We start from the raw sequence: 56,112 nt of genomic DNA, 5'->3' as shown, positions 1-56,112 counted from the left end.
CTCCCGACCACGCCGCCTCCCCGCCACCGGGCCACGCCGTCTCCCGACCACGCCGCCTCCCCGCCACCGGGCCACGCCGTCTCCCGACCACGCCGTCTCCCCGCCTCCGGGCCACGCCGTCTCCGGGCCACGCCGTCACCTGGCCACGCCGTCTCGAGGCGCGCTACCGCAACGGCACCCTGCGACGCCACCGGACCCACGCGCGCAGCCCGACCTGCGCGCGGCAGGTGCGTAGCGCCCGTGCTGGAGGCCACCACGGGCGCCGGATGACTGGCAACCGCACGCCCACCTCGGCACATCCCGCCGATCACGGGTCTCGCACTAGGACGGTCGGCAGGCTCGAAGCGATGTCGAGCAGAAATCCGCTGACCGCACCGAACAGCTGGCGTCGTCCTACAGAGCGGTGAACCGATGCCAAGTCCGTCGACGGCCGCTCGTGCGCGATCGCTCGCCGTGTACGACGCCGACGACCGGCTCACCCCACAGTCGTTGCCGACGGAGGGCCGGCCCTGCTGCCGGCTCTTGGGGCTCGGACAAGTCGCCGCGGCAACTCGAGGGGTTCGTCGGGTGGATCGTCGCCCCACACTGCGAATCGAGCGGCTTGCCGGCGGACGTGTTCGTCAGCTCGCCACTTCGAGCGGGTGGCCTCGGCTGCGGCTGCCGGCGCCGAGGTCGTCGCGGCTGGATCATCGCCCGCGGATGGCGGCGCAGGCACGGGCCGCGAACCACCCCGACTGAAAGCAAACTGCGCCTCATCCGGACTCTGCTCAGGACTCGACCCAACCGAGCCCTGAGTAGGACGCGACCCAACCGAGCCCTGAGTAGGACGGGAAGCAGTCGGGGGCTGGGTAGGGCAGGGATCTGCGGGGGCGCAGGCGGGTGGGCGGAGACCCGCGGGGGCAGAGGCGGGTGGGCGGGCTTCGGTGGTGGGGCGGGTCGAGTGAAGGTTGGGTGGTGGGTCGGCCCAGGTGGGGCGGCTTACGTGGACGGTGCCGTCGGTGATGGTGATGGTCCAGTGGCCGGCGTGGAGGTCGATGTGGTGCCGGCGGCAGAGCAGGACCAAGTTATTGGTCGCCGTGCGGCCACCGTCGATCCAGGATGTCAGGTGGTGGGCGTCGCAGTGGATGGGTGGGGCGCCACAGACTACGCAGCCCTTGTCGCGTGCGTTGAGGGCACGGCGCATCGCGCGAGTGACGAGGCGTTCGGAGCGGCCGACGTCGAGTGGCTCGGAGTTGGACCCCAACACCAGCGGGATGATCTTGGCATCGCAGGCCAGGCGGCGGATCGCGGCCGCTGACAGCGCGTCGCCGTACACCAGTCGACCGGTTGCGTTCGCGGTGGCGGCTTTCAGGTCGTTGAAGTCGATGGTCACGGTGATGTTCGCCTTTGCGCCGAACCCGGGCACCCAGCCACCGTCGGCACCCGCAGTGCCCGCGTCGGCGGTAGCACCGGGGCGAGCGGCCTCGGTGTCGGAGCGGGCGCTGGTGGCGTCGGAGTACACGGCGGTGGTGTCCGGGCCGGCGGTGGTGGTGCGGCTGGACGGGGTGGTGAGGTCCGGCGCGGTAGTCCGTCGTGGGTGGAAGGCGGTGTCGGTGGCGGCTGCGGCGATGATCAGCGCGGCGGTCAGGGCGTCGGCCTGGCGCTTGTCGCGGGGCCGTGGGTCCAGTTCGCCGTCGGCGCTCTTGTGGGGGCGGGCACCGGCGTGGGTGAGGGAGCGGAGGAGCTCGGCATTCTCATTGGCCAGGTAGCCACGGAATTTCACCCCGTTGTCGACGTTGCTCAGTGTCAGGGACTCGCGTGCATAGGCCTTGTGCTCGTCAGGTCCGGGACCGTCGGAGTCGAGAAGGTCGCCGATTTCCTTGCCGGCCTTGCGGAGCTCCGCAGGTGACAGATGGGCTGCCAATTCGACGAGCTGTCGCTCAGCCACCGAGAGGTCGTCCATCGGGACCCGCTTTGCGACGCGCTCGAGGGCACCGACGATCGCGTGGGCCTGGGCAGGACGCAGGGGACGCGCACCGATGTCGGCGGAGTCGCCCTTCGCACGCTCATCGGCGTCAGCTGGCTCGGAGCCGCCGGCACCGGTGTCGGAGGCGGCAGTGCCCGGAGCACCGGTGTCGGAGGCGGCAGTGCCCGGAGCGCCGGCGTCGGAGGCGGTGGTGTCGGAGGCGGCGGTGTCGGGGGCGCTGGAGCTGGGTGTGGGGTTGGGGGTGGGGAGGGCGGCGGAGATCGTGGGGTACTTCGGGAGGGCGCGGGCCAGGCGGACGTCGCGGTGGGCCTCGGCGCTGTCGAGGCGGTAGCGGAAGGCGAGTAGGCGGGCGGTGTCGTGGGCGCCCAGCTCCTCGGCGTAGCCGATCTCCTCCAAGCCGGCGATCACGCGTAAGCGGTACGTCTGAAGGCGGACGAGCTCAGCTTCCAGCGTGTCGAGAGTTGACAGCATCTCGCTGCCGCTCATCGACCACACGGGCCGCTCACCCAGAAGCTCCATACAGCAACTCTAGGCAACCCAACCGACAGATTTCAAAGCCAGAAAACCCTTGTTTTCAAGGGATCTGCAGTGACTCAGGTTGTCCACAGCCGCGCACACCTGTGGACAACCGACAGGTCGGAGCGCGCTAGTTGCCCTCGGCACCGTAGTGCGCGCATGAGCCTGCGGGTTGGCCGGTCAACGTGAGGTTGTGGACTGGGGATTGGGGGGTGTCGCGGAGTTGCAGGGTGTTGGGGGCGTGGTGGATTTGTAGGCCGGAGATGGTGATGGTTTGGATGGTGGGGTGGTGGGCGCCTGTGACCTTCGGGTCGGCGTGGTGGGTGTCTATCAGGATGGCGGCGGCGGTGAGGGCGTCGGCTTGGGAGTCGCGGAGGGTGATGTCTTCGATGCGGCCGCCGCGGTGGGAGTTGGTTTTGAGGCGGAGGGCGTGGTCGAGGTTGGGGCCGGTGAAGTGCAGGTCGCGGGCCAGGACGTTGCGGATACCGCCGCTGGTTTCGCTGCCGATGGTGACGGCGCCGTGGCCGGTGCCGAAGCGGCAGTTCTCGACGACGATGTTCTCGCAGGGTACGGCGACGCGCCGGCCGTCGGCGTCGCGGCCGGACTTGATCGCGATGCAGTCGTCGCCGGTGTCGAACGAGCAGCCGCTGATCACCACGTCGCGGCAGGAGTCGGGGTTGCAGCCGTCGTTGTTCGGGCCACGGCTGTCGACGGTGATCCCGCGGACGACGATGTCGGAGCTCAGCACCGGGTGCACGACCCACATCGGGGCGTTGACGATCCGGACGTCCTCGATGCGGACCCGGCGGCAGTGGTACGGCTGGACGAAGCTGGGCCGGAAGCCGTGCCCTGGTTCGAAGTGACGCTTCTCGACGGGAACTTCGGCGGCGACCATCTCCAGCAGGCGGTTCCAGTCGGCGACCGGTTTCGTGTCACGCCACCAGTTGTCCGTGGAGGCGCCGCCGTCCAGGGTGCCGGGTCCGGTGACGGCGACGTTGACTTCGTCGTACGCGTAGATCAGCGGTGAGTGGCTGAGGCACTCGATCCCCTGCCAGCGCGTCCGGACGATCGGGTACGACGAGGGGTCGGTGCGGAACCGCAGGGTCGCGCCGGCCGCGAGATGCAGCTCGACGTTGCTGCGCAGCCGAATCGGCCCGGTGACGAACGTCCCGGCAGGAACCACGACCCGACCACCGCTGAGTTCACACGCCCGAACGGCAAGGTCGATCGCATCCGAGCAGTCGGAGTCCGTCCGGGCGCCGTACTTGGTGATGAGGTGGTCGGTCATCCGGTGGGCTCGCGGAGCCGGAGGGCGTTGGCCAGCGGGACGGCGATGACCCAGGAGGGGTTCCAGGTGTTGGCGTGGCCGCGGCGTTGCCAGTGGGTCTGGAACACGGCTTCGCCTTGTTCGCCGGGGATCTGGAAGCCCCAGTCGCCGGGGGTGGCGGCGATGGTTTGGGAGAGGGCGTGGAGGGTGGTTTCGGCTGCTTGGGTGTAGTGCGGGTTGTCGGTGAGGTGGCCGAAGGTGTGGAGCTCCGCAGTGGGGAAGAAGACGTCCAGGTGGTGGTTCTGGACGCTGACTGTGGGCCAGCCGACGGCGTTGAAGTTGCGGGCGCGGAGCGGGGCGTCGAGGTCTTGTTCGGGGGACCAGACATAGACCCAGGTGAGGAGCCAGTCCGCGGCGACCTCGGCCCAGGAGGCGTAGAGGTCGTCGCCGGTCAGGCGGTAGAGCTCGTACGCGGCGAGGAAGTAGTACATCCCCGCTTCCTTGTCCTCGCAGGCCGCGTCCAAGGTGGAGCGGGCGAACGGCCGGTCGAAGGTCCGCGCGTGCTGCCCGTGGTAGCGCGTCAACCACGTCGTTGCCTCCGACAACAGCCACGAGTCGTCCAGTACGGCGGACGCCTTCAACGCAGCCAGGACACACGGGATGCCGGCCGCCGAGAGCGCGGTCGACGACGGAGTGCCGTCCAGGCGCCAGCCGATCGGGAACGTGCCGTCCGGGAGCAACGCCGTCCGGAGGAACTTCAAGGAGGCGACCAGCGCGTCCGGCCAGGACGGCGGCACCGGTTCGCCGCGGGAGCGGAACAGCGCGATGATCTCGGCCAGGTCGGCGATCGTCTCGCCGTACGCGCGGCTGGACACCATCGCGCGGCCGCCGGAGCGGAAGCTGGTCCAGCGGCGGCTGCCGACCTGGTAGGCGTTGTGCCGCAGGCCGGGGGTGCGCGTCGAGCTGCCGGCCAGGTAGAACTCGACGGCCGCGCGGCAGCGGTCGATCCGGGTCCGGTCGCCCGACTCGAAGCCGAGCCGGGCGTCGCACCAGGCGAGCTTCAGCGCTTGGCCGGTCCAGCCGTACAGGAAGTGCCGGGCTTTGACGGGTCCGTTGCCGGCGACGTCGCTGAACTTGGTGTAGCCCGCGACCGTCCCGTCGCGGTACCACCGGTTGTCGAGCGCAACGGTCTTCCGCGCGATGATCTCGTCCAGGTCGAGCGGTGCCGCGCCCGGTGAGTCGAACAGCGATCGGCCAGTCCGGACGAGGTTCCGGAACGCGTGCCCGCGGAACTCCTGCGGACCCCAGTCGAACACCAACTGCTGGGTGTACACCTCACCGGGCAGCAACGTGAGGTAGCCGTCGTCGGTCGACTCGGTCTCGGCCTTGCTGACGTAGCGCACGTCCTGCTTGCCGTCGAACATCAGTGCGCCGCTCAACGCCGCGACCACTGGACCATCGCGGCGGATCAGGCCGAGCGAGCCATAGCGCACGAGTCCGTCGCCCGAACGGCGTGCGGCCGGACGGGAGAAGACGCTCAGCCAGCGACGTTCACGGCCGGCGCGCCACTCGAGGTTGACGCCGGGGATCGGCAGTCGGTCCTCCTCGGCGATGAAACCCCCGCCCGGCGCTGGGCCGATCCGCGGGATGGCGCGGGCCGGGTCCGCGGACGGGTTGTCGTTGTAGATCAGGCCGGGCAGCGTGATCTGGCAGTCGGTGAGCCGGCCGATGTCGAGCAGCAGGCCGACGGCGAGGTCACCCAGCCGGCGCTGCCCGGTGTTGCGCCAGCGCAGCTCGAGGTTCAAGCGGTCGGCGTCGTCGAAGGACAGGCGGACCTCGACGGCGACCGGGCCGGTGCGGCAGCCGGCTCGGTGCTCGCCGGGGCGGCGGGAGATCCACCAGCCCTCGGGCTGCATGGCGTTCGGCTGCCACGGGCGGCCCGCCGAGCAGGTCAGCAGTTCGGCAATCGGCCGCTCGACGTACGTGCTTGTGGTGGCGTGGCCTAGGTGGAGGACTACTCCAGCGGGGGTTCTGCGGAGTTCCGCGGTGCGGATGCCGGAGACGAGAGGGGGCATCAGGCGGTCCGCCGGATCTGGATGGCCTGGTACTGCGTGCCAGGCAGGCGCACAGTCAGCGACTCCTCGACATTCTCGACTGTCCGGCGGACGCTGTGGTTCCAGACGTCCAGGACCTCCACCTGATAGGTCCCGGCCGGCAGGCTGAACGTGCGGTCCGGGAACTGGTGCTCACCGAGGTACTGCAGGTAGTAGCTCCCCGGTACGGCGAGCGTCGGAGCGTCCCGGTGGTCGTCGATCGGCTCCACGCCGTCAGGCAACTCGTCCAGCACCTCACGCAGCAACCGCAGTCGTTGTGCGGCCACACCGGTCGGCCGCACTCCCCCGTCGGACCACGGTCCGCTCGCGTGGTCGACGTACCACTCGCCGTGGGTCACATAGGCGCCCCGGACTGTCCCTTCCCAGATGCGGGTGAGCATCTCCTGGGCGGTCAGACTGGTGTCGGGAGTGGAGCCGTTGCCCTCGTAGCCGCAAGCATCCACGTGGACAGGCTTGTCGTAGTCGCGTCGTAGGGCGGACACGCCACGCAGGTTCTCCAGCGAGACGCTGAGGTGGGTGAGCCAGGGCACTCCGGGGTCGGCTGCCGCGTGGGCGGAGATGAGGTGCCGGCCGGAGTCGTACTCCGCGATCTGCTCGGCCACAGCACGTACGTCGGCAGTGTTCTCGATGCACCACGTGATGTTGCGGTACGCCGCGAGCCGACTGACCACCTCGGGAACGAACGAGTCGACCACGATCTCGGCGACCATGTCGACGGCCGAGAGATCCCGCACCTGCGCATCGACGGAGTCCGCCGAGGCGCACAAGCGGACGCGGTTGAAGGGTGACGCGGCCAGCGCACGGCACGCTTCAGGCCAGTTGTCTGGTGTCCCGAACCACGTGGTCGTCAGCGGGTGGTACGGCGTCCCGTCAGCAGACCGCAACGTGGTCCCGGAGCGACGAACCGGACCGCGTGTCGTCGCAGGGGTGCAAGTGAACACGCCCGACACAGCACCTGTGTAGCGCCAGGTGCCTTCCAGGCTTGGCATGAAGCGGATGAGCCACTGGTCCCCGTCGCGGAACGACTCGACATACGCGGAGTCGTCTTCATGATGGAACTCCATGGCGACTGGGCCGTCGACCTGAAGTTCCAGCAGCCCCCAGCGCTCTACATCTGTCATCGGGTGCCTCGCAGGGCTAGGTACGGGCGTGCCGGCAGCGGGATGCGGCAGCGGCCGGAGTAGGAATCAAGGGGTGTGATGGTCATGTCGAGGATGTCGATGAGCTCGAAGTTGTACGACGCATCCGGCAGCTCGAGCTCGACGTACGACGGCTGCCGGTCGCCCAGGTAGTGCAGCACGCAATGCTCCAGATCGACGTCACCGTTCGGCAACCGTGGAACACCGGCCATCACGTCCCGCAGGAAGGCGATCCGCGCACTGCTCTCGCCGTACAGCCGACCGCCGATCGAGATCCACGCGCGGGTCTCGCGGTCGACGAAGGACTCGCCGTGGCCGACGTACCCGCCGAGCGTCATGCCCTGCCAGAACCGATGCACGAGCTCGGCCGCAGTGAGGTTGCCCCAGCGGCGCCCGGCGTTGCCCTCGTAGCCGATCTCGTCGATCACCACCGGCTTCGGACAGGACCGCCAGGCGGCGACCTCGGCGCCGTCCCAGTGCTGCACGCTCTGGTGCGTGATCCACGGCTTGCCGAAGTCGTACGGCGTGAAGACCTCGTACATCTTGGTCCCGTTGTGGATCGATCGCAGCCGCTGGTACGGGTCGAATCGCTGCACCAGCTGCAGCAGCCGGTCCCAGTCCGCGATCGTCTTCTCGTGGTTGAAGTCGTACTCGTTCGACAGCGACCACCAGACGTTCCGGTACGCCGCCAGCCGGGCGACCACGTAGCGCAGGAACGCCTCGTCCTGCGCCGGCGTCATCCGGTCGAAGCCCCACACACCCCGGTCGTAGGGGTGGAACAGGATCAGGTCCGCCTGGATCCCCAGCGCGAGCAGATCCGCGACTCGGCCCTCGAAGTGCTGGAACCACTCCGGATCGAAACGCCCGACGTCGACCGAGCCAGGCGTCGTCCCGGCGAACGGCAGCCGCTCCGGACGCATCCCCTCGGTCGGCAGCAGGCACATCCGCACCTTGTCGAAAGGTGCCGACCGCAACGAGGCGAGCGTGAGCTCCTGGATCTCCTTGGACTCGTACGTCCAGTGGTAGCAGGTCGTCCCGATGCAGTCGTAGCGCGTGCCGTCGGCGTACGCGAAGTGGTGCGCGCCGTGCGCCCCGACCGGCCCGTGGTTGCCGGGGCCGGGCGGGACGCACTCGAACGAACCACGCTGTCCGTCGAGCGCGGGGGCTGAGCTGGAGGTGACGTAGTCCCACCGGCCGACCCGGTCCGGCGAGAAGCGGGCCTTGTAGACCCCGTCCCCGTCGTAGAAGCCGTCGACGGTCACCACCCGGTTCCGGTAGCGGTACGACACCCGCAGTACGACGTCCGCGAACGGGTTGCCGTCCGACGGTCCGGAGTAGGTGACCTCGTGCAGCCCCCACTGCTCGACAGAACTCATGGAAGTCGGTCTCCCGCCTCGATCCACTCCGGGGAGAGGATCACGTGCTTGATGGTCTTGCGCAGGTAGGAGTACGCGACGTGCAGCCGCCCGTCGCGGGTCTGCAGCAGCGTCGGGTACGAGTACCCGAACTCGTTGTCTCGGTACTCCTCGTCCTGCACCTGCAGGTTCCGCCAGTACGGCCAGGTCGCGCCGTCGTCCTCGGACAGTGCCAGCGTGAGCGGAGTCCGCAGCGTCTTCCGCCGTACGCCGCCCTTGCCGTCCGGGACCCACCGGAACTGGTCCCGCTCGGCCGACGAGTCGTTGAAGACCAGGACCAGCCGGCCGTCGCCCAGCCGGAGCAGCTGGATCGCGGAGTTGTTGTTCGGCAGCGCGGTCCGCTCCGGCGCCGACCACGTCCGGCCATAATCCTTCGAGACCGACCGGTGGATCCGGTCCGCCGCTCGGCTGCGGAAGTAGCCGAGCAGCTCGCCCGGCGCGATCTCGACCGCGCTCAGCTGGACCTGTCCCAACCCTTCCGGCAGGTCGCCCGGCGTCCAGGTGCGGCCGCCGTCCGAGCTGAGCTGGACGACCGTGGTCTCACCGTTTTTGTCGCAGTCGTACGCCGGAAGCAGCCACTCACCGTTGCTGAGCACGACAATCGGGTTCCGGATGAAACTGCCGAGCCGGTCGAACATCACCTCACCCGGATCCCACGTGAGACCGCCGTCGTGCGAGATCCGGCGGATCACCCGCGACGTGCTCTGGTCGTGCGGCTCGTTGGAGGTGTGCAGCAACCACACCTCACCCGAAGGCAGCACGAACAGCAGCGGGTTTTGCTCGGACCGTTCCGGGTCCGCGGACAGCTGCTCGGGCGCGAGCCACTGAGAAGAGCCCGCGGGGAGGCGGGACAGCACGATGTTCGTGTCCGGCTCGCCCTCCCCGGGACCGTTGAACCAGGCACACAGCAGATCGCCCGCCGGTGTCTCCACGAGCGTGGCGGCGTGACTGTCGCCCGGATGCAGCGTCGGCAGCAGCGCTGAGTCTTCCCTCAGCACTCCGTCGAAGCGGGGATCGGTCACCATGTGAGTCCTGCGGCGGCCTGGGCCTTGATGTAGTTGGGGATGTCGAGCTGTTCGGCGACCTGCAGCGACGAGTCGACGTCCATGCCGTCGATCAGCACATGCTGGCGGAACACCTTGTACAGCGGGATGTCCCAGTACTCGGTGTTCTGGTAGTTCTTGACCACCGCGTTGTCGCCCCAGTACACGGCCGACGTGTCGATCCCGCGCAACTCCGGCAGCGCCGTACCGAACGCGTTGACGACCGCATCGGTCTGCAGCACCGCCTTGACGCCGTACGACGAGATCCGGGTCTGGATCTCCTCCGACACCAGGTATTTGACGATCTCGAGCGAATTCTCCTTGTGCGCCGACTGCGGCGGGATGAAGGCGGCCCGGGCGTTCGGCTGGTAGATCGCGGTGGAGCCGCGGGACAGCACCGGCATCGAGGTGACGCCGATCTGCACGCTCTTGGCCCACTCGGCGTAGTCCTCGGCGTCGTCCTCCTCGACGTACAGCGGGTTCAGCGCGTAGGCGTTCAGCTTCGACAGCGTGTGCACCGCCATCGCCAGGTGACCCGGGAAGCTCATGTCGCCCTTGAAGAAGTCGTCCACCGTGGTGAACGTGTTCCCCGGCAACTGCAGGAACCGGTTCATGTTGTGGGCGACTTGCTTCCACTCAGCCGTGGTCAGGCTGACCTTGACGTCCTCCGGCGCCGGCTGCTCGCTGCTGCCGGGCACGAACGGGTACAGGCCGAGCTGGTTCAGCGCCAGGTAGTTGTCCGGGTGCTGCATGAAGCCCTTGTAGTGGTCGATCCCGTCCTGCCGGGTCAGCGACTTCGCGGTCTTGTAGATGTCGTCGTACGTCGACCCGACCCGGGGGTAGCGGATCCCGAACTTGTCGAAGATCAGCTTGTTGTAGAGCAGCACGTGCTCGTCGATGAAGACCGGGACGCCGTACAGGCCGCCGTCGGAGCGGGACTTGACCAGCTCGACCGAGCCCAGGTTCAGCGCGGACAGGTCGATCCCGGCCTGCTGCACCAGCGGGGTCATGTCCTGGACCCAGCCGAGCGGCTCGAGGTCGCGGTCGATCCGGGTCCGCGGGTCCTCGATGATCAGGTCCGGCACCCGGCCGGCCTTGGCGATGTCCTCGTACCGGATCGGGTAGTCCCAGGTCGCGTACTTGATCTTCACGGCCGGGAACTTCGCCCGGATCGCGTCGCCGAACACGGTGTCGAAGTACCGGGTCGCCTCCCGGCCGGCGTCGTCGCCGCCGAGCTCGAACGGCTTGAAGTTCACCGCGAAGATGAACAGCTCGTCGTCGGCCACCGAGAACGGCTTGCCGTAGCGGTTCGGGATGTCGACCACACCGGCCGCCGAGCGGGCGCCCGCGCGCGGGACGGCGGACGTGGAGCTGGTCGCCGCCGCGGTGGTGGCGGGCAGCGCGCCGCCGAGGGCGGCGAGGCCGCCGATCAGCGCGCTGTTGCGCACGAACCCGCGCCGGGACATACCTTGCTTGTCGGACATGCTGGGCCTTTCGTAAGGGGCGGTGGCATCAGGCCGAGACGGCGGCGCTGACACCCTTCAGGTCGAGCTGCTCGGCGAAGTGGCAGGCGACACGGCGGCCGCCGACCTCGCGCAGCTGAGGGACTTCGGTGCGGCAGCGGTCCTCGGCGTAGCCGCAGCGCGGGCTGAACGGGCAGCCCGGCGGCACCTTGGACGGGTCCGCGATCTCGCCGCGCAGCATGATGCGGGAGCGCTTGCCACGCGACGCGGGATCAGGATCGGGTACGGCGCTCAGCAGCGCCTCGGTGTACGGGTGCAGCGGCTTGCTGTAGAGCTCGTCCGTCGACGCGCTCTCCACCAGCTTGCCGACGTACATCACCGCGACGTCGTCGGCGACGTGCTCGACGATGCCGAGGTCGTGGGACACGAACAGGTAGGTGAGGCCGGACTCCTCCTGCAGGTCCTTCAGCAGGTTCAGGATCTGTGCCCGGACGGACACGTCGAGCGCGCTGACCGCCTCGTCCGCGACCACCAGCCGCGGATCGGTCGCGAGCGCCCGCGCGATGACCACGCGCTGCCGCTCACCACCGCTGAAGGCGTGCGGGTAGCGATGCGCGTACTCGGCTCGCAGCCCGACCCGCTTCAGCAGCTCGGCGACCTTGTCGTCGATCTCGTCACGCGTTCCTGCCTCCTGCACCCGCAGCGGCTCGGCGATGATGTCGCGCAGCGTCTTGCGCGGGTCGAGTGAGGAGTGCGGGTCCTGGAAGATCAGCCGGACCTCGGCGCGGTACGGCTTCAGCTCCTTCTCGGACAGCTTCGCCAGGTCCACGCCGTCGTACCGGATGCTGCCCGCCGTCGGCTCGTAGGCGCGCACGATGCAGCGGCCGAGCGTCGTCTTGCCGCAGCCCGACTCCCCCACCAGCCCGAGCGTCCGGCCGGCCTTGATCGACAGGTCGACCCCGTCGACGGCCTTCACCACACCACGGTTGCGGGCGAAGAACCCGCTGTGCAGCGGGAAGTGCATGGTCAGGCCTTCAGTGGTCAGCAGGTCGGTCATCGTTCCCCCTCGCCGTACAGCAGACAGGCGACGTCGGTGTCGTCGGCGCGCACCCGCGCCGGCACGGTCAGATCGCACTTGCCGGCCATGAACGCGTCGCACCTCGGGTGGAACCGGCACCCCGACGGGCGTTCGTACGGCGGCGGCACAGTCCCGCGTACGGCGGCCAACCGGCCCTGACCGCGTTGGCCGAGCCGAGGGACCGAGCGGACCAGCGCCTGCGTGTACGGGTGCTTCGGATCGCTCAGCACCGAGAGGGCCGGCCCGTGCTCGACCACTTCGCCGAGGTACATCACGGCCACCTCGTCGGCCACCTGCGCGGCGACGCCGAGGTCGTGGGTGATCAGCATGATCGCCATCCCCAGCTCCTGCTGGAGATCCTGCAGCAGGTCCAGGATCTGCGCCTGCGTGGTGACGTCCAGCGCGGTCGTCGGCTCGTCCGCGATCAGCAGCCGCGGCCGGCAGGCCAGCGCCATCGCGATCATCGCTCGTTGCCGCATGCCACCACTGAGCTCGAACGGGTACGAGTCGACCCGGCGCTTCGCGTCCGGGATGCCGACCCGGCCGAGCATCTCGATCGCCCGCTCCCGGGCCTCGGCCTTGCCGAGGTTCTCGTGCAGCCGGACCGCCTCGATGATCTGGTTGCCGACCGTGTGCACCAGGCTGAGCGAGGCCATCGGCTCCTGGAACACCATCGCGATGTCCGACCACCGCACCTCGCGCAACCGCTTGTCCTTCGCGGCCAGCAGGTCCAGCGGGTCGTCCGACGGCTCGTCGCCGTACAGCAGGATCTCGCCGCCGACGATCCGGGCCGGGCGCTCGACCAGGCGCAGGATGGACCGCGCGGTGACGCTCTTGCCGCAGCCCGACTCGCCGACCACGGCCAGCGTGCGGCCGCGCCGTACGGTCAGGCTGACGCCGTCGACGGCCTTGACCACGCCGTCGTCGAGCTCGAAGTGCGTCCGGAGGTCTCGGACTTCCAGGAGAGGTTGCACGAGGTCCTCCTACTTGTAGGGATCCGCGGCGTCGCGGAGGCCGTCGCCGACGAAGTTCATGGCCAGTACGACGACCACGACCGCGAGACCTGGTGTCAGCAGCCAGGGAGCGGTGGCGACCGCGCGGATGTTCTGCGCGCCTTCGAGCAGCACACCCCAGCTCACGGCCGGCGCCTGCAGGCCGAGGCCGAGGAAGCTCAGGCTGGTCTCGCCGAGGATCATCCGCGGCACCGCCATCGACACCGACGCGATGATGTGGCTGGCGAACGACGGCACCATGTGGCCGACGATGATCCCGCGCTGGCCGACGCCGTCCAGCCGCGCGGCCATCACGAGGTCCTCCTCGCGCAGGCTGAGGAACCGGCCCCGGACGTCGCGGGCCAGCCCGGTCCAGCCGATCAGCGACAGGATCACGGTGATCGCGAAGTACCTGGTCAGTGGTCCCCAGCTGTCCGGCAGCGCCGCCGACAACGCCATCCACAGCGGCAGTGTCGGGATCGACATGATGAACTCGATGACCCGCTGGATCGCGTTGTCGATCGGCCCGCCGAAGTACCCGGAGATGCCGCCGATCAGGATGCCGAGCACGAAACTCGCGGCCACCCCGACCAGGCCGATCGACAGCGACACCTTGGCGCCGTGGATCAACCGGGACAGCAGGTCGCGGCCGGACTGGTCGGCGCCGAGCAGGAAGAACGGGTCGCCCTTCGTGGTCGGGCCGATCAGGTGGATGTCGGACGGGATCACGCCGAGCACCTTGTACTCGTCCCCGCGGACGAACAGGCCGACGTCGACGATCTTGTTCTTGTCGACGGTGAAGGTCTGCTCGAACGTCTCCTGGTCCCGGGTGGACGAGTAGCCGTAGACGAACATGCCGTGCTCGGTGGAGAGGTGCACCCGCTGCGGCGGCGCGTACGGCAGGGACGTGTGCGCGGAGTCGCTCGCGGCCGGCGCGAAGAAGCCGGAGAAGACCGCGATGAAGTAGATCGGGAGCAGCACGATCGCCCCGATCAGCGCCAGCCGGTGCTTGCGGAACTGGCGCCACATCAGCCGCCACTGCGGCAGCGCGCCGTGGTCCCGCAGGCTCTTCACCACCTCGGGTTCGGCCTGCGGCGGCGGTGCGGGCTGCTCCTGGATTGTCTGAACCATCAGGCCCTATCCCTTCGACAGCCGGTGTCGGATCCGCGGGTCCCACCAGGCCAGCGCGAGGTCGCTGAGCATCGTGCCGATCACCGTCAGCGCGCTGAGGATCAGGACGAAACTGCCGACCAGGTACATGTCCTGGCTCTTCACCGCGCCGAGCAGCAGCGGGCCGCTGGTCGGCAGGCTCATCACGACCGACACGATCGTCTCGCCGCTGATCAGGCCGGGCAGCAGCCAGCCGACCGTGCTGAAGAACGGGCTGAGCGACATCCGGACCGGGTACTTGAGCAGCAGCTTCCACTCCGGCAACCCCTTGGCCCGCGCGGTCGCGACGTACGGCTTGTGCAGCTCGTCGAGCAGGTTGGCCCGGGTGATCCGGATCAGCCCGGCGGTGCCGGCAACGCCGACGACCACGATCGGCACCCAGAGGTGGGATATCAGGTCGATCAGCTTGCCCAGGTTCCAGGCGGCGTCGGCGTACTCGGGTGAGAACAGCCCGCCGACGCTCTGGCCGAAGTACCGGAACCCGATCCACATCATCACCAGCGCGAGCATGAACTCCGGCACCGCCATCCCGATGAAGCCGAGGAAGGAGGCGACGTAGTCACCGGGCGAGTACTGCCGCAGCGCGCTGTAGATGCCGATCGGGAACGCGATCGCCCAGACGAACAGCAGGCTGCCGATCGACAGGAAGATCGAGAGCATGACCCGGTTGCCGATCAGGCTGGACACCGACTGGTTCCAGGCGAACGACTGGCCGAGGTCGCCGTGCAGGACCACCCCGGAGATCCAGGTCCAGTACTGCACGATGAACGGCTTGTCGAGGCCGTAGTGCCGTTTCAGCTCGGCGATCTGCGAGTCCGGGATGTCCTGGCCGCGGGCCTCGGCGTTCGCGATGACGGTGGTGGTGTAGTCGCCCGGCGGCAGCTTGATGACGACGAAGGTGACGAACGAGATCGCCGCCAGCGTCACCACCATCCAGAGCAGCCGCCGGGCGAGGTAGCGCAGCATCTATTGGCCGATCGCGAACTGCTCGGGGTGGACGATGCCGGGGGCAACGGCCTCGATCATCTTGTCCGGCACGTTGTGGAAGTCGTTCTTCGCGATGCCGTAGGTGTTCGGGACGCTGCTCAGGCCGATGTAGTAGAACTGGTCGGCCGCGATCTGCAGGATCTGCTTGCCGAGGTCGAGCGTCTTCGCCGGGTCCGGCTCCTGCCGGCCCTGGGTGAACAGCTCGAGCTGCTTCTTGACCTCGGCCGGCGGCTCGACACCTTCTTCGCCGTCGGACTGGTACCACTGCGCCCAGCCGATGCCGTACCGCGCGCTGCCGTCGTTGGTCGGCACCCAGTAGTGGTCACCACCGGTTCCGGTCGGCAGCACGAAGGTGCCACCGGTCCAGGTGCCGGCGTCGTGGTCGTTGGCCTTGACCCGCTCCTTGGCGAGGTCCTCGCTGACCGCCTGGGTCCGCAGCTCGACGCCGACCGCACGCCAGCGCTTCTTCACGAACTCGATCGCCTCGACGTGGTCCGGGAAGGACTCGCTGACCAGCACGGTGACCGACACCGGCTTGCCGTCCGCGCCCAGCCGGCGGCCGTCGGCCGCCTTCTTCAGCCCGGCCTTGTCCAGGTGCTCGTTGGCCTTCGCCTCGTCGAACTCCAGGTACTGCGTGGCGAGCTGCTCGTTGTAGTACGGCGAGTCCTTCGGCGGAGCGCAGTTCCACGGCTCACCCTGGCCGGCGTACACCGCGTCGATGATCTCCTTGCGGTTGATCGCGTACGACAGGCCGATCCGGAAGTCCTTGTTCGCGAACAGCGCCCGCTTGACCGGGTTCTTGTGGGTCTGGTTGAGGCCGATGATCATCGTGTTCGTCAGCTGGGTCGGCACCTCGAAGATCCGGTAGCCGCCCTTGTCCCGGTTCTGCGCGACGACCGGCTTGTTCTGCGCGGTGCCGAAGTTGCGGTACTGCATGCCGAACTCGCCGTTCATCACCTTCAGCAGCTCGACCTGCGCGTCCTGCACGACCTCGACCCGGCAGGCGTCGATGTACGGCAGCTGCCGGCCCGCGTCGTCGACCTTCCAGTAGTACGGGTTCCGGGTCAGGGTGACCGCGGAGCCCTTGCCGAGCGGGGTGACGACCTTCCACGGCGCCAGCGTCGGCTGGTCCGGGTTCGTCCACGGGTTCTGCTTCTGCGAGAACAGGTCCGTCCAGCTGCCGACACCGGCCTTCTTCGCCAGCGCGTTCGCGTTCGGGTTGTACTTGAGGTGGAACTGCTGGAAGTAGTGCTTCGGCAGCAGCATCCCGTAGGCGCCCTCGCGCAGGAAGATGCCGTCGGCGATCTGGATGATGAGCGACGGCTGCGGCGCGGTGTAGGTGAGGGTGACGGTCCGCTCGTCGGTCTTCTCGATCTTCGCGATCTTGCCGGTGTCCGGCGAGGCGAAGGCGTCGTAGATGCCGTCCGGGTGCAGCCCGGCGTCGCACTGCACCTCGAGCAGCGTGAACAGCAGGTCGTCCGCGGTGCAGGGCTTGCCGTCGGACCACTTCAGGCCCTCGCGGAGCTTGAACGTGATCACCTTGCTCTCGGCATCGACCGTGAACTCGGCGACGTTGCCTTCCATCTCGTCGTACCCGGGCTTGCCGGTCTTGTCCGGCTTCCAGCGGACCAGGGGCTCGTACGCCAGGGCGTTCCACAGCCACTGGGTGTCCTCCTGGGTCAGCATCGCCGAGCGCCAGGTGCCGCCGAACACCGCCTTGCCGGCTAGCGGCTTGATCACCGGCGGGTTCTTCGGCAGCCGCTCGGCCAGCGGGGGCAGGGTGCCCTTGTCCACCAATGCCTTCAGCATCGGCGACTCCAGCTGATCGGCCGTCGCGGCCTGGGCGCCGGTGCCGGCGGGCTTGGTGTCGAAGAAGCTGCAGCCCGGCACAGTGGCCGCCACCAGCATCCCGAGCCCGCCCTGCAGCACCCGTCGCCGGTCGACCTTGCGTAGTTCCTGGGACATCGTCACTTTCCTCACTGCTCGACCGTGATGTTGCTGAACTGCGCGGTCCCGTAGTCCACGAGGCCGTTGTCCTCCTTGCCCCCGTCGACCGCGAAGCCGATGTAGAAGGTCCGGCTCGGCATCGCGATCCGCTCGTAGCCGAACCGGTCCCACTTGACCTTGTCGGTGGAGATGCCATCTGCAATAGCTATGAAGGCCTCGAACTCGACCTCCCTCGCCTGCGGGCGCTCCCGGCGGAGCAGCCGCAGCCAGTACTGCTTGGTGGGATCGAGGTACTCGTCCTCGGTCCACGGCCAGGGCCCGACACTCGGCGACGGGCCGTCGGTCTGGATCCGGATCGCCTGCGCCTTCATGCCGCCGTCGTCGGTGACCCCGGACACGCCGCCGTCGTCGCCGACCGTGCCGGTGCCGCCGGCCACGCCGAACCCGATGCCGCCGTACATGAACGGCGCCGCCTGGTCGAGACTGTCGCGGATCATCAGGCCGGCGGTGAGTCCGTTGGCCACCTTGGTGATCTTGTCCAGCCGGGCGGTGATCTGGGCGACCGAGCCGGCGCCGCCGACCTGGAGCCTGCGGTAGACGTAGTGGAAGTTGCTGCCGCGCCCGAGGATCCGGCCGGAGCCCTTGACCGTCAGGATCCCGCCGTCGAGGCTGCCCGAGCCCGGCACCGGCGGCTTGCCGATCGCGGCCGACGTCCAGCCCGGCGTGCCGGACTGCAGGTTGACGTGCACCGGCACCTGGGTCGACTGGGTCGCCGTGCCGTTGCGGTCGGTGGCCCGGGCGGTCAGCCAGTAGGAGCCGTCGGCAACGTTCTTCCACTCGATCCGGTACGGCGCCTCGGTCGCGGTGCCGATCAACTGGTCGCCGTTGAAGAACTCGACCATGGCCAGCTCGCCGCCCTTGTCCGCAGCGGCGGACGCCTCGACCGTGACGGTCGGCGCCGTCCGCGCCGCGACGACCTCGTTGAACGCCGGGCTGGTGATCCGCACCGTCGGGTTGCCGACCGGGTCGGGCACGATCGAGTTGAGGTAGTTCTCCAGGTAGGTGTAGCCGTTCGGCGCGATCTTCTGGGCGTCGGACGGGTCGTTGGGGTCGAGGCCATTCGCCTTCTCCCACCAGTCCGGGATGCCGTCGTGGTCGGAGTCGACCGGCGCCTCGGTCTGCGCCAGCACCGGGAAGCCGCCGACCTCCTTCTGCGAGTTGATCAGTCGGCCGGTGCCGTTGCGGGCGTCGTCGACGATCCGCGCGTCGGCGGCGTCGCGTCTCGGCAGGATGGCGCCGGCGTTCTTCAGCACGGCGTCGTACGCCTTGGCCGCGGACTGCGTCTCGAGCTCGTCGGCGAACGGCAGCGGGCGGGGCAGCTCGTTGATGCCGCCGATCGGGTACCGGATGCCGCGCCGGTTGTGCGCGGTGACGTCCGGGTGGCCTTCCACCTGGTTGCCGGAGACGTGCCACTGGCCACCGCGGTTCGCGCTCAGGATGACCGGGGCGACCTCGCCCAGCGTGCTCGGGCCGGGCTTGTAGTAGTTGCCGACGATGTTGATGCCGTTGGCCCACTCACCGCCGTACACCGAGGTGTAGCCGTGGTCGTAGACCACGTTGTTGCGGTGGTCGACCTCGAGGTTGATGTTCTCGGTGTAGCCGAACCGCGGCTGCCGGCCGCCCTGGTGGGCGATCAGGTTGTGGTGGTAGGTGTTCCGCTCGCCACCCCAGATGCCGCCGTACCCGTGCCGGTTCTTCGGGTGCGCCGACAGCGCGAGACCCTCGGCGATGATGCACCACTGGATGGTGACGTCGAAGTTCCCGTACGGCGACAGGCACTCGTCGACCGCCCAGCTGAACGAGCAGTGGTCGATGATCAGGTTCCGGATCTCCGGGCTGACCGAGCCGGGCACGTTGGTGTTGAAGGCGTCGTCGGCGGCCGCGTTGCGGTCGCCGAGCCGGAACCGCAGGTAGCGGATGACGATGTCGTGCGCACCGCCCTTGATGCTGGTGCCGCGGCCGGAGACGCAGATGCCGCCGCCGGGGGCGGTCTGGCCGGCGATCGTGAGGTTGTTGCCGGCGATCTCCAGGCCGGTCTCCAGCACGATCGTGCCGGACACCCGGAAGACCACGGTGCGGTTCGAGCCGGAGACGGCGTCCCGCAGCGAGCCGGGGCCGGAGTCGTTGAGGTTGGTGACCTCGTAGACGGTTCCGCCGCGGCCGCCGGTGGCCCACTTGCCGGCGCCCTCGGCGCCGGGGAAGGCCGGAACCTTGTCCTCCGTGGACACGGCCTTCGCGGCGTGCGCCGGAACCGTGATGCCCAGGGAGGCGGCGGCTCCGACGGCGGCGGAGGTGGCGACGAACCCGCGACGGGTCCAGCCGGTGGATGCTTCGGTCATCGTCCATGCCTCGCTTTCGGCAGGGGGGCGGCTGCTGACCGGGCCAGATTCTGAATATCTAGTCAGCTTCGAATGGAACGACGGCCTCATGGTCACGGAGGTTACGAGGCGATGTCAAGAGCATGACACCCGGTTTCCGCAATCGTTTGCAGCCGGAGACTTCCGTGGCGGCAATCGTTTGCACCGAACCCTTGCCTGCAACTCGTTTGCAGTGGTTGGCTGTCGGCCATGCCTCTTGAGTCACTCCCGCTTGGCGCTGTGCGGATCACCGGTGGGTTCTGGCGGGACCGCCAGGAGATCAACCGGAACTCGACGATCCCGGCTGCCGCGCGGCGGTTGGAAGAGGCCGGAACGTTGCGGAACCTGCGACGGGCCGCCGGGCAGGAGCCGATCGGTGACGGGTTCGCGGGGAAGCTGTTCGCCGACACCGACGTCTACAAGTGGCTCGAGGCGGTCGCGTGGGAACAGACCCGGCTCCCGTCGACCGAGCTCACCAACTGGCAGACCGCAGCGAGTGCGCTGGTCGCGTCGGCGCAGGAGCCGGACGGGTATCTCAACAGCTACGTGCGACTGGCCCTCGACGGTGAACGGTTCGGCGACCTGGAGAAGGGCCACGAGCTGTACTGCGCGGGCCATCTGCTGCAGGCGGCCGTCGCGCAGTCACGCGCGACCGGGGATCGCACGCTGCTGGAGGTCGCCACCCGGTTCGCCGATCTGCTCTGCAAGACCTTCGGGCCCGGGCGGCTCGAGGGGATCGACGGTCATCCGCTGATCGAGATGGCGTTGGTCGAGCTCTACCGGGAGACCGGCACGGCGTCGTACCTGGAGTTGGCGTCGTACTTCGTCGAGGCCCGAGGTCACGGGCTGTTGCAGCCGCCGGGACACCACGGGCCGGCGTACTTCCAGGATCACCTGCCGGTGCGGGAGGTGCGGACGCTCGCCGGTCATGCGGTGCGGGCGTTGTATCTCGCCGCCGGCGCCACCGATGTCGCGGTCGAGACCGGCGACGCCGAGTTGCTGGAGGCGCTGCAGGCATCGTGGGACACGATGGTCGAGAGTCAGCTGTACCTGACCGGCGGCGCCGGGTCGCGCTGGTACGGCGAGGCCTTCGGCGACCCGTTCGAGCTGCCGCCGGATGCGGCGTACTGCGAGACCTGCGCGGCGATCGCCAGCGTGCAGTGGAGCTGGCGGCTGCTGCTCGCGACGGGTGACAGCAAGTACGCCGACCTGATCGAGCGGACGCTCTACAACGCGGTGATCTCCGGCGTCTCGTTGAGCGGCGGCGAGTTCTTCTACGTGAACACGTTGAAGGTCCGTCAGCACGCGTTCGCCGACGACCAGCGGTCCGCGGTGGCAGGACGACAGCCCTGGTTCGGTACGGCGTGCTGCCCGCCGAACGTGATGCGGACACTCTCGTCACTCGACCAGCTCGTCGCGACGTCGGACGACGACGGGGTGCAGGTGCACCTGTACGCGCCGGCGTCGGTACGAGCGGAGTTGCCCGCCGGCAAGGTCGGGTTCGAGGTGGAGACGCAGTACCCGTGGCACGGCACAGTCACGGTCCGGGTGACCGAGTCACCTGATGAGCCGTGGACGCTGGGGCTGCGGATTCCGGCGTGGGCTGAAGGTGCAGTGATCACGGTGAATGGTGCTGAGGGACCGTTGCGGCGCCGGTGGTCTGTGGGCGACGAGGTGGTGCTGCGGCTGCCGGTGGAGGCACGTCGTACTGCGCCGGACGATCGGATCGACTCGGTGCGGGGTTGTGTGGCGATCGAGCGTGGGCCGTTGGTGTACTGCTTCGAGCAGCTCGACCAGGACGTCGTACTGGATGAGACGGCTGTGCTGGCTGGGGAGCTGGTCGAGCAGGAGCGGCCGGAGTTGCTCGGTGGGGTGACTACCGTCGAGGTGCCGGCGCGAGGCGGGACGTTGACAGCAATCCCCTACTACACGTGGGCGAATCGGGACGTCGGTCCGATGACCGTGTGGATCGATGCCCGTTAGGTTAGTCCGCGGCCAGGCGTTCGGCGACCGTGCGGTCGGTGATGAGGACGTCGACCCAGCGTCCGAGGAGCGCTGCGCGGATGGCGGCGTACTTGCGCATGCCGCCCGCGACGCCGACGCTGCGGACGTCGTCGCTGCGCACCTGAGCTGCCGACAGCCCGAGCACGCGCTGGTCGAACTCGGACCGGATCGGTTTGCCCTCGTCGTCGAAAAACCGCAGGCAGATGTCGCCGACCGCGCCCTGGTCCTGCAGCACCTTCTGCTCCTCGGGGGTCATTGCGTTACCGCTCTCCCGGAGCAGCGGCGACGGCTCCAGGCTGCCGATCCCGACCAGCAGCAGGGTCAGCCGGGACCAGGCCTCCATGACCTCGCTGACCACCGGGTCCTTGACCAGCGTCCGCTTCGCACTCACGCTGCCTACCAGACCCGGCACCGGCAGCAGCACCGGTGCGGCGCCGGTGAGGTCGGCCAGCCGGCCGATCAGCCGGGCGGCGCGTGCCTGGGCGGCCGGGTTGCCGACGCCGCCGAGCACCTGCACGACCTCCTCGGCGACCTGCGTCGGCCGCGGTGTCATCGACTCGACGGTCGCGAGCAGCGTGGAGCTCCACGACGAGATGCCGATCCGGTCACCGCCGGTGAGGGTGGTCTCCAGGTACACCGCGGCTGCCGCGCCCAGCGCCGGGATGATGTGCGCGTCGTCCTCACCGCTGGCGTCGACCACGATCACCTCGCGAAGTCCGTACCGCTGCTCGACCGCGTCCTCCAGCTCGGTGTGCACGCCGCCCGGCGGGATGACGACCGTACGCACGATGCCCGCCACCACGGCCTGCTTCAGCAACCGGGACACCCGCGGCTGCGAGATGTGCAGCTGCGCGGCGATCTGCGGCTGGCGGACACCCTGCTCGTGGTAGAGCTTCGCGACCTTGGTCAGCAGCCGCAGGTGATCCGCCGACGGCTGCCGCCGGCCGACCGGTCGCGGCCCCTGTCCCGCACTCGCCGTCGTCATGCTCAGCATGCTAACTGCATCGGAAGGATGTAATGACGTACTACGAAGACCCTGGGCCCGGGTACGGCGTGCTGCCGGCGCGGGCTGCTGTGCGTTCCGACGTACCGTCGATCTGCCTGAACGGGACCTGGCGGTTCCGCTACGCGGAGTCGGTGGGCGAGGCCGGGTTCGAGCGGCCGGACTTCGACGACTCGGGCTGGGACTCGATCCCGGTGCCGTCGAGCTGGCCGATGCACGGGTACGGGCGGCCGATCTACACCAACCAGCCGTACCCGTTCCCGGTCGATCCGCCGTACGTGCCGGACGAGAACGGGACCGGGGACTACCGGCTGGAGTTCGACGCGCCGTGGGACGGGCCTGCGGTACTGCGGTTCGAGGGGGTCGACTCGTGTGCGCGGGTATGGCTGAACGGCGTGGAGCTCGGGGTGACGCGCGGGAGCCGGCTGCCGAGTGAGTTCGATGTGAGTTCGGTACTGCGGGTCGGACCGAACGTGCTGGCGGTGCGGGTGCATCAGTGGTCGTCGGGGAGCTACCTCGAGGACCAGGACATGTGGTGGCTGCCGGGAATCTTCCGGGATGTGACACTGCTGGCGCGTCGGTCGGTGACCGACGTGTTCGTGCATGCGGACTACGACCACCGGACCGGCGCTGGGACGTTGCTGGTCGAGTCCGTGCCCGGTGCTGTGGTGCGGGTGCCGTCGCTGGGGCTCGAGTTCGCTGCTGGTGAGTCGGTGACGGTGGCTGACGTGGAGCCGTGGTCGGCGGAGATGCCGCGGTTGTACGACGCTGTGGTCGAGACGCCGGATGAGCGTGTCTCGCTGCGGATCGGGTTCCGGACGGTGGCGATCGTGGACGGGGTGCTGACGGTCAACGGGCGGCGCGTGCTGTTCCACGGGGTGAACCGGCACGAGCACGATCCCGTGCTGGGTCGCGTCGTACCGGAGCATCGGTTGCGGCAGGAGCTGCTGGTGATGAAGCAGCACAACCTCAACGCGATCCGGACGAGCCACTACCCGCCGGACACGCGGTTGCTGCAGTTGTGCGACGAGCTCGGGTTCTGGGTGATGGACGAGTGCGACTACGAGACGCACGGGTTCTTCCTGCTGGGGTGGCGGGGGAATCCGGCCGACGATCCGTCGTTCGAGGCCGCGTCGGTGGATCGGATGCGGCGGCTGGTGGAGCGGGACAAGAACCACCCGTCGGTGATCATGTGGTCGCTCGGGAACGAGGCAGGTGTCGGGCGGAACCTGACCGCGATGGCGGCGTGGACGCGGGACCGGGACCCGTCGCGGCCACTGCACTACGAGGGTGATCTCAGCTGTGCCGACGTCGATGTCTACAGCCGGATGTACGCCTCGCACGCGGAGGTGGAGGCGATCGGGAAGCGGGCCGAGAAGCCGCTGGATGATCCGCGGCTGGACGCGCGGCGGCGGGCGATGCCGTTCGTCCTGTGCGAGTACTCCCATGCCGGGGGCAACGGTCCCGGCGGGATACCGGAGTACGAGGAGCTCTTCCACCGCTACGAACGCTGCCAGGGCGGCTTCCTCTGGGAGTGGATGGACCACGGCATCCTGCGGCCCGACGGGAGTTATGCGTACGGCGGCGACTTCGGCGAAGAGCTGCACGACGGCAACTACGTCCTCGACGGCCTGGTCTTCCCCGACCTGACGCCCAAGCCGGCCCTCCTCGAGGCCCGCAAGGCTTTTGAACCTCTCCACTTGCGCGTCTCCGAGAACGTCCTCCACCTCACGAACCGGTACGACGTCGCAGACACCAGCCACCTGTCCCTGCACTGGGAACTGACCGACGAGGGCGAGCCAGTCGCCCGCGGGACGCTGGACATGCCGGTCATCGCCTCCGGAGCCGAGGCAACCGTGGCACTACCCGACCTCCCCACCCCCCTCCAGAACCGCGAACGCTGGCTGACAGTCCGAGCCGTACTACGTGACAACACCCCATGGGCTTCTGCAGGCCACGAAGTAGCCTCCACCCAGACCCAAGTCGCCCCCGCCAGTGCGCCGACCTCCTCTTCTACTCCCGCCGTTCGGCCGGGACGGCCGGACGGTGAGGGGATCTCGTTGGGGCCGGCGGTCTTCTGCGCGCGGAGTGGGCGGCTGGTTCGGTTGGAGGGTTGGGACGTGGAGCATGTGCCGTTGGAGTTGTGGCGGGCGCCTACCCAGCACGACGCGCGGACTTGGGATGCGACCACCTTGGACCGAAAGACCCGATGGGCGAACGCCGGGCTGCATCGGCTGCGGTATCGGACCGTGGCGGTGGAGGTCGAAGGGGACGAGTTGGTGGTGCGGACGATGGTCGGCGCGGCCGCGACCGATGCCCGGGTGCTGACGACCTACCGGTGGACCTCCGACGGCAAGCGGCTGGCAGCCGACGTCGAGGCCGAGCCAGTGGGTGAGTGGACAGTCCCGTGGGCTCGCGTCGGGCTGACGCTCGGGCTGCCGCCGGGGTTCAGAGAGATCACATGGTTCGGGTTGGGCCCGGGACAGGCCTATCCGGACGCACGGGCAGCGGCGAGGGTCGGGCGATACTCGGCGACCATCGAAGAGCTGCAGGTGCCGTTCATCTACCCACAGGAGAACGGCGCGCGGGCCGACGTGCGCTGGGCCGAGCTGTCGGGGACGGCAGGAAGACTCAGGCTGACCGGAGACCCGCACCTGGGTCTGACGGTACGACGCTGGACCATGACCGACCTGGCCGCCGCCAATCACCGAGAAGACCTCACGCCAAGCGACCGCGTCTGGGTGACTCTGGACGCGCTGCAGCACGGGCTAGGCAGTCCGACGAGCGGCGCACCGATCCTCCCGCCGCACGATCTCCAGCCCCGAGCCCACCGCTTCAGCTTCAGTTTGGGAACGTGAGCCAGGTGCCGGCCAGCGGCTGCTGGCCGATGCCCGGCTTCGAGTAGTCGCAGACACCACCCGGGAAGATCCGCACCAACCGGTTCCACTGGGCGTCGGTGAAGCCGGGGTACTCGCCGCGTTCCGGAGCACGCAGCCGGCACTTGATCACATCCGCGGCGACCCCGGCTCCCGCGACCTCCCGCGGGAACGACGCCGACGGGAACAACTGCTCACACCGGGACGCAGGATCCCGGTCCAACGGCTGCGCGATGAACCCGGACGGTCCCCTGCAGCCCTCCACCAGCAACGTCGGTCGCGCAGCCTCGATCTTCTCCAGCCGCGGCCGGGACGAGTCGTCGGCCGCCAGCGTGGTCAGCCACTCGTCCAGCGAGTCGACCGCGTGCTGCAGCAGCGGGCTCGCCGTACTGAACGGCCCGTACCGAGCGTCCTCCAGCAGGCTCACCTGGTTGGCCGACGTCCCGTTCGCCTTCTCCAGCCGCGCCCGCATCGAGAAGGTGTGGTAGCGGACGTGGATGTCTCCGTAGGCCTGGTCGTCGAAGTACGCGCGGTAGTCGATGATCGGCACGTCGGCCAGCCCTCCCCCGCCGCTGGTCAGCCGCCCGGTCCGGTACGCCGTACGCACCGCCTGCGGATCCGCCACCGTCCGGGCCGGCACCAGGTTGGCGTCGGCGTCGAACCCGCCGACGTACTCGTTCAGGTCGAGGAACTGCGCGGCCGTGATCACCCCGGACCGCAGCACCCCGAGCCCGTACTGCACGCCGACGTTGTCCAGCGGTCGCCGCGCGAAGCCGGTCGCCGGGTCGGCGCCGTACGCGTTGATCGCGTGGTCGAACACGTCGCACCGCACGCCGCGCGGGTGGGTCTCCGGGTCGTAGCGCTCGGCGGCCGGGACGATGTCGCAGTTTCGCCGCGGGTCGATCCGCCCGGCGCTGACCGCCATGCTCGGCAGCGTCGCGTACGTCGCGAACCCGGCCACCTGCCGCTTCTGCTCCTGCGTCCAGGCGGCGTTCGACCGCGAGGTGAAGTAGGAGTCCAGCAGCCACGCGTCGCTGATGAACGTCACAGTGCCGAACCCGACGTCCGGGAACGAGCAGCCGGCGATGATGCCGTCGAAGATGCCCGGGTAGTTGTCGGTGATCTGGTGCGCCTGGTACGAGCCGCCCGAGCAGCCGAAGCCGACGGTGTACTCCGGCCGCCCGTAGTGCTCGACAAAGAGCTCCTTCGTCATCATCGCGGACTCAGCAGCGGTCAGGTCGTTGCAGTTCTGGCCGAAGACGTTCAGCGACGACGACATCAGCGCGTACCCACGGCCGAGCAGGAAGGCGTCGGTCACCCCGCCGGTCGTGCTGCCCGAGCGGTACCACCCGCCCGCGCAGCCGCCGCCGAGGGTGAAGATCGCCCGCCCGTTCCAGCCCGCCGTACGCCTGGTCGGCCGCGGCTTCGGCTCGCGCAGCGGGTCGTGCAGCATACTGGTCTGGACCACCGCCCGGTTGGCGCTGCCGGTCTCCATCCGGACGATGAACGGCGCGTTCGCGTCCGTGCGCCCAAGATCGGCCGGGTACGACGTCGCGCCAGCCGGCCATGTGGCCCACGCACCCGCCGTCGTCCGGTAGAAGTAGTCCACCCGCGGCTTGATCGTGCAGTCGGCGTCGAGCGCCTCGCCGAGCGTGCCGCCGATCACCGGGACGGTGAACTTCGCGGTCTCGCAGACGAACGGTTGCTGGTGCGGACCGGAGAACACCGGCCCTTGCCGCGGGTGGTTGCGGACGTCGAGGGTGGTTCGCTCGTCGCCGGCCTGGGCCCGGAGGGTGTTCGCGCCCAGGCGCATGCCCCCGACCAGACCGGTCAGACCGTGCTCGTCGGCGGTGAACGCCGAGGTCACGTCGTTGCCGTTCAGCGTCACCTGCACCCGGTCGGCGCCGCGGGGCACGTCGACGTGCACGAGCGCGTCACCTCCGGTCACCTTGTCCGGGCGTCCGGAGAGCACCTCCAGCTTGAGCTGCCGGGTCGCGGTGGCCGGAACCGCGGGAATGAGCAGGAGGACAACGAGGACGCCGGCGAGCAGACCGACGGCTCGGGTGCGATCGACCTGGCTCACGGGCCAAACGTACCCAGCTTCGGCGTCAGAACCGGGGTCCTGCCGGAGTGCCGCGGGCAGACCGGTGCAAACGTCAGTGGTAGGTCTGGCTGCTGGGTGGCGCGGACTCCATCCAGGCGAGGACGCCGGTCAGGGCTTCCTCGGTCATCGCGAAGTGGACCGTGCGGTCGTGCAGCTTCGCATCGACGATGACGTGGCCGGCGTACGTCACGAGGGGCTCGTTGCCCATCGGGCGCCGGGTGGTGACACCTTCCAGCTGGCGGCGGTTGACGACGAGCTTCGGCCACCAGGCGAGGCTGAAGACGCGGAACCACTGCAGGTCGTCGCCGACGTACCGGGCCAGGCCGAGCGCCCAGCCGCGGCCGTGCTCCTTCTCGGCCAGCTGCAGGCTGCAATCGAACGTGCCGCCGTCCCTGGACAACCAGCGACGACGGCACGCGAAAGCGATGACCAGCAGTACGGCGGCAAGCAGACAGACCCCGACGACATCGAGGACTATCCGCATACCTTGCGACCCCATTTCCGGTGCCCGAACTCGGTACTGCCCCGGGCACCCCGGAGAACCGTACTGTCAGTGACGATATTCGATTTGTCCGATTATGGCAGGTACGTTCAATCCACCTTCTCGGCGGCCCGCACCCTTGCCTCGGCGAGGCGGAGGTCTTCCTGGGCGCCCTCGGTGTCGCTACCGGTGGCCAGGGCCCGCTCCAGGTCGCGGCGGGCCTCCTCCAGGTCGATGTCGTGCCCCATCTCGGCGTTCTCGGCCAGGATGGAGACCCGGTCGTTCGCCACCGAGATGAAGCCGTCCGGCGCGGCCGCGACGAAGTACTCGTCGTCTACGGTCCGCACCTGGACGGTGCCACCCTGCAGCAGGCCCAGCAGCGGCGCGTGGCCGGGCAGGATACCGACGTCGCCGTCCGTGGTCCGGGCGATGACGATCTTGGCCTGGCCCTGCCACACCGTCCGCTCGGCCGCGACCAGCGCGACCTCGAGGTGCTTGGCAGAATCGTCGGCCATCTCAGTTGTCCTTCTGCAGCTCGGCCCACTTGCGCTCGACGTCCTCGAGCGAACCGACGTTGAAGAACGCCTGCTCGGCGATGTGGTCGCACTCGCCTTCGGTGATCTTCTTGAAGGACTCGATGGTGTCCTTCAGCGGCACGGTGGAGCCCGCGATGTTGGTGAACTTCTCCGCCATGTAGGTGTTCTGGGAGAGGAACTGCTCGATCCGGCGCGCGCGGGCGACGGTGATCTTGTCCTCTTCCGAGAGCTCGTCCACACCGAGGATGGCGATGATGTCCTGCAGCTCCTTGTTCTTCTGCAGGATCTGCTTCACCCGGACGGCCACGTCGTAGTGCTCCTGGCCGATGTACTGCGGGTCGAGGATCCGCGACGTGGAGGTCAGCGGGTCGACGGCCGGGTACAGACCACGCGACGCGATGTCGCGGGAGAGCTCGGTGGTCGCGTCGAGGTGGGCGAAGGTGGTCGCCGGCGCCGGGTCGGTGTAGTCGTCCGCGGGCACGTAGATCGCCTGCATCGAGGTGATCGAGTGACCCCGGGTCGAGGTGATCCGCTCCTGCAGCACACCCATCTCGTCGGCCAGGTTCGGCTGGTAACCGACCGCGCTCGGCATCCGGCCGAGCAGCGTGGAGACCTCGGAACCGGCCTGGGTGAACCGGAAGATGTTGTCGATGAACAGCAGCACGTCCTGCTGCTTCACGTCGCGGAAGTACTCCGCCATCGTCAGCGCCGACAGCGCGACCCGCAGGCGCGTGCCCGGCGGCTCGTCCATCTGGCCGAACACCAGCGCGGTGTCCTTGAAGACGCCGGCCTCTTCCATCTCGTTGATGAGGTCGTTGCCCTCACGGGTCCGCTCCCCCACCCCGGCGAACACCGAGGTGCCACCGAAGTTGTGGGCGATCCGGTAGATCATCTCCTGGATCATGACGGTCTTGCCGACACCCGCACCGCCGAACAGGCCGATCTTGCCGCCCTGCACGTACGGCGTCAGCAGGTCGAGCACCTTGATGCCGGTCTCCAGCATCTCGGTCTTCGACTCGAGCTGGTCGAACGACGGCGCCTTGCGGTGGATCGGCCAGCGCTCGGTGATCTCGAACTCGGACTCGTCCTGGTTCAGGCACTTGCCGGTGACGTTCCAGACCCGGCCCTTGGTGACGTCGCCCACCGGGACCGAGATCGCGGAGCCGGTGTCGCGCACCTCGGCGCCGCGGACCAGGCCGTCGGTCGGCTTCATCGAGATGGCCCGGACGATGTTGTCACCGACGTGCAGGGCCACCTCGAGGGTGATGGTCTGGGTCGCGCCGCCGATGGTCAGGTCGACCTCGAGCGCGTTGTAGATGTCGGGCATCGCGTCAGCCGCGAACTCGACGTCGACGACCGGGCCGATCACCCGGGCGACGCGACCGACACCCGCGGCGCCGGCCTCGTTGTTCTTCTCGGTAACCGTGGCAGTCATCTCTCTCACTCGCTCCCGGCGGTCGCGTCGGCCAGCGCGCTGGCGCCACCGACGATCTCGCTGATTTCCTGGGTAATTTGGGCCTGGCGGGCCTGGTTCAGGTCCCGCGTCAGCTTCTCGATCAGGTCCTGCGCGTTGTCCGTCGCCGACTTCATCGCGCGCTGCCGGTTGGCCAGCTCGGAAGCGGCCGCCTGCAGCATGCAGTAGTGGATCCGGCTGGCGACGTACTTGGGCAGCAGCGCGTCCAGCACGTCCTCGGCGGACGGCTCGAACTCGTACAGCGGCAGGACGTCGTCGGCCGCGGGGGCCTCCTGGCCCTCCACGACCTCCAGCGGCAGCAGCCGGATCACGTCGGTGCGCTGGGTCAGCATGGACACGAACCGGGTGAAGACGATGTGGATCTCGTCCACGCCGCCCTCTTCGGTCGGGGTCAGGAAGGCCTCGATCAGCGCGTCGGCGATCTCCCGGGCCCGGGCGAAGCTCGGGTTGTCGGAGTCACCGGTCCACGACTGCGCGATCTCGCGCTGACGGAAGGTGTAGTACGCGAGGCCCTTGCGGCCGCTGATGTACGGGACGATCTCCTTCTCGTCCTCGCGCAGCAGCGTGTTCAGCCGCTCACCCTCGCGGATCACGTTGGACGAGTAGGCGCCGGCCTGGCCGCGGTCGGAGGTGATCAGCAGCACCGCCGCCCGCCGCGGGTTCGGCTTCTCGGTGGTCAGCGGGTGGTCGACGTTCGAGAACGTCGCCACCGCCGACACGGCACGGGTGAGCTCACGCGCGTACGGACCGGCCGCCTGGGCGCGCTGCTGCGCCTTGACGATCCGGGACGCCGCGATGAGCTCCATCGCGCGGGTGAGCTTCTTGATCGTCGAGACCGAGGCCTTACGCTCGCGAAGCTCCCGCAGACTGGCTGGCACGGTCGATCAGCCCCGCTTCTGCCGGACGATCTGCTCCTGCTCGACGTCCTCTTCGTCCATCGCCTCGGCCGGCGCCTCGCTGCCGACCAGCAGCTGGCCGTCGGAGGTCTGGAAGGTCGGCTTGAACGCGTCCAGCGCCTCGGTCACGGCCGCGGCCGCGTCGTCGTCGAACTGGCCGGACTCACGGACGGAGTCGAGCACCTTGCTCTCCCGCCGCAGGTAGTCGAGGAAGTCACGCTCGAAGCGGAGCACGTCGTTGGTCGGGACGTCGTCGAACTTGCCCGTCGTGCCGGCCCAGATGGAGACCGTCTGCTCCTCCACCGGGTACGGCGAGTACTGCGGCTGACGGAGCAGCTCCACCAGCCGCTGACCGCGGTCGAGCTGGCGGCGCGAGGTGGCGTCGAGGTCGGAGGCGAACATCGCGAACGCCTCCATCGCGCGGAACTGGGCCAGGTCCAGCTTCAGCGAGCCGGAGACCTTCTTCATGCCCTTGACCTGCGCGGCGCCGCCGACCCGGGACACCGAGATACCGACGTCGATGGCGGGGCGGATGTTGGCGTTGAACAGGTCCGACTGCAGGAAGATCTGGCCGTCGGTGATCGAGATGACGTTGGTCGGGATGAAGGCCGACACGTCGTTCGCCTTGGTCTCGATGACCGGCAGACCCGTCATCGAACCGCCGCCGAGCTCGTCGGACAGCTTCGCGCAACGCTCCAGCAGGCGGCTGTGCAGGTAGAAGACGTCACCCGGGTACGCCTCGCGGCCCGGCGGGCGGCGCAGCAGCAGCGACATCGCGCGGTACGCCTCGGCCTGCTTGCTCAGGTCGTCGAACACGATCAGCACGTGCTTGCCCTGGTACATCCAGTGCTGGCCGATGGCCGAGCCGGTGTACGGCGCGACGTACTTGAAGCCGGCCGGGTCGGAAGCCGGGGAGGCGACGATGGTGGTGTACTCCATCGCGCCGGCCTCTTCCAGCGCGCCGCGGACGGCGGCGATGGTCGAGCCCTTCTGGCCGATCGCGACGTAGATGCAGCGGACCTGCTTCGTCGGGTCGCCCGACTCCCAGTTCGACTTCTGGTTGATGATCGTGTCGATCGCGATCGCGGTCTTGCCGGTCTTGCGGTCGCCGATGATCAGCTGCCGCTGGCCGCGGCCGATCGGGATCATGCCGTCGATCGCCTTGATACCGGTCTGCAGCGGCTCGCGGACCTCCTGGCGGTCCATCACGCCGGCCGCCTGGAGCTCGAGCGCCCGGGAGCCCTCGAGGTCCTTGATCTCGCCCAGGCCGTCGATCGGCTTGCCCATCGGGTCGATGGTGCGGCCGAGGTAGCCCTCGCCGACCGGCACCGACAGGACCTGCCCGGTCCGGCGGACCTGCTGGCCCTCCTCGATCCCGTCGAACTCACCGAGCACGACGACACCGATGTCGCGGACGTCGAGGTTCAGCGCGATGCCCTGGGTGCCGTCCTCGAACTCGAGCAGCTCGTTCGTCATCGCCGAGGGCAGGCCCTCGACGTGCGCGATACCGTCACCGGCGTCGACAACCGTGCCGACCTCTTCCCGGCTGGTTTCGGCCGGTTGGTAGGTGTTGACGAACTGATCCAGGGCGTCCCGGATCTCCTCCGGCCTGATCGTGAGCTCAGCCATTGTGTTTCCTGCTTCCTTTGACCCTTGCTGGCCTGTTGTGGCTCTAAAGGCGTTCCGACCCCTAGCGCCGCTTATGTCGTTAAGAGCCGTCAGCCCGCGATGCGCCGTTGCGCCTCGTCGAGCCTGGCCGCGATGGTTCCGTCGATCACTTCGTCGCCGATGTCCACCCGGACGCCGCCGACCACGTCGGGGTCGACGATCACGTTCAGCTGGATCTCCCGGCCGTACTGCCGGCCGAGCGCCTCGGCCAGCCGGGTGCGGTCGGCCTCGGTCAGGTCGGTGGCGACCCGCACGGTGGCGATGCTGGCGTTGCGCCGGGCCGCCGCAGCGACCTGGAACGACCGCAGCGAGGCGGCGAAGCTGCGGCCCCGCCCGTCCACCGCGCGCTCGGCCAGCCGCACCGTGGTGGCGTCGGCCTTGCTCTGCAGCAGGCCGCGGATCAGCTCCTGCCGTGGCGCCAGCGGGATGTTGCGGTCGCTCAGCTTGTCGCTGAGGGCCCGCTCCACCGCGACCACGCGCTCCAGCCGGAACAGCTCGTCCTCGACGTCGTCCAGCTTGCGCCGGTTGTCGGCGGACGCCATCTCGGCCTCGACGCTGATCAGGTCGAGCGCGTCACCGAGGTCACGGCTGGAGACCCAGCGGCCGGCCACCGCGGCGGTCAGGATCTCCAGCGCCTGGGCGGAGATCTTGCCGCTGAACAGCTGCTGGACCAGGCCGGTCTTCGCGTCCGCCGGGCGGGCCGGGTCGGTCAGGGCGCGCCGGAGCGCGCCGTTGCCGTCCAGCACCTTGGCGACCGAGAACAGCTCGGTGCCCAGGTCGTCGGAGACGGTGACACCCGCCAGGGCCTCCTCGGCCCGGGCGAGTGATTCCTGCGACGCGCCGCGCATCAGCCGTCCGTTCCGACGGCCTGACGTGCGGACTCCGACGCCTCCAGGTCGGCCAGGAAGCGCTCGACCGTACGGCGCTGGCGCGCCTCGTCCTCGAGCGACTCACCGACGATCCGGCCGGCCAGGGTGGTGGCCATGTGGCCGACCTCGCTGCGCAGCGAGGCGACCGCCTGGGCCCGCTCGGCGTCGATCTGGGTCCGGGCGTGGGTCACGATGCGCTCGGCCTCGGCGTTGGCCTGCTCACGCATCTCCGCAATGATCTGCGCACCCTGCTCACGCGCGTCCTCACGGATCTTCGCAGCCTCCTGGCGGGCCCCCGCCAGCTGCTCGTTGTACTTCTCCAGGGCGGCCTTCGCCTCGGCCTGGGCCTGCTTGGCCTCGTTCATCCCGCCTTCGATCGCCTGCGTCCGCTCGGCGTAAGCCTTCTCGAACTTGGGAACGACGACCTTGGCGAAGGCGATGGCCAGCAGGACCAGGAAGACGAAGCCGAAGATGATCTCAGCGGTGTGCGGCATCAGCGGGCTGGGGCCCTCGGCCGCAGCCTCCGTGAGCGGGAGCACTAACGTCGTCATGTCTGGGTCCTGTCAGTCAGGGGAACGGGTCAGCCGCGGAAGACGAAGGCGAGGGCGATACCGATGATCGCCAGAACCTCGGTCACACCGAAGCCGATCCAGGCGATCGACTGCAGCTTGCTCTGAGCCTCGGGCTGCCGCGCCGTGCCGTTGATCACGGCGGCGAAGATCAGACCGACGCCAACGCCCGGGCCGATCGCGGCGAGGCCGTAGCCCAGAACAGCGATGTCACCGGTGATTTGCAGAGCGATGTTGCTCATTGCGGTGTGTTCCTTTCGGTACGGATAGGGGCTATCCGGGTTTCCGTTACTACGGGTCTATGGGTACTGCGTTCGGGTGGTGCGGATCAGTGCTCTTCGGCGATCGCACTGCCGATGTACTGCGCGGTCAGCACGACGAAGATGTAGGCCTGGATGCACTGGACGAACAGCTCCAGCCCGGCGATCGCCAAGCCCATCAGCAAGGTGATGACACCGACACCTGCCAGCGCGATGCTGCCCGAGTGCAGCAGCATGTACTCGCCGCCGAGCACGAACACCAGCAGCAGGATGTGGCCGGCGAACATGTTGGCGAACAACCGCAGGCTCAGCGAGATCGGCCGCACCAGGATGTTCGAGATGAACTCGATCGGGATCATGAGCGGCATCAGCCACATCGGGACACCGGCCGGCATCGTCTGCAGCTTGAAGTAGCCCAGCACACCGTGCTTGCGGATGCCGGCGCCGTTGTAGATCACCCAGGTCATGATCGCGGCGACGTACGCCCAGCCGACGTGGCTGAAGGTCGGGAACTGGACGCCGGGCACCGACGCGGCCACGTTGTTCAGCAGGATGAAGAAGAACAGGCCGCACAGGTACGGCACGTACTTCATGTACTCGGCGCTGCCGATGGCGTCGCGGGCGATCGAGTTGCGGACGAAGTTGTACCCGAGTTCACCGGCGAACTGCAGCTTGCTCGGCACCACCGCGGCCTTGCGTGACGCACCCCAGAAGAACCAGACGATGACGACCACCGTCAGCGCGGCGACCAGCACCGGCTTGGTGAACCACTCGACACCCGAGAAGATGGGCGGAAGGTTGAAGTCTTCTGGACCGGGTGGGTTGAACTCGGTCGAAACGCCGGCGATCACCGGGTCTCCTCTCGCGTCGTGCTCAAGTCGGACGCCTTGTGGCAAAGGGCAGGGCGGCTCAGGGCATGGCGGTCAACAACGTCAGACCCGGCAAGGATCAGGACCGCGACCCGTACCGGAAGTGCAGCATCAGGATGGTGAGCCCGGCACCGAGGACGATGCCCACCGGGAGTAAGAACTGGGTGCCGAGCAGGCGATCCAACCCGAACCCGATGCCGCCGTACACCACGACACCGCCGATCAAGTAGGACAGGACCCGCCAGCCGTCGCCCGCGTTCGGGGGTGATGGCTTCGGATCCTGATGCTCGCTCATTGGCACCCGAAAGGTACCAGGAGGCAACAGACCCGGTCACATCGGTACCCGTTACGTGCACCACAACCGGGCGGTGCTTGATGATGAACTCACTCCGCTCGTTCATGCCGCTACCCAGGGTGCTCATGCGGTCACTTCCCCGTCCAGGTCGTAGATCGGGATCCGCAGCCGGGACCAGGCCCAGATCTCGCCGGCCATCCAGCCCATCACCACGACCAGCGCGCTGATGCCGAGCACGGTCAGATTCACGTGCGTGGCAAGGCTTTCGGAGTTCAGGGCGAGGGCCAGCAGGCCGCCGAAGATCGCGATCCGGCCGGTGTACGACGCCATCGCGACCGCGAGCTGCGTCGTCGGGGAGGTGCGCCGGGACAGGTGCAGCGCGAGCAGGCCCGCGCCGGAGAAGAGGACCACCGTCAGCAGGCCCAGGAGTGCGCCCCACAGACCCTCGATGCCGGCGGCGACGGTGGAAACGGCCGCCGCGTTCACGCCGACGACGAGCGCGGCGACCAGCGCGCCACGCAGCATTGCCAGCGCCGGGTGCCTGGTTGCCTGGCCGGCGACTTTCGGACTCTGAGCCGAGGAAGCCATCTGGTGGTTCCGTCCTGCTGGCGACCGGGTCTCGCGGCCCGGTCGTCGGGTGGGCGGGGTCAGGGGTGTCGCTGTTCTTTGCTGGTGCTTGTGAAAACTAGCACAAAGTCTGCACGGTCAGCAAAACGAGTCCCCTGCCGCTGTACAGGCACACCCTATCGCCAGGCCACCTGACCGAGTGGTCTGGTCCCGCCAAGAGCGTGCTCAGACCTTGGCGAGCGGTTTGCGGGAGCGGCGGCGGGGGAGGCCGGTGGTGAGCAGGACCGCGGTGACGGCGACGGCCAGGACGATGAGGGCGGTCCACCAGAACAGGACGAGGCCCAGCACGACAACGCCGTACGCGATCAGGGCGGTCCAGAGGTACATCAGGAGGACGGCGCGGCGGTGCGAGTGGCCGCGTTGCATGAGGCGGTGGTGCAGGTGGAGCTTGTCGGCGGCGAAGGGCGAGCGGCCGGCTTTGGTACGGCGGACGTAGGCCATCGTCAGGTCGAGCGCCGGGATCGCCAGGACCGCGATCGGGAGGATGAGCGGGAGCAGTGCGGGCAGCAGGCTGGAGCCGCCGACCTCGTAGGGCACTGCGTTCGGGTCCATCTGGCCGGTCAGGCTGATCGTCGACGCGGCCAGCATCAGGCCGATCAGCAGCGCGCCGGAGTCGCCCATGAACACCCTGGCCGGGAAGAAGTTGTGCGGCAAAAAGCCGAGACAGGCGCCGGCCAGCGCGACCGTGATCAGGGTCGAGGTCGTCGCCCGGTCGAGGTTCTGCTCGACGTTCAGCAGGTAGGAGTAGGTGAAGAACGCGGTCGCGCCGATCGCGGTCACGCCGGCCGCGAGGCCGTCCAGGCCGTCGACGAAGTTCACCGCGTTGCAGGAGACGAGCAGGATGCCGGCGGTCAGTACGGCGAGTTGCGCGGGCGGCGGCGAGACGACGCCGCCGGGCAGCGGCAGCCAGTACAACTGGATGCCCTGGACAACCATCACTCCGACCGCGAGGACCTCCCCGGCCAGCTTGGTGATCGCGTCCAGCTCGTACAGGTCGTCGACCACGCCGACGGCGCAGATCACCACGCCGCCGATCAGGATCGCCCGGGCGTCGTGGGCGACCTGCAGGCTGTCGCCGAGGAACGGCAGGCTGGAGGCGACCGCGAAGGCGGCGATCAGGCCGCCGAGGATGGAGATCCCGCCGAAGTACGGGATCGGGACCTTGTGCACGTCCCGGGCCCGGACCTTCGCGACGGCGCCGTACCGCAGTGCGATCTGCCGGGCCACCCCGGTCAGCAGGAACGTCGTGGCCATCGCCACGAACAGGACCAGCAGGTACTCGCGCACTAGTCTGCAGGCCTCACATCAGGGTCGTCCGGCTTCTTCTTGTCATTGTCGTCTTTCGACGGCGCTGCGTCCTTGGGCGCTTCGTCGTCTTTCGACGGGGCTGCGTCCTTGGACGCTTCGTCGTCTTTCGACGGCTCTTCTTCCTTGGACGCTTCCAGCGGTTCTTCGGTTGGCTTCTCGCCGGAATCCTGGTCGGCTGTGACTTCAGGCACGACTGCTCGGAGCTGAGCAAGCGACAAAGCACCGAGGCGTACGACGTGGGGCGTGTCGCCGGTGATGTCGACGATGGTCGACGGCTGCCCGCCGGTCGCCGTACCGCCGTCAAGGTAGACCGCGACCGAGTCCTGCAACTGCTCCTCGGCGTCGTACACATCCAGCGCGGCCGGCTGGCCGCTGAGGTTGGCCGAGCTGACCGCGAGCGGCCCGGTCCGGGACAGCAGCTCACGGGTGTTCTCGTGGTCCGGCACCCGCAGCGCGACGGTGCCCTGGGTCTCCCCCAGGTCCCACATCAGCGACGTCTGCGCGTGGCAGATCACGGTCAGCGGCCCGGGCCAGAACTCCTGGCAGAGCTTGCGTCCCGATTCGGGGACGTCGGTGGCGAGCGCGTCCAGCGACTCGACCACCGAGATCAGCACCGGCGGTGGCATGTCGCGGCCCCGGCCCTTGGCGTCCAGCAGCCGCTGGACCGCGTCGGCCTTGAAGGCGTCCGCGGCGATCCCGTAGACGGTGTCGGTCGGAAGGACGACCAGGTCGCCGGCCTCGATGGCGTCCACGGCCGCGCGGTAGGCCGGTGCCAGCTCGTCGCCGGTGAAGTCGAAGCGCTCACTCACGCACCGAATCGTGCCACTCACCGCCCCGCCCACTCCACTCGGGCTCCCGCAGGCCCGAGTTGACAAATGATTGTCAGCTTCCCGGCACGGTCGCCCAAGACGTCCTTAGGATCCCCGACATGACTGTTTTGAATTGCCGGGCCTCCGGCGCCGGCGGGTCATGGGGCTGGAACTCCCGGCCTTCCCTCGTCCCTCCAGTCGCTTCGCTCCCTCCACTCCTCAGTCCAGGCCGGGAGGCCCCATGACCCTGTCGCGGGATTTCCTGACCGGCCTGCCGAAGGCCGAGCTCCATGTCCACCACGTCGGGTCCGCCTCGCCGCGGATCGTCGCCGAGCTCGCCGCCCGCCACCCCGAGTCGCCGGTGCCGCGGGACCCGGCCGCGCTGGCGGAGTACTTCGAGTTCGACGACTTCGCGAAGTTCATCGAGATCTACCTGACCGTCGTCGACCTGATCAAGACGCCCGACGACGTCCGGCTGCTGACCTACGAGATCGCCCGCGAGATGACCGCGCAGAACCTGCGGTACGCCGAGCTGACGGTGACGCCGTACACCTCGGTGACCCGGGGGATCGCGGCCGAGGCGTTCTGCGAGGCGATCGAGGACGCGCGGGTCGCGGCCGAGAAGGAGCTCGGCATCACGCTGCGCTGGATCTTCGACATCGCCGGTGAGGCCGGGCTGCCGGCCGCCGACGAGACGCTGCGGATCGCGACGAAGATCCGACCCGAAGGGCTGGTCGGGTTCGGTCTCGGCGGTCCGGAGATCGGCGTGCCGCGGCCGCAGTTCCAGCCGCACTTCGAGGCCGCCATCGCCGAAGGGCTGCGCAGCGTGCCGCACGCCGGCGAGACCACCGGGCCGGACACGATCTGGGACGCGGTCCGGGTGCTGAAGGCCGAGCGGATCGGCCACGGCACGTCGACCATGCAGGACCCGGCCCTGGTCGAGTACCTGGCCGAGCACCGGATCCCGCTCGAGGTCAGCCCGACGTCGAACATCGCCACCCGTGCGGTCGCGTCGTACGACGTCCACCCGCTGCGGGCGATGGTCGAGGCCGGCCTGGTCGTCACGATCAACTCCGACGACCCGCCGATGTTCGGCACCGACCTGACCAACGAGTACGCCGTCGCCGCGCAGCTGCTCGACCTGGACCAGGCCGGCGTCGGCGAGCTGGCCAAGACCGCGGTCCGCGAGTCCTTCGCCGAGGACTCGGTGAAGAGCGCGTTGATCACCGAGATCGAGGAGTACGTCGCCAAGTCATAAGCCAGGTCATAGGCCAAGGCGTAGACAATCGTTTGCCGGTGGCCCCGTCCGCACGCGAGACTGCGCAGTGTGACCGGATCGCTGCGGATCGAGCTGCTCGGGCCGCTCCGCGTCGAGGTGGACGGCCGGGTCGTGGAGGCGGGGCCGCTCCGGCAACAGGCTCTCCTCGCGGTGCTTGCGCTGCGAGCCAACCGGACCAGTACGGCGGAGGAGCTGTTCGACGCGGTCTGGGCGGACCGGCCGCCGGCGAGCGGTTTGAAGGTGTTGCCGCCGTACATCTACCGGATCCGCAAGGCGCTCGGAGTGGACGGGCTGCTGGAGCGGACACGCGACGGCTACCAACTGCGGCTCCCCGCGGGATCCGTCGACCTCGACGACTTCGAGGCAGCCGCGCAGCAGGCTGAGGCGTCGCGTGCCGCCGGTGATGTCGATACTGCTGCGGCCGCCTACGCGCGAGCGCTCGACCTCCACCGCGGTGAACCGCTCAGCGGCCTGCCGGGCCAGTACCTGGCGGCGCAGCGCGTCCGGCTGACCGAGCGCCGCTACAAGGTGCTGAGTGATCGGATCGACCTAGACCTCGAATGCGGTCGCCACACTGCGGTTGTGGCCGAACTGGTGGCCGCAGTAGCCGACCGGCCCCTCGACGAACGGCTTGCCGGCCAGCTGATGCTCGCCCTGTACGCCGGTGGCCGCCAAGCCGAGGCGTTGAACGTCTATGCCCGGACGCGCGACACCTTGGTCGAGCAACTCGGAGTCGAACCGGCCCCGGAGCTCCGTGCCACGCACCAACGGGTCCTCCGCAACGAGCCGCAACCGCAGCAGACGCGTGACGAGCTCCCGTACCAAGACGCCGCCTTCGTCGGCCGGGAAGCAGAGCTGGCCGCATTGGTCGCAGCACTGACTCCCACTGTCCGGTCCGCTCCCCCGGTCGTCGCCATCGACGGCATGGGTGGCACCGGCAAGACCGCCCTGGCTGTCCGCGCCGCCCGCGAGCTGGCCGACGCTTACCCCGACGGTCTGCTCTACCTGCAGCTCCACGGACACACACCAGGCAGACAGCCGCTCGCTGTCGCGGCTGCGCTGGACCATCTGCTCGGCAGTCTCGGCATCCGACCAGATCGCATCCCGCGCGATCCGGACGGGCAGGCGGCGATGTGGCGGTCGGAGGTCGCCGGAAGACGAGTGCTCGTCGTACTGGACGATGCACTGAGTAGCGAGGTGCTGCAGCCGCTGCTGCCGGGCACGCCCAGCTGCGGTGTCATCGTGACGAGTCGGCGCCAGCTCACCGGGATCGACGCCGGCACTCGACTGCCCCTCGCCGTACTGGATGAGGTGGACGCGGCAGCGCTCCTCACGGAGATCATCGGCGCCGACAGGGCACAGGCCAGGCAGCAGGCGACACATGAGCTGGTGCAGCGGTGCGGTCACCTGCCGCTGGCCATCCGGATCGCGGCCGCGCGGCTGCGGCACCGCCCGGCCTGGACAGTCGAGCACCTCAACCAGCGTCTGTCCGCGCAGGAACGGCGGCTCAGCGAGCTGGCCGTCGACGGCCGGCGGCTGGAGTCGGCCTTCGCCTTGTCCTACGAGTACCTGAGCGACGAGCAGCAGCGGATGTTCCGCTACCTCAGCCTGATGCCCGGCCGCGACGTCGACCAGTACGGCGCCGCCGCGCTGGCCGGGGTCACTCCGGAGGCCGCCGAGCCAGTCCTCGAAGAGCTGGTCGACGCCAACCTGCTGCTGCAGCCGGCCGCCGGCCGCTTCCAGTTCCACGACCTCCTGCGCGCCTACGCAAGCCAGCTGAGCAAGCAGTACGACGAGGACGCCGTACGACGAGCCGCCAGCGGCCGCCTGCTCGAGTACTACCTCAGCACGGGCCACCGAGCCGTCTCCCAGATCACCAAGCTCCGCTACATCGACATCAGCGACCGGCAGCCCATCCCCGGGCCGGAGCTGGCTTCGTCACAGCAAGGACTCGCGTGGGGTGACGTGGAGGGTGGCAACGTGCTGGCTGCCGTCCAGCAGGCGGCCGACGGCGGCTGGGACGAGCGGAGCTGGCTGATCGCCGCCGGCTTCGCGCGGTACTTCCATGAACGCGGCCGGGTCAGCGAACGCGAGACTCTGCTCGCGCTCGGTCTCCAGGCCGCGCGCCGACTGGGCGATCCCATGGCGCAGGCGTCCGTGCTGCACGTGCTCGGGATCTTCAGCAAGGTGCAGTCCGGTCCGAAGGTCAGCCTGGAGTACCTGCGCGCCGCCGTCGAGCTGTTGCCCGACGACGCCGACCCGGTGCTGCGCATCCAGGTATTGATTGCCTTCGGCAACACCATCGGGATGATCGATCCCGGTACCGAGTCGACCGCGGCGCTGACCACCGCGCTGGAGCTGGCGCGGTCGATCGGCGACGACCGGATCGCCGGTCACGCCCTGACCGAGCGTGCCATCAAGGAGGCCGCCCGGCACGACTACCGGCAGGCGTACGAGTCGTACAAGCTGGCGATGGCCATCGCCAGGGCGCAGGACGACCAGACCCTGCAGCCGCACATCCACAACGGGACGGCCGAGGTGCTCAACGCGCTCGGCCGCCATGACGAGGCCATCGAGAGCGTCCGGCAGGGACAGGACATCGCCGATCGGGTCGGCATGCGGCACAGCCGGTCGGACGCGCTGATCCAGCTCGGCATCGCGCACCGTGCGCTCGGCCGCCTGGACGAGGCGCTGGAACTGCATGAGCAGGCGCTGAAGGTCGCGCTGGAGGTCGGCTCCCGATTCTCCATCGACGAGTCACGCATCGAGCTCGGCTACAGCCTGCTGGCCGTCGGCAGGCCGGACGAGAGCCGTGCGATGTTCGATGCGGTTCTGCAGGACTCGCAGGCCGAGCATCAAGCTCTCACCGCTGCGCGGGTTCTCGAAGGACTTGCAGCGGTCGCGGAGGCCGCCGGCTCCTACGAGCAGGCAGCGGCCTTGCTGGACGAGGCCCTGCGACGGCTGGGGTCGCTGACGCCGCTGTACGCCGCCGAGCTGCGACAACGCCGCACATCGATCATGCGGTCGGCCTAGTTCGGGTTCTGGCGGTCGGCGTGGTTCTCTAGGTGGGGTGCGCACAGTTCCACGGGTGGTGGCCGTGCTCGGGCTGTTGCTGGGCGTGGCTGCCTGCAGCGATGAGCCGGGAGCCATAGCACCCCCTGCTACCTCACCCACACCGTCGGACAGTCCATCGACGAGCACTCTCCCTCCCCCGCCGGCTCATGGTGACCTGCCGCGCGGTGGGCGCACGATCTTCCCGAAGCACCAGCTCGTCGGGTACGTCGGCCTGCCCGGCTCTCCCGCGCTCGGCCCACTCGACAAGGACCTGGACACCAAGGCGGCCCGGCTGGAGAAGCTGTCCCGTGCGTATGCCGCCGGCCGCACACCGCTGCCGGTGATGGAGCTGATCACCGTGGTCGCGAAGGCGGCGCCCGGTAAGGACGGGATGTACCGCGGCCGGCTGCCGGACGCGAAGATCCAGGAGTACCTGACGGTCGCCCGCAAGCACCGGATGCTGCTGCTGCTCGACGTCCAGCCCGGCCGGGCCAAGATCCTGCCCGAGGTGAAGCGGCTCGAGCGCTGGCTGAAGGAGCCGGATGTCGGGCTGGCCTTCGACCCGGAGTGGGCGGTCGGGCCCAACCAGGTGCCCGGCCGCGTCTTCGGCCGTACGACGGGCGCCGAGCTCGACGGCATCGCGTCGTACCTGTCGGGGCTGGTGCAGACGCACAAGCTGCCGGAGAAGGTGTTCGTGTTCCACCAGCTGTCGCCCCGGATCGTGACCGGCGAGCAGGCGCTGAAGAAGCATCCGGGCGTGGTGACGATCAAGTCGGTGGACGGGATCGGGGCCGCCGAGGACAAGCTGGAGACGTGGGGCAAGCTCACCCGGCGGCTGCCTCCCGCGGTGCACACCGGCTTCAAGCTGTTCCGCGTCGAGGACGCCCGGCACGGCCCGGTGATGACGCCGGCCCAGGTCCTCGCGCTGAAACCGCGCCCAGAGTTCGTCGTGTACGAATAGAGGATGCGGATAGCCTTCGCCGTCGCCGGTGGCCCGGGAGCAGGATCTGGCCAGGCCTAGATCCGGCGGCCCGTCGCGAACCGGTGGCGGCCGGCGAGGTCCAGCTGGTCGCGGACCTCGGTGAACAGCCCGGTCGCGGCGAATACCGCCGGCGCCGACTCGCCCTGAACGTCCGCGTGCTCGCACGCGAACCAGCCGCCGGGCTTCAGCAGCCGGCCGGCCGTCGCCGCGACGACCTTGATCTCGTCGAGGCCGTCGTCACCGGACCACAACGCCAGCGCCGGGTCGTGGTCGCGGACCTCGGCGGTGACCGATTCCCACGCAGTCAAAGGGATGTACGGCGGGTTGGAGATCACCGCATCCACCTGGCCGTCGAGCTCGGGCAGGCAGCCGTCGATATCACCCTCGTGCAGGACAGCACCGGTCCCGGCCAGGTTGCGGCGAGCCCAGACGCAGGCCTCCGGCGACAGCTCGACCGCGTGCACGACGCTGTCCGGGCGCTCGGTCGCCACCGCGCCGGCGATCGCGCCGGAGCCGGTGCACAGGTCGACGACCAGGGGCGACTCGACGTCGGCCAGCTTGTCGAGGATCCAGCCGACCATCACCTCGGTTTCCGGGCGCGGCACGAAGACACCGGGTCCGACCGCGAGCTCCCGGTAGCGGAAGGCCGCCGTACCGGTCAGGTGCTGGAGTGGCTCACGGGCGGCTCGGCGGGCGATCAACTCGTCGTACGCCTGTAATTGAGCGTCGGTCGGCTCGGCGAGGTTGAGGCGGCTGGACCCGGTGACGAAGGCGAGCAGCTCGGCGGCGTCGAAGTCGGGTGAGGCGACCCCCGCCTCCCGCAACCGAGCCGCCGCCTCGGCGACAACCACCTTCCCGCTCACTTGGAGTCGACGGCCTCGAGGCGGGCGGCCAGGTCGGCGTCGGTGAGGGCCTGGATCACCGGTGCGAGCTCGCCGCCGAGGACCTGGTCCAGGTTGTGCGCCTTGTAGCCGACGCGGTGGTCGGAGAACCGGTTCTCCGGGAAGTTGTAGGTGCGGACCCGCTCGGACCGGTCGACGGTCCGGATCTGCGACCGGCGCGCGTCCGACGCCTCCTGGTCGGCGGCCTCCTGAGCGGCCGCGAGCAGCCGGGCGCGGAGCACGCGCATGGCCTGCTCGCGGTTCTGCAGCTGGGACTTCTCGTTCTGCATCGACACCACGATGCCGGTCGGCAGGTGGGTGATCCGGACCGCGGAGTCGGTCGTGTTCACGCTCTGCCCACCCGGCCCGGACGACCGGAACACGTCGATGCGCAGGTCGTTCTGGTCGATCTCGACGTCGACGTCCTCGGCCTCCGGCAGCACCAGCACGCCGGCCGCGGAGGTGTGGATCCGGCCCTGCGACTCGGTCACCGGCACCCGCTGGACCCGGTGCACACCGCCCTCGAACTTCAGCTTCGCGTACGGCGCCTCGCCCGGCTCCGGCGTGCCCTTCGCCTTCACCGCGACGGTGATCGACTTGTACCCGCCCAGGTCGGACTCGGCCGAGTCGAGCACCTCGGTCTTCCAGTTCTGCGACTCGGCGTACTTCAGGTACATCTTCAGCAGGTCGCCGGCGAACAGCGCGGACTCGTCGCCGCCCTCACCGGCCTTGATCTCGAGGATCGCGTCCTTGTCGTCACTCGGGTCGCGCGGGACCAGCAGCAGCTGCAGCTTGTCCGCCAGCTCCTCGCGGCGGGCCGCCAGCTTGGTGGCCTCGTCGGCGAACGCCGGGTCCTCGGCCGCCAGCTCCCGGGCCGCCTCGATGTCGTCGCCGGTCTGCAGCCACTCGTCGTACGTGCGGACGACCGGCGCCAGCGCGGCGTACCGCTTGCCGACGCGGCGCGCGTTGGCCTGGTCGGAGTGCAGCTCCGGATCGGACATCTGCCGCTCCAGCTCGGCGTACTCCGCCTTCAGCGTCTGAACCGCCTCGAACATCGCGCACTCCTCCTCTCGAAACATCCAGACCGCGCCCGCCCCGCGCGAGGGGGTGCGGGTGGCGAAGCCCCCGCCCGCGGCAAGCGGAGCGCCGCCGCACAACGCGCGAAGGCGAGGTGGCCTGCGCTGTCCGCAGGCACACCTCGCCCATCGCCTTCGCCAACTACTTCTTGGCGTACCGCTTCTCGAAGCGGGCCACCCGGCCACCGGTGTCGAGGATCTTCTGCTTGCCGGTGTAGAAGGGGTGACACTGCGAGCACACGTCGGCGTGAATGACGCCGTTCTCCGCGGTCGAGCGCGTCTGGAACGTGGCGCCACAGGTGCAGGTCACCGTGGTGTCGACGTACGTCGGGTGGATGTCGCTCTTCAAGGGATCTCCTAGGTTCAGGTGCCCCGGGTCGCCCGCGGGCGCGAGCGTGAACCGGAACCGACACACCAGTTTGCCACCCAGGGGCAGCAAACTGGTAATCGAGTGCTTCTAGTTACCGTCGTCGGTACTGCGTGCCCCGCCCGCGGACGGTGTGGTCTTGTTCACCTGCAGCAGGAACTCGATGTTCGACTTGCTCTCCTTGAGCTTGCCGATCAGCAGCTCCAGGGCGGCCTGGCCGTCGAGGGCCGACAGCACCCGGCGGAGCTTCCAGACGACCTGGGTCTCGTCCTTGCTCATCAGCAGTTCCTCGCGGCGGGTGCCGGAGGCGACCACGTCGATGGCCGGGAAGATCCGCCGGTCGGCGAACTCGCGGCGCAGCCGCAGCTCCATGTTGCCGGTGCCCTTGAACTCCTCGAAGATGACCTCGTCCATCTTGGAGCCGGTCTCGATCAGCGCGGTGGCCAGGATGGTCAGCGAGCCGCCGTCCTCGATGTTGCGGGCCGCGCCGAAGAACCGCTTCGGCGGGTACAGCGCCGAGGAGTCGACACCACCGGACAGGATCCGGCCGCTGGCCGGCGCCGCGATGTTGTACGCGCGGCCGAGCCGGGTGATCGAGTCGAGCAGCACGACGACGTCGTGGCCGAGCTCGACCAGGCGCTTGGCCCGCTCGATCGCCAGCTCGGCGACCGTGGTGTGGTCGTCGGCCGGGCGGTCGAAGGTCGAGGCGATGACCTCGCCCTTCACGGTGCGCTGCATGTCGGTGACCTCTTCGGGCCGCTCGTCCACCAGCACGACCATCAGGTGTACTTCGGGGTTGTTCGTGGTGATCGCGTTCGCGAGCGCCTGCAGCACCATCGTCTTGCCGGCCTTCGGCGGCGAGACGATCAGGCCGCGCTGGCCCTTGCCGATCGGGCTGACGATGTCGACGATCCGGGTGGTGAGCACGCCGGGCTCGGTCTCCAGCCGGAGCCGCTCGGTCGCGTACAGCGGGGTCAGCTTGTTGAAGTCCTGCCGCTGCTTGGCGATCTCCGGGTCCGACCCGTTCACGGTGTCGATCCGGACCAGCGGGTTGAACTTCTCCTTGCGCTCACCCTCCTGCGGCTGCTTCACCGCGCCGGTGATCGCGTCACCCTTGCGCAGGCCGTACCGCTTCACCATCGACAGGGCGACGTACACGTCGTTCGGGCCCGGCAGGTAGCCGCTGGTCCGGACGAAGGCGTAGTTGTCCAGCACGTCGAGGATGCCGGCCGCCGGGACGAGGACGTCGTCCTCGCTGATCGTCGGCTCCGGGTCGAACCGCTCGCCGCGGCCGCGGTTGCGGCCACCGTCCCGACCGCTGTCGCGGCCGCCGGTCTGGTTCCCGTCGCGGTTGCGGTCCCGGTCGCGGCCCCGGCGGCGCCGGCGACGGCCCTCGCCTTCCTCGCCGCGGTCGGCCTGGTCCTGCCGGTTCCGCTGGTCGCCTCGGTTGTCGGCCCGGTTGTCGGCCCGGTTGTCGGCCCGGTTGTCGCCCCGGTTCTGGTCGCCGCGGTTGCCGTCCCGGTTCTGCTCGCCGCGGTCGCCCCGGTTGTCACGGTTGCGGTCGCGGTTCTGCTCGCCGCGCTCACCCCGGATGTCCCGGTTGTCGCGGTTCTGTTCGCCGCGGTCCCGGTTGCGGTTCCGGTTGTCGCGGTCACCGCGGTCGTCCCGGTCCTCACCGCGGTCGTCGCCACGGTTGTCCGCACGGCTCTCCGCGCGGTTGTCCACAGCCTGCTCGGCCTTCGGCTCGGCGACGGAGGTGCCGTTCTGCGTGGCGACCGCGGCCGCAGGCGCCTCGGCGGCGACCGCCGGCGCACTGGCAGCCGGCGCACTCGCGGCCGGCGCACTGGCAGCCGGAGCGTTGGCAGCCGGCGCAGCGGCGGCGTCCTGCTCGGCGGCGCCGTTCTGGGCGGTCTCCTTGGCCGCGGCGCGGGTCCGGCGGCTGCCGCCCTCCCGCTTGGCCGGGGCCTTGGCCGCGGGCGCCTCGTCGGCGGCCTCGTCCAGGGTCGGCTGGCTCGTCTTCGGGCGCGATCCGCCCGTCGAGCCACCCGCCTGGGCGGCCTTGATCGCCTCGATCAGCTGGCCCTTGCGCAGTGCGCCGGTGCCCTTGATGCCGAGCGTCCCGGCGAGCTGCTTGAGCTCGGGGAGCAGCATGCCCTCGAGGCCGCCTCCGGCCTTCCGGCGACGCGTCGCGGTGGTGGCCGCAGCGTCGGAACCCGGGGCCGACGAGGTGCCGGCTCCGCTGGAGGCTTCAACAGTTTCAGTCACGTGAGGTCCTTCCCACACGGATCGTCGATGACATGGAAGCCAATCGACCGTTTCATCACCCACGACCGATGCGGTGCCAGCTGTTCCGGCTGCGGCGGTCACGTGGGTACAAGAGGCTCTCGCTCGATCTGAGTCCCCTCGGACATCCCCGGCGCAGGCGGCGCAAGTTCAGATCCACAGGAGGGTCGCCACACAACACAGGGTGCCGGGAGCACAGCCCGGATCGTGACGAGAGTTCACCGATCACCTGGAGGGGATCGGGTGAGTCGAGACTAGCACCACTACGGGTCTTTCTGCTGACTCGAGGGGTACAACGCGTGTCAGTCCCGACTCATTCCCGAACGGCTCAGTGGTCTAGCCCGCCTCCATCGACCAGACCTGTACGCCGACTGGATCGATCCCCAGGTCGTGCCGGGTCCAGCCGTCCGGAGCCGGCGGCGCGCCCCGAAAGAAGCTCTGACCTGCACTTTTACCGGGTGACTGCGGGCCCGATGAGGCAGCGGCCGGATCTGGGCGGCCCAGCACGACCACAGTCGGCCCGGCGCCGCTCACGATCGCCGGCAGCCCGCTCCCCCGCAGCTTGTGCACCAGCGCCAGACTCTCCGGCATCGCTGGCTCGCGGTACTCCTGGTGCAGCAGATCCTCGGTCGCCGTCAGCAACAACTCCGGCCGCCCGGTCACCGCCGCGACGAGCAATGCAGCCTTCCCCGCGTTGGCCGCGGCATCACTGTGAGAAACGACCGTCGGCAGCAACCCGCGCGCCTCCTTGGTCAGCACGCGATTGTCAGGTACGTACGCCGCCGCAGCCAACCCGTCCACGGTGTCGAGTCGCACCGCTCGGCCCGTCTCCCCTTCAGTCCAAGCGATTGTGAACCCACCGAGCGCAGCCGCCGCCACGTTGTCCGGGTGCCCTTCGAGCTCGTTCGCCAGTACGACGAGACGCTCCCGATCCAGCGGTTCACCGGCCAGTCCGTACGCCGCCGCGAGTCCGCCGACGATCGCGGCCGACGACGAACCGAGCCCGCGGCCGTGCGGAATCCGGTTCTCGCAGCGCAAGGTGAACCCGGGCACCGAGGCGCCCAGGGCCTCGAGACCGCGACGGATCGCCTGGACCACCAGGTGCGACTCGTCCAGCGGCACCTCGCCCTCGCCGGCCCCGCTGACCTCGACCGTGACGCCGGATCCACCCGGGGTGACGATCAGGTCGTCGTACAGGGTCAGCGCCAGGCCGAACGCGTCGAAGCCGGGGCCGAGGTTCGCGCTCGTGGCCGGGACGCGGACCCGGACCTGGTCGCACGGCCGGCGGTCGCTGGTGACCTCCACCTTGCTCTCCACTGCCGGCCGGTCAGCTCAGGCCGGCGACGCGGGCGACGGCGTCGGTGTCGGCCGGGGTGACCGGTGACTCCTTCACCTTCGCGTGGTCGAGCGCGGTGTCGATGTCCTTCAGGCCGTGGCCTGTGACGGTGATCACCACGGTCGAGCCGCCGTCCAGCCAGCCTTGCGCCTTCGCGTGCAGCAGACCGGCGACGCCGGCCGCCGATGCGGGCTCCACGAACACGCCTTCGCGGGCGGCGAGCTCACGCTGCGCGGTGAGGATCTGCTCGTCGGTGACCATCTCGATCCGGCCGCCGGACTCGTCCCGGGCGGCCTCGGCCAGCGTCCAGGAGGCCGGGTTGCCGACCCGGATCGCGGTCGCCGCGGTCTCCGGCTTCTCGACGATCCCCTTCCGGACGATCGGGGCCGCGCCCTCGGCCTGGAATCCCCACATCCGCGGGGTCTTCGAGGCGAGCTTGTCCTTCGCGTACTCCTGGTAGCCCTTCCAGTAGGCCGCGATGTTGCCCGCGTTGCCGACCGGCAGCACGTGCAGGTCAGGGGCGTCGCCGAGCAGGTCGCAGACCTCGAAGGCGGCCGTCTTCTGGCCTTCCAGCCGGACCGGGTTGACCGAGTTCACCAGCGCGACCGGGTAGTGCTTGCCGAGCTCGCGGACGATCCGCAGGCAGTCGTCGAACCCGCCGTCGATGGAGACCAGCTGGGCGCCATGCACGATCGCCTGGGCCAGCTTGCCCTTCGCGATCCGGCCGGCCGGGATCAGCACCAGCGGGAGCAGCCCGGCGCGGACGGCGTACGCCGCCGCCGACGCCGAGGTGTTGCCGGTCGACGCGCAGACCACGGCCTTGTCACCGGCCTGCGCGGCCAGCGAGATCGCGACCGTCATGCCGCGGTCCTTGAACGAGCCGGTCGGGTTGTTGCCCTCGACCTTGAGCCAGACCTCGCACTTGGTCTGCTCGCTGAGCCACTGCGCGGCCACCAGCGGCGTCCCGCCCTCGCCGAGCGTGACCACGGGAGTGTCCGCCGACACCGGCAGCCGGTCCCTGTACTCCTCGATCACGCCTTGCCACTGGTGTGCCATTCGCTACTCGCCTTCTACCCGCATCACACTGCTGACTTCCCGAACGATGTCCATGTCACGCAGGGTCTCCACGGTCGCGGACAACGCGGCGTCGGTCGCGGTGTGGGTGACCACCACCAGCTGCGCGTCACTGCCCCGGCCTTCTTGCCGGACGGTCTGGATGGACACGTCGTGCTCGGCGAAGGCGTGGGCCACTGCCGACAGCACACCGGCCTTGTCGGCCACGTCCAGCGACACGTGGTAGCGGGTCACCGCGTCACCCATCGGCCGCACGGCTCGCTGGGTGTACGACGACTCGCCGACCCCCGGCACTCCCTTGAGCCGGTTGCGCGCGGCGGACACGAGATCCCCGAGGACAGCGCTGGCCGTCGGGGCGCCGCCGGCACCACGACCATAGAACATCAGCTGTCCGGCCGCTTTGGATTCCACGAACACGGCGTTGTACGCGTCGCGAACACTCGCCAACGGATGGGTGGCCGGGATCATCGCCGGGTACACCCGGGCGCTGACCGAGTCGCTCGCCTCGTCGAGCTCGCAGATCGCCAGCGACTTCACCACGCAGCCCATCTCGCGGGCCGAGGCGATGTCGGTGGCCGACACCTCGGTGATGCCCTCGCGGTGCACGTCGGCGATCGAAACCCTGGTGTGGAAGGCCAAACTGGCCAGCAGGGCCGCCTTCGCGGCCGCGTCGAAGCCCTCGATGTCGGCGGTCGGGTCGGCCTCGGCGTACCCGAGCGCCTGGGCCTCCTCCAGCGCCTCGTCGAACCCGGCGCCGGTGCTGTCCATCTTGTCCAGGATGTAGTTCGTGGTGCCGTTGACGATGCCCATCACCCGGGTCACGTCGTCACCGGCCAGCGACTCGCGCAGCGGCCGCAGGATCGGGATCGCACCGGCGACGGCGGCCTCGAAGTACAGGTCGCGCTGGTACTTCTCCGCGGCGGCGAACAGCGTCGGGCCGTCCTCGGCCAGCAGCGCCTTGTTCGCCGTGACCACGGAGGCGCCGTGCTCGAGCGCGGACAGGATCAGGCTGCGGGCCGGCTCCAGGCCGCCGATCACCTCGATCACCAGGTCCAGGTCGCCGCGCGACACCAGCGCGTGCGCGTCGGTCGTGATCAGCGCCGGGTCGACCGCGATGTCCCGCGCGCGACCGGGCCGCCGGACCGCGATCCCCGCGATCTCCAGCCGGCCGCCGACGCGGGCGGCGAGATGGTCACCCTGCTCGGTCAGGATCCGCACCACCTCGGTGCCGACCACGCCACAACCGAGCAGGCCTACCTTCAAGGGTTTGTCGTTCACTCCGCCCCCATGTCGAGCAGTAGCAGATCGTCTTCGGTCTCGCGCCGTACGACGACTCGCGTGTGACCGTCCTTGACCGCGATCACCGGTGGCCGCGGTACGTGGTTGTAGTTGCTCGCCATCGACCGGCAGTACGCGCCGGTCCCCGGTACGGCGATCAGGTCGCCGGGACGCACGTCCGACGGGACGAACTCGTCCTTCACCACGATGTCACCGGCCTCGCAGTGCTTGCCGACCACCCGGGCCAGCGTGGGATCGGTGTCGGAGTAGCGGTTCGCGAGCGTGCACGAGTAGTCGGCGTCGTACAGCGCCGTGCGGATGTTGTCGCTCATCCCGCCGTCGACCGACACGTACGTGCGGGAGGCGCCGGCGTCGAGCTCGACCTCCTTGACCGTGCCGACCGTGTAGACGGTGCAGACGGCCGGGCCGACGATCGCGCGCCCGGGCTCGATCGACACCTTCGGCACGTCGACCTGGAACGCCCGGCACTCGTGCTCGACGATCTTGCCCATCTCGGTGGCCAGCTGCGCCGGGTCGGACGGGTCGTCCTGCGTGGTGTAGGCGATGCCGAAGCCACCACCCAGGTCGAGCTCCGGCATGTCCACACCGAGCTCCTCGGAAACCCTTGCGTGCAAGGCGATCACGCGCCTCGCGGCCACCTCGAACCCGGACGAGTCGAAGATCTGCGACCCGATGTGCGAGTGCAGCCCGAGCAGTTCCAGCTCGGCCGCTTCGTTGACTCGGGCAACGGCTTCGAAGGCCGCGCCGGAGGTGATCGAGAAGCCGAACTTCTGGTCCTCGTGCGCGGTCGCGATGTACTCGTGGGTGTGCGCCTCGACGCCGGCGGTGACCCGGATCATCACCGGCGCGGTGGTGCCGCGCTCCCGGGCGAGCTCGATCAGCCGGTCGATCTCGTACAGCGAGTCGACGATGATCCGGCCGACGCCTGCGTCCAGCGCCCGGGCCAGCTCGGACTCGGACTTGTTGTTGCCGTGGAAACCGAGCCGCTGGGGGTCTGCGCCGGCGCGCAGCGCGACGGCCAGCTCTCCGCCGCTGCAGACGTCGAGGTTGAGGCCCTCCTCCATCACCCAGCGGACGACCGTCGTACACAGGAACGCCTTGCCGGCGTAGTAGACGTCGAAGTCCTTGAAGGCGTGCTTGAACGCGCGGGCGCGGGCGCGGAAGTCGTCCTCGTCCAGCACGTACGCCGGGCTGCCGTGCTCGGCGACCAGGTCCCGGACGTCGACACCGCCGACGACCAGTGAACCCTCGCCGGTCTTCTTCGCCGTGGACGACCACAGCTGCGGGACCAGGTGGTTGACGTCGCGGGGAGCACGCAGCCAGGACGGGCCGCGGTGGCCGATGTCCGCGTGCAGCGCGCCCGCCTCGTGCGCCCTCACATCCGCTCCGGTGCGGAGACGCCGAGCAGGTCCAGCCCGTTGGCGAGCACGGTCCTGGTCGCGGAGACCAGGGTCAGGCGAGCCTTGTGCACCGGCTCCACCTCCTCGTCGCCGCGCGGCAGCACGCGGCAACTGTCGTAGAACTTGTGGAACGCCGACGCGGTGTCCTCGAGGTAGCGGGCGATCCGGTGCGGCTCGCGCAGCTCCGCGGCGGTGGCGACGACGCGCGGGAACTCGGCCAGCGCGCGGAGCAGGTCGCCCTCGCGCTCGTGGCTGAGCAGGCCCGGGTCGAACTCGTCCAGCTTGATGCCGAGCTCGTCGGCGTTCCGCAGGATCGAGGCCAGCCGGGCGTGCGCGTACTGGACGTAGTAGACCGGGTTCTCGCTGACCTGGCGGGTCATCTCCTCGATGTCGAGGGTCAGCGGTGAGTCCACCGGGTAGCGGCAGAGTGTGTAGCGCAGCGGGTCGACACCGCCCTCCTCGACCAGCTCGGCCAGCGTGACGATGGTGCCGGCCCGCTTGGACAGCCGCATCTCCTCGCCGCCCTTGAGGATCTTCACCAGCTGGCCGATCAGGATCTCGATGTTGTGCTCCGGGTCGTCACCGGCACACGCGGCGATCGCCTTGAGCCGGTTCACGTACCCGTGGTGGTCCGCGCCGAGCATGTAGATGCAGACGTCGAAACCGCGCTCGCGCTTGTTCACGTAGTACGCCGCGTCCGAGGCGAAGTACGTCGGTTCGCCGTTCGACCGGATCAGCACCCGGTCCTTGTCGTCGGTGAAGTCCGTCGTCCGCATCCACAGCGCGTCGTCGGCGTCGTACAGGTGACCCTGCTCGCGCAGCTTCTCGATCGCGTGGCCGACGCCGTCCTGCTCGTGCAGGCTGCGCTCGGAGAACCAGACGTCGAAGTTGGTCCGGAAGTGCTCGAGCTGGGACTGCTGCTCCTTGAGCTGGCGCTCGTACCCGGCCTCGCGGAACGCGACCGCCTGCTCCGCCTCCGGCAGTTCGGTGATGCCGGGGACCTCGGCGACGATCTGCTTGGCCAGGTCGAGGATGTACTCCCCGTGGTAGCCGTCCTCGGGGATCGGCCGGCTGTGCGCGGCCGCCTGCAGGCTGGCGCCGAACTTGTCCATCTGGGCGCCGCGGTCGTTGATGTAGAACTCACGGGTCACCTTCGCGCCGGCCGCGGCCAGCACCCGGGCCAGCGCGTCACCGACCGCGGCCCAGCGGGTGTGGCCGAGGTGCAGCGGGCCGGTCGGGTTGGCGGAGATGAACTCCAGGTTCACCGTCTGGCCGTGCAGGCTGTCGGTGTGCCCGTACGCCGCGCCGGCGTCGAGAATCGCCTGCGCGACCTTGCCCTGGGCATCGGCCGCGACCCGGAGGTTGATGAAGCCCGGACCGGCGATCTCGACCGCGGTGATCGCATCGTCGTCCTGCAGCTTGGCGGCCAGCAGCTCGGCGAACTGGCGCGGATTCAGCCCGGCCCGCTTGCCCAGCTGCATGGCGACATTGGTGGCGTAGTCCCCGTGCTCGGGGTTCTTGGGTCGCTCGACCTTCAGCTCGCGCGGCAGCCCGCCCTCGACGGTGATGGCGCCGTCGTCGGCGAGCGCGGCCAGGGCCTGCAGGATCTTCTCAGCGAGCTGTTCCGGAGTCACTGCCTCAGCCTAATGGGCCTGCCCCCAAACCCTTGACTCACCATCCACAGCCCGGTACGCCGTCAACCGTGGGCGATCACGAAGATGCGCGCCTTGGGGGTCAGCGGTACATCCCAGGCAGCCGGCTTGCCGTCCACGGTGACTGTGAGTGAGCCACACGTGTCGCCCAGGCACTTGGCGTCGTACCGGACTCCCCAGAGGGTGAAGAACTGCGCGAGCGTCGGGCGCTCGGCGGTCGTCTTGGCCTCGACGTACACGAGGCCGTCGGTGGTGTGCGTGTGCACGGCGGCCTGCTCGGCGCGGACCCGGTCGACACCGATCCCGGCCGGGATCTGCACCTGCGCCCCGTCGACGTTGACCGAGAGGATGACGGTGTACGGCGACGGGCCGGAGAAATCGAGCGGGAGACGTTCGAACCCCGCCTTGTCGATGTACGACACCGCATCGCGGGGCGCGTCCCACGGCGGCGGCCCGGTCCGGAGCTCGGCCGGGCCGGGCGGCGCGGGACCGACCTGGCAGCCGCCGGTCACACTGCTGACGAGGAGCAGAGCGGCTGCCGTCGCACCCGCCCGGCGCCACCTGCCTGCTTTCATGAGGAGCAGGTTGCCATGAGGCGCCGGTGCAGGTGGTCGCCGGGGGTCAGCGCTCCGACGGCATCAGGAACCAGAGCACCAGGTAGATGAGGATCTGCGGGCCGGGCAGCAGGCAACTGACGACGAAGATGAGCCGCATCGTGTTCGCCGACATACCGAACCGGCGAGCCAGTCCGGCACAGACACCGCCGATCATGCGACCGTGGGACGGGCGGACCAAAGTGCTAGCCATGGGTACCGAATTCCTTTCACTGATGGGCTTACAACCACTATGACGCCGACCTGAGCGGACACGATCCCGCCGCACCGCCCTTCCAGGGTCCCGTCAGGGTCACCCCGGCCCCCACCTCCGGTACCCACCCGACGCACCGGCACCCGATTCGGGAATTCGCCGAATCTCCTGATACTGTTCTGACCGTTCCTGAGCCCCCGTAGCTCAGGGGATAGAGCACCGCCCTCCGGAGGCGGGTGCGCAGGTTCGAATCCTGCCGGGGGCGCGCGATCGATCGAGCGATTCTTGTCCGCAAACAGCGCGGACTTGGATCGCTCGCGGTGTTTTGTGGGGGCGCGGCCCCCACGCCCCGCCCGGAGGGGCTTCGCCCCCCGGACCCCCCCCCCGGGGGGGGGGGGTGGGGGGTGAGGGGTGGGGGGGGTTGTTGTTTGGGTGGGGGCTGGGGGGAGTGTTTTGTGAG

Annotated in this window: 44 protein-coding genes and 1 tRNA gene; 6 read left to right on the top strand and 39 right to left on the bottom strand. The window is 69.2% G+C overall.

The features are described 5' to 3' along the window. Window positions 1–475: 475 nt before the first annotated feature. The 13 genes from AB0H36_RS36215 to AB0H36_RS36155 form a co-directional block, all read right to left on the bottom strand. Window positions 476–2,485, bottom strand: a complete 2,010-nt coding sequence (locus AB0H36_RS36215) for a DUF222 domain-containing protein (RefSeq protein WP_360534364.1) — start codon at window positions 2,483–2,485, stop codon at window positions 476–478. A 127-nt stretch (window positions 2,486–2,612) separates the two neighbouring features. Beyond that, window positions 2,613–3,770, bottom strand: a complete 1,158-nt coding sequence (locus tag AB0H36_RS36210) for a glycoside hydrolase family 28 protein (RefSeq protein ID WP_360534362.1) — start codon at window positions 3,768–3,770, stop codon at window positions 2,613–2,615. Next, on the bottom strand, window positions 3,767–5,824 hold the full coding sequence (locus tag AB0H36_RS36205) for a hypothetical protein (RefSeq protein ID WP_360534360.1): 2,058 nt from the start codon (window positions 5,822–5,824) through the stop codon (window positions 3,767–3,769). The genes AB0H36_RS36210 and AB0H36_RS36205 overlap by 4 nt, the downstream gene beginning before the upstream one ends. Then, window positions 5,824–6,984 (bottom strand): DUF5605 domain-containing protein, encoded by a 1,161-nt coding sequence (locus tag AB0H36_RS36200; RefSeq protein ID WP_360534358.1) that lies wholly within the window; start codon window positions 6,982–6,984, stop codon window positions 5,824–5,826. The genes AB0H36_RS36205 and AB0H36_RS36200 overlap by 1 nt, the downstream gene beginning before the upstream one ends. Continuing rightward, window positions 6,981–8,378: a DUF5060 domain-containing protein gene (locus tag AB0H36_RS36195; protein WP_360534356.1), complete on the bottom strand. Its 1,398-nt coding sequence runs from the start codon at window positions 8,376–8,378 to the stop codon at window positions 6,981–6,983. The genes AB0H36_RS36200 and AB0H36_RS36195 overlap by 4 nt, the downstream gene beginning before the upstream one ends. After that, window positions 8,375–9,439, bottom strand: a complete 1,065-nt coding sequence (locus AB0H36_RS36190; RefSeq protein ID WP_360534354.1) for a sialidase family protein — start codon at window positions 9,437–9,439, stop codon at window positions 8,375–8,377. Before AB0H36_RS36190 ends, AB0H36_RS36195 begins: the two co-directional genes overlap by 4 nt. After that, window positions 9,436–10,944 carry an extracellular solute-binding protein gene (locus AB0H36_RS36185; RefSeq protein WP_360534352.1) on the bottom strand — a complete coding sequence of 503 codons (1,509 nt, stop codon included), beginning with the start codon at window positions 10,942–10,944 and terminating at the stop codon, window positions 9,436–9,438. The genes AB0H36_RS36190 and AB0H36_RS36185 overlap by 4 nt, the downstream gene beginning before the upstream one ends. A 28-nt stretch (window positions 10,945–10,972) precedes the next feature. Then, window positions 10,973–11,980: an oligopeptide/dipeptide ABC transporter ATP-binding protein gene (locus tag AB0H36_RS36180; RefSeq protein ID WP_360534350.1), complete on the bottom strand. Its 1,008-nt coding sequence runs from the start codon at window positions 11,978–11,980 to the stop codon at window positions 10,973–10,975. After that, window positions 11,977–12,975: an ABC transporter ATP-binding protein gene (locus AB0H36_RS36175; protein WP_360534348.1), complete on the bottom strand. Its 999-nt coding sequence runs from the start codon at window positions 12,973–12,975 to the stop codon at window positions 11,977–11,979. Before AB0H36_RS36175 ends, AB0H36_RS36180 begins: the two co-directional genes overlap by 4 nt. A 9-nt stretch (window positions 12,976–12,984) precedes the next feature. Then, on the bottom strand, window positions 12,985–14,124 hold the full coding sequence (locus AB0H36_RS36170; protein WP_360534346.1) for an ABC transporter permease: 1,140 nt from the start codon (window positions 14,122–14,124) through the stop codon (window positions 12,985–12,987). A gap of 6 nt (window positions 14,125–14,130) precedes the next feature. Beyond that, window positions 14,131–15,129, bottom strand: a complete 999-nt coding sequence (locus AB0H36_RS36165; RefSeq protein WP_360534344.1) for an ABC transporter permease — start codon at window positions 15,127–15,129, stop codon at window positions 14,131–14,133. Beyond that, on the bottom strand, window positions 15,130–17,130 hold the full coding sequence (locus tag AB0H36_RS36160) for an ABC transporter substrate-binding protein (protein ID WP_360534342.1): 2,001 nt from the start codon (window positions 17,128–17,130) through the stop codon (window positions 15,130–15,132). Beyond that, window positions 17,127–19,496: an Ig-like domain-containing protein gene (locus tag AB0H36_RS36155; protein WP_360534340.1), complete on the bottom strand. Its 2,370-nt coding sequence runs from the start codon at window positions 19,494–19,496 to the stop codon at window positions 17,127–17,129. Before AB0H36_RS36155 ends, AB0H36_RS36160 begins: the two co-directional genes overlap by 4 nt. A 228-nt stretch (window positions 19,497–19,724) precedes the next feature. Here AB0H36_RS36155 and AB0H36_RS36150 point away from each other — a divergent pair, with 228 nt between their 5' ends. Continuing rightward, window positions 19,725–21,497 (top strand): beta-L-arabinofuranosidase domain-containing protein, encoded by a 1,773-nt coding sequence (locus AB0H36_RS36150; protein WP_360534338.1) that lies wholly within the window; start codon window positions 19,725–19,727, stop codon window positions 21,495–21,497. Window position 21,498: 1 nt separating this feature from the next. Here AB0H36_RS36150 and AB0H36_RS36145 read toward each other — a convergent pair whose 3' ends face one another. Next, on the bottom strand, window positions 21,499–22,503 hold the full coding sequence (locus AB0H36_RS36145; protein WP_360534336.1) for a sugar-binding transcriptional regulator: 1,005 nt from the start codon (window positions 22,501–22,503) through the stop codon (window positions 21,499–21,501). A gap of 32 nt (window positions 22,504–22,535) precedes the next feature. Here AB0H36_RS36145 and AB0H36_RS36140 point away from each other — a divergent pair, with 32 nt between their 5' ends. Then, a complete protein-coding gene (locus tag AB0H36_RS36140; RefSeq protein ID WP_360534334.1) occupies window positions 22,536–25,379 on the top strand; it encodes a glycoside hydrolase family 2 TIM barrel-domain containing protein in 2,844 nt (947 codons plus the stop codon). Here AB0H36_RS36140 and AB0H36_RS36135 read toward each other — a convergent pair. The 14 genes from AB0H36_RS36135 to AB0H36_RS36070 all read right to left on the bottom strand — a co-directional run bounded on the left by AB0H36_RS36135 (window position 25,363) and on the right by AB0H36_RS36070 (window position 38,162). After that, on the bottom strand, window positions 25,363–27,480 hold the full coding sequence (locus AB0H36_RS36135; RefSeq protein ID WP_360534332.1) for a DUF6351 family protein: 2,118 nt from the start codon (window positions 27,478–27,480) through the stop codon (window positions 25,363–25,365). The genes AB0H36_RS36140 and AB0H36_RS36135 overlap by 17 nt on opposite strands. A 73-nt stretch (window positions 27,481–27,553) precedes the next feature. Beyond that, complete coding sequence (locus AB0H36_RS36130; protein WP_360534330.1) at window positions 27,554–27,985, bottom strand: DUF2550 domain-containing protein; 432 nt, start codon at window positions 27,983–27,985, stop codon at window positions 27,554–27,556. Between the two features lie 107 nt (window positions 27,986–28,092). Further along, complete coding sequence (locus AB0H36_RS36125; protein WP_360534328.1) at window positions 28,093–28,497, bottom strand: F0F1 ATP synthase subunit epsilon; 405 nt, start codon at window positions 28,495–28,497, stop codon at window positions 28,093–28,095. Between the two features lies 1 nt (window position 28,498). Then, the gene (atpD, locus tag AB0H36_RS36120; RefSeq protein WP_360534326.1) at window positions 28,499–29,953 is read right to left on the bottom strand and encodes a F0F1 ATP synthase subunit beta; all 1,455 of its coding nucleotides are present in this window, start codon (window positions 29,951–29,953) and stop codon (window positions 28,499–28,501) included. A gap of 5 nt (window positions 29,954–29,958) precedes the next feature. Then, complete coding sequence (locus AB0H36_RS36115) at window positions 29,959–30,870, bottom strand: F0F1 ATP synthase subunit gamma (RefSeq protein WP_360534324.1); 912 nt, start codon at window positions 30,868–30,870, stop codon at window positions 29,959–29,961. A 6-nt stretch (window positions 30,871–30,876) separates the two neighbouring features. Next, window positions 30,877–32,517, bottom strand: a complete 1,641-nt coding sequence (atpA, locus tag AB0H36_RS36110) for a F0F1 ATP synthase subunit alpha (protein WP_360534322.1) — start codon at window positions 32,515–32,517, stop codon at window positions 30,877–30,879. A gap of 89 nt (window positions 32,518–32,606) precedes the next feature. Then, window positions 32,607–33,404, bottom strand: coding sequence for a F0F1 ATP synthase subunit delta (locus AB0H36_RS36105; protein ID WP_360534320.1), 798 nt, complete (start codon window positions 33,402–33,404; stop codon window positions 32,607–32,609). Beyond that, the gene (locus tag AB0H36_RS36100; RefSeq protein WP_360534318.1) at window positions 33,404–33,976 is read right to left on the bottom strand and encodes a F0F1 ATP synthase subunit B; all 573 of its coding nucleotides are present in this window, start codon (window positions 33,974–33,976) and stop codon (window positions 33,404–33,406) included. The genes AB0H36_RS36105 and AB0H36_RS36100 overlap by 1 nt, the downstream gene beginning before the upstream one ends. A 29-nt stretch (window positions 33,977–34,005) precedes the next feature. Then, the gene (atpE, locus tag AB0H36_RS36095) at window positions 34,006–34,236 is read right to left on the bottom strand and encodes an ATP synthase F0 subunit C (protein WP_360534316.1); all 231 of its coding nucleotides are present in this window, start codon (window positions 34,234–34,236) and stop codon (window positions 34,006–34,008) included. An 86-nt stretch (window positions 34,237–34,322) separates the two neighbouring features. Then, the gene (gene atpB / locus AB0H36_RS36090) at window positions 34,323–35,105 is read right to left on the bottom strand and encodes a F0F1 ATP synthase subunit A (protein WP_360534314.1); all 783 of its coding nucleotides are present in this window, start codon (window positions 35,103–35,105) and stop codon (window positions 34,323–34,325) included. Window positions 35,106–35,202: 97 nt separating this feature from the next. Next, window positions 35,203–35,418, bottom strand: coding sequence for a hypothetical protein (locus AB0H36_RS36085; protein WP_360534312.1), 216 nt, complete (start codon window positions 35,416–35,418; stop codon window positions 35,203–35,205). Between the two features lie 123 nt (window positions 35,419–35,541). Further along, a complete protein-coding gene (locus tag AB0H36_RS36080; protein ID WP_360534310.1) occupies window positions 35,542–36,006 on the bottom strand; it encodes a hypothetical protein in 465 nt (154 codons plus the stop codon). A gap of 204 nt (window positions 36,007–36,210) precedes the next feature. Beyond that, window positions 36,211–37,332, bottom strand: a complete 1,122-nt coding sequence (locus AB0H36_RS36075) for an MraY family glycosyltransferase (RefSeq protein WP_360534308.1) — start codon at window positions 37,330–37,332, stop codon at window positions 36,211–36,213. After that, complete coding sequence (locus AB0H36_RS36070; RefSeq protein WP_360534306.1) at window positions 37,332–38,162, bottom strand: L-threonylcarbamoyladenylate synthase; 831 nt, start codon at window positions 38,160–38,162, stop codon at window positions 37,332–37,334. Before AB0H36_RS36070 ends, AB0H36_RS36075 begins: the two co-directional genes overlap by 1 nt. Window positions 38,163–38,403: 241 nt before the next feature. Here AB0H36_RS36070 and AB0H36_RS36065 point away from each other — a divergent pair, with 241 nt between their 5' ends. From AB0H36_RS36065 to AB0H36_RS36055, 3 genes are all read left to right on the top strand, one after another. Continuing rightward, window positions 38,404–39,420 carry an adenosine deaminase gene (locus tag AB0H36_RS36065; RefSeq protein ID WP_360534304.1) on the top strand — a complete coding sequence of 339 codons (1,017 nt, stop codon included), beginning with the start codon at window positions 38,404–38,406 and terminating at the stop codon, window positions 39,418–39,420. Window positions 39,421–39,489: 69 nt separating this feature from the next. After that, the gene (locus AB0H36_RS36060; RefSeq protein WP_360534302.1) at window positions 39,490–42,474 is read left to right on the top strand and encodes a BTAD domain-containing putative transcriptional regulator; all 2,985 of its coding nucleotides are present in this window, start codon (window positions 39,490–39,492) and stop codon (window positions 42,472–42,474) included. A gap of 37 nt (window positions 42,475–42,511) precedes the next feature. Further along, entirely contained in the window at window positions 42,512–43,456 is a 945-nt protein-coding gene (locus tag AB0H36_RS36055) for a hypothetical protein (protein WP_360534300.1), read from the top strand. Window positions 43,457–43,512: 56 nt separating this feature from the next. On the opposite strand, the gene prmC is transcribed toward AB0H36_RS36055, so the two are convergent. The 11 genes from prmC to AB0H36_RS36000 all read right to left on the bottom strand — a co-directional run bounded on the left by prmC (window position 43,513) and on the right by AB0H36_RS36000 (window position 55,652). Beyond that, the gene (prmC, locus tag AB0H36_RS36050; protein ID WP_360534298.1) at window positions 43,513–44,340 is read right to left on the bottom strand and encodes a peptide chain release factor N(5)-glutamine methyltransferase; all 828 of its coding nucleotides are present in this window, start codon (window positions 44,338–44,340) and stop codon (window positions 43,513–43,515) included. Beyond that, window positions 44,337–45,413 (bottom strand): peptide chain release factor 1, encoded by a 1,077-nt coding sequence (prfA, locus tag AB0H36_RS36045; protein ID WP_360534296.1) that lies wholly within the window; start codon window positions 45,411–45,413, stop codon window positions 44,337–44,339. The genes prmC and prfA overlap by 4 nt, the downstream gene beginning before the upstream one ends. A 163-nt stretch (window positions 45,414–45,576) precedes the next feature. Then, window positions 45,577–45,783: a 50S ribosomal protein L31 gene (rpmE, locus tag AB0H36_RS36040; RefSeq protein WP_145813862.1), complete on the bottom strand. Its 207-nt coding sequence runs from the start codon at window positions 45,781–45,783 to the stop codon at window positions 45,577–45,579. Window positions 45,784–45,891: 108 nt separating this feature from the next. Then, a complete protein-coding gene (gene rho / locus AB0H36_RS36035) occupies window positions 45,892–48,066 on the bottom strand; it encodes a transcription termination factor Rho (protein ID WP_360534295.1) in 2,175 nt (724 codons plus the stop codon). A gap of 354 nt (window positions 48,067–48,420) precedes the next feature. Beyond that, window positions 48,421–49,389, bottom strand: coding sequence for a homoserine kinase (thrB, locus tag AB0H36_RS36030; RefSeq protein ID WP_360534293.1), 969 nt, complete (start codon window positions 49,387–49,389; stop codon window positions 48,421–48,423). A gap of 22 nt (window positions 49,390–49,411) precedes the next feature. After that, window positions 49,412–50,476, bottom strand: a complete 1,065-nt coding sequence (gene thrC, locus AB0H36_RS36025) for a threonine synthase (protein WP_360534291.1) — start codon at window positions 50,474–50,476, stop codon at window positions 49,412–49,414. A 3-nt stretch (window positions 50,477–50,479) separates the two neighbouring features. After that, a complete protein-coding gene (locus tag AB0H36_RS36020) occupies window positions 50,480–51,772 on the bottom strand; it encodes a homoserine dehydrogenase (protein ID WP_360534289.1) in 1,293 nt (430 codons plus the stop codon). Next, window positions 51,769–53,172 (bottom strand): diaminopimelate decarboxylase, encoded by a 1,404-nt coding sequence (lysA, locus tag AB0H36_RS36015; protein ID WP_360534287.1) that lies wholly within the window; start codon window positions 53,170–53,172, stop codon window positions 51,769–51,771. Before lysA ends, AB0H36_RS36020 begins: the two co-directional genes overlap by 4 nt. Continuing rightward, entirely contained in the window at window positions 53,169–54,827 is a 1,659-nt protein-coding gene (argS, locus tag AB0H36_RS36010) for an arginine--tRNA ligase (protein WP_360534285.1), read from the bottom strand. Before argS ends, lysA begins: the two co-directional genes overlap by 4 nt. A gap of 62 nt (window positions 54,828–54,889) precedes the next feature. Then, entirely contained in the window at window positions 54,890–55,420 is a 531-nt protein-coding gene (locus AB0H36_RS36005; protein WP_360534283.1) for a hypothetical protein, read from the bottom strand. A gap of 46 nt (window positions 55,421–55,466) precedes the next feature. Continuing rightward, window positions 55,467–55,652 carry a PspC domain-containing protein gene (locus AB0H36_RS36000; RefSeq protein ID WP_360534281.1) on the bottom strand — a complete coding sequence of 62 codons (186 nt, stop codon included), beginning with the start codon at window positions 55,650–55,652 and terminating at the stop codon, window positions 55,467–55,469. Between the two features lie 193 nt (window positions 55,653–55,845). Here AB0H36_RS36000 and AB0H36_RS35995 point away from each other — a divergent pair. Further along, a tRNA-Arg gene (locus tag AB0H36_RS35995) sits at window positions 55,846–55,917 on the top strand. Window positions 55,918–56,112: the final 195 nt, after the last annotated feature.

It is taken from the genome of Kribbella sp. NPDC050820, from assembly GCF_040653975.1.
Lineage (GTDB): Bacteria > Actinomycetota > Actinomycetes > Propionibacteriales > Kribbellaceae > Kribbella.
Note: the sequence above shows the minus strand (reverse complement) of the source record. Positions and strands in the feature narration are given on the sequence as shown.

Coding starts and splice junctions, on each gene's coding strand:
- thrC (WP_360534291.1), bottom strand. CDS start 50,476: ATGGCACACCAGTGGCAAGGCGTGATCGAGGAGTACAGGGACCGGCTG.
- AB0H36_RS36065 (WP_360534304.1), top strand. CDS start 38,404: ATGACCCTGTCGCGGGATTTCCTGACCGGCCTGCCGAAGGCCGAGCTC.
- AB0H36_RS36205 (WP_360534360.1), bottom strand. CDS start 5,824: ATGCCCCCTCTCGTCTCCGGCATCCGCACCGCGGAACTCCGCAGAACC.
- AB0H36_RS36105 (WP_360534320.1), bottom strand. CDS start 33,404: ATGCGCGGCGCGTCGCAGGAATCACTCGCCCGGGCCGAGGAGGCCCTG.
- AB0H36_RS36080 (WP_360534310.1), bottom strand. CDS start 36,006: ATGGCTTCCTCGGCTCAGAGTCCGAAAGTCGCCGGCCAGGCAACCAGG.
- atpD (WP_360534326.1), bottom strand. CDS start 29,953: ATGACTGCCACGGTTACCGAGAAGAACAACGAGGCCGGCGCCGCGGGT.
- AB0H36_RS36140 (WP_360534334.1), top strand. CDS start 22,536: ATGACGTACTACGAAGACCCTGGGCCCGGGTACGGCGTGCTGCCGGCG.
- AB0H36_RS36210 (WP_360534362.1), bottom strand. CDS start 3,770: ATGACCGACCACCTCATCACCAAGTACGGCGCCCGGACGGACTCCGAC.
- AB0H36_RS36180 (WP_360534350.1), bottom strand. CDS start 11,980: ATGACCGACCTGCTGACCACTGAAGGCCTGACCATGCACTTCCCGCTG.
- AB0H36_RS36155 (WP_360534340.1), bottom strand. CDS start 19,496: ATGACCGAAGCATCCACCGGCTGGACCCGTCGCGGGTTCGTCGCCACC.
- AB0H36_RS36130 (WP_360534330.1), bottom strand. CDS start 27,985: ATGCGGATAGTCCTCGATGTCGTCGGGGTCTGTCTGCTTGCCGCCGTA.
- AB0H36_RS36195 (WP_360534356.1), bottom strand. CDS start 8,378: ATGAGTTCTGTCGAGCAGTGGGGGCTGCACGAGGTCACCTACTCCGGA.
- AB0H36_RS36170 (WP_360534346.1), bottom strand. CDS start 14,124: ATGGTTCAGACAATCCAGGAGCAGCCCGCACCGCCGCCGCAGGCCGAA.
- AB0H36_RS36085 (WP_360534312.1), bottom strand. CDS start 35,418: ATGAGCGAGCATCAGGATCCGAAGCCATCACCCCCGAACGCGGGCGAC.
- AB0H36_RS36000 (WP_360534281.1), bottom strand. CDS start 55,652: ATGGCTAGCACTTTGGTCCGCCCGTCCCACGGTCGCATGATCGGCGGT.
- AB0H36_RS36215 (WP_360534364.1), bottom strand. CDS start 2,485: ATGGAGCTTCTGGGTGAGCGGCCCGTGTGGTCGATGAGCGGCAGCGAG.
- atpE (WP_360534316.1), bottom strand. CDS start 34,236: ATGAGCAACATCGCTCTGCAAATCACCGGTGACATCGCTGTTCTGGGC.
- AB0H36_RS36150 (WP_360534338.1), top strand. CDS start 19,725: ATGCCTCTTGAGTCACTCCCGCTTGGCGCTGTGCGGATCACCGGTGGG.
- AB0H36_RS36165 (WP_360534344.1), bottom strand. CDS start 15,129: ATGCTGCGCTACCTCGCCCGGCGGCTGCTCTGGATGGTGGTGACGCTG.
- AB0H36_RS36125 (WP_360534328.1), bottom strand. CDS start 28,497: ATGGCCGACGATTCTGCCAAGCACCTCGAGGTCGCGCTGGTCGCGGCC.
- AB0H36_RS36005 (WP_360534283.1), bottom strand. CDS start 55,420: ATGAAAGCAGGCAGGTGGCGCCGGGCGGGTGCGACGGCAGCCGCTCTG.
- AB0H36_RS36145 (WP_360534336.1), bottom strand. CDS start 22,503: ATGACGACGGCGAGTGCGGGACAGGGGCCGCGACCGGTCGGCCGGCGG.
- AB0H36_RS36100 (WP_360534318.1), bottom strand. CDS start 33,976: ATGACGACGTTAGTGCTCCCGCTCACGGAGGCTGCGGCCGAGGGCCCC.
- AB0H36_RS36185 (WP_360534352.1), bottom strand. CDS start 10,944: ATGTCCGACAAGCAAGGTATGTCCCGGCGCGGGTTCGTGCGCAACAGC.
- prfA (WP_360534296.1), bottom strand. CDS start 45,413: ATGTTCGAGGCGGTTCAGACGCTGAAGGCGGAGTACGCCGAGCTGGAG.
- AB0H36_RS36200 (WP_360534358.1), bottom strand. CDS start 6,984: ATGACAGATGTAGAGCGCTGGGGGCTGCTGGAACTTCAGGTCGACGGC.
- atpA (WP_360534322.1), bottom strand. CDS start 32,517: ATGGCTGAGCTCACGATCAGGCCGGAGGAGATCCGGGACGCCCTGGAT.